Raw genomic sequence first — 57,671 nt, 5'->3', positions numbered from 1 at the left:
CTTATAAGAAACCTTCCATCAGTAACCATTAATGCTGAAGGCGAACTTTCCGTAAGAGGGTCAACTGGTTTTGTTGTCATGTTAAATGGTAAACCTATTCAATCTGACCCTTCCATAATCCTCTCTCAATTGCCTGCCAACGCCATTAAAAACATTGAAGTGGTAACTGCTCCTTCCGCTAAGTATGACCCTGAAGGCAAGGCTGGAATAATCAATATAACTACAGAAAAAGGAGCTACAGACGGCACTTTTATACAATTAAACACCAGACTAGGCCTTCCAAGTATTCAAGATTATGACAATAAGGAAAAGTCGCAACGGTATGGAGCGGACTTCACAATCAACCACAAAAAAAATGAATGGGACTTGTCCTTTGGCGCAAGTTATTTGAGAAACGACATTAATGGCCGTAGGGAAGGCGAAGTCTATACTATAATTGATGACAAAACTACCTACTTTCCCTCAGACGGCGAGAGGGGATTTGACGAGGAGGCATATTCAGGAAGGTTTACCCTTGGATTTGTACCAGATGAAAAGAATAATTTCAGCTTGGGTTTTTACGGAGGAATAAGGAGCAAAGACAGAACCGCTGATATCATATACTATGACAATCATGCCGTGGTAAATGAAGAGAGGGTTTACACCATGAAGTATTACAATGAGAATCTTCGGATCAGAACAAGTGATTTTGCATTAGGTAGTTTTGATTATGTCCATACTTTTGATAATAAAGCCTCCCTATCTACCTCTTTTCTATATGAGTACACCATGCTGGGAGGACCTACTACAAACAGGAACCTAGGCTATCCAAACACTGAGCTAATTTATCAGGATGAATACAATACCAATGACAATCCCCTCCATGGTATCCGCTGGCAAACAGACTACAAAGCAAAACCTCGAAATTGGGGTACATTGGAGGCTGGCTACCAATTCAGAAGCCTGAGCCATCTGGGTGATTTTGTCTATGAAAGGAAAAATACCGAGGGTGAATTTGAACTGGTTCCAGAATTTTCTTCAAACGTAGATTTAAAAAGATTAATTCACTCGGCCTTTGGCCAGGTAAATGGAATTCAGGGTAAATGGAATTATACTGCCGGCTTGAGAATGGAATACATGGACAGGTCTCTGCACCTAAAAGACAAAGGAAATACAGTTGATAGCTCTTATAACTACGATTTTTTTAGACCCTATCCATCTGCCAATATTCAATACAGTGCAAATGAAAATTTAAATTTTAAAGCTGCTTATAGTAGAAGAGTAGAGCGAACCACTACCTTCAAAATGAATCCGTTTCCAGAAAGAGAGCATTCAGAAACACTGGAACAAGGAGATCCAACCTTATTGCCGGAATTCATAGACCTGTTAGAAGCCGGTGTGGTTAAGAATTTTGGTGAAAATAGCTTTTATACCACAGCCTACTATAGAAATGTGAAAAACTTAGTAAACAGGGTAAACACAATTTTTAACGACACCATCTTAAACCGAATTTATTCCAATGTTGGAACAGGAAGATCGCTTGGTTTAGAAGCGGGTCTTGAATTGAATCCTACAGCCAAATGGAAGGTATTTGCAGGCGGCAATTTATACCAATATCAAATTAATGGTCAATTTAATGAACGCCCTATTGATACTTCTGCATGGGTATATTCTGTAAATGCCAATACCAGCTACGCCTTTACTTCCACATTTAGTATGCAATGGTCCCTTAACTACCTTTCCAAAAGAATTACTGCACAGGGTGAAGATTCAAGGTTTTTATCCCCTAATCTAGTAGCAAAAAAATCTTTCTTTGGAGATCGCTTTAGCGCCACCCTTCAGTGGCTCAATATGGACATGGGATTGTTGCCTACAAATGAGCAAAGAATAACGACCTGGAGAGAGGGTGAATTTTACACAACGACCAATTATGTTTTGGAAGTGGACATGTTTATGTTAAACCTAAGCTACACCATAAACCCTGGAAGAAATAAATCACGTTTTGTCAAAAGTGAGTTTGGCGAAAAAGAATTCTAAAACCATCTGGTCTATGATCCTAAAGGATTTTATTCCTTTAGGATCTGGCCCAATAATTTCAACTCTTTCTCCAGCTTATCAGACCAGGGCAATCCATAATTCAAACGCAAACAGTTGTGAAACTGGCTCTGGAGGGTAAACATACGACCAGGTGCAATACTGATGCCTCTGGACAACACTTTATCAAATAATTTCCCTGTATCCCATTTTTTATCCAATTCTACCCATAGTACAAAACCTCCCTGTGGTCTGCTAATTTTAGTCCCCTCTGGAAAATAATCTGCAATTGTTCGTATAAAATGTAGCGAGTTGCTGTACAATGTTGCTCTAAGTTGTCTTAAATGTTTTTCATAATAGTCATTTTCCAGAAACAAACCGATGGCTTCCTGCGTAACCGTGGTACCCGAAATAGAATGAAACAGTTTAAGCTTTAATATAGATTTAATAAATTTTCCCGGTGCCATCCATCCTACCCTATAGCCTGGGGCCAGAGTTTTGGACACCGAACCACACCATAGAACGATACCTTCTTTGTCGAACGCTTTGCAGGGTTTTGGTCGGCTAGCACCAAAGTATACATCTCCATACAGGTCATCCTCTATTAAGGGGATATTGTGTTGGGTCAATAATTCAACCACGGATTTCTTATTCTCCTCCGGCATGCAGCTTCCAAGAGGGTTATTGAAATTACTTACGAGCAAGCAAATATCAATTTCGCCAATTAAGGCCTCCAAATCATGTGGTAAAACGCCAAACTCAGGATCCGTCGGAAGTTCTATTACTTTTAGCCCCATGTTTTTTGCCAATTGTAAAATACCAAAATACACAGGACTCTCCACTCCTATTCGGTCACCTGGTTTGGTTAGGGCCATAAACGCCAAAGAGATGGCATGCATGGCTCCTGAGGTGGTTACCAATTCATCCACACCAAGGTTTCCTCCCCAAGTAAAAGACCATTTGGAAACATTTTTTCGCAAACGGAGATTCCCTTGAATATCATCATATCCTGTACCTCCAGCACTAAGGGTTTTGGCAGCCGTCTGAAGGCATTTATTCAACCTGGCAACTGGAAAGAAGGATTCATCTGGTACACTTAAAGACATTTGTGTAATGTTCTTGTTGACAAAGTTTGAAAAAACTTTCCCTATCAAACCATCTTCCTTTCCTGGAGCACTGTTTATTCTAGGACTACTCGCCATAGGCATAGGAAGTCTTTGGTCTTCTTTTAGACAAACAAAAAATCCTACCTGAGGCCTGGAGACAATACAAGACCTGCTCTCCAATAGCAAATAGGCCTGAATTACTGTGTTTTTACTAACCCCATATTCTTTGCTTACCGTTCGTATAGAAGGCATTTTATCCCCTAATTTTAAGGTGCCTTTTGCAATAAGCTTTTCGAAGTTTTCAGCTAGTTTTTCAAATAGGGTCATTTACATAAATTTTATACTGTACCCTTCAAATTTAAATAAATTGTATCTGTAACCAATCAATGATTCTTCTTTAATTTGCAATTACAATCAAATGATTTTGTAAAATTAACAGGAGGCATCTTATTTAATAGGTCTGAAAATAAATAAATCCACTCTGATTCTTTAAAGGACGGTAATTTATTTTTTTGAACTATTATTAATATTGGTTGTTAAAAATTTACCATTAAGAAATATTGACGTCGGCAAATATTCATTGTAAAGCATGATTGTCAAGCAAATGCAGTTTTAATAGAATTACCCATGATGAACGAAACGATAACTGAAAGACCGGATTTTGATTTTGAAAATTTCACTTTCGGGGTACAGGCCACAGACCAAATGTTGGTGGCAAAGTATGAAAATGGCTCTTGGTCAGATTTTAAAATTGGTCCAGTCAAAAACATCTCTTTGTCTCCATTGGCCATGTGTTTGCATTATGGACAAACAGTGTTTGAAGGGTTAAAAGCATTTAAGACTGTGGATGGGAAAGCAAATATATTCAGGTTAGAAAGTCATTATAAAAGAATGAACCGATCACTTGAAAGGATGGCCATGCCTCCTTTACCTGAATCCTGCTTTATAGATGGGATTCGAGAGCTGGTAAGCAAAGAGAGTCAATGGGTAATAGATGATCCTGAGTATGCCCTTTATATTCGCCCATTTGCCATCGCTACTGAGAATAAACTTGGTGTGGATGCATCTCATGAATATTTGTTCATGGTTGTACTATCTCCGTTAAAGGCCTATTACAATCGGCCTTTAAGAGTACTAGTGGAAACTAACTATATCCGCTCGGCAAAAGGTGGTGCAGGAGCAGCTAAGAATGGTGGGAATTACGGTGCTTCACTCCTACCGCAGCAAATGGCCAAACAAGCCGGATTTGATCAGATCATATGGTTAGATGCCAATGAGAAAAAATACATTGAAGAATCTGGCACCATGAATATTATGTTTATCCTCAATGGTAAAACATTACTTACGCCAGCCTTAAGTGACAGTATCCTGGACGGTATAACCAGGGATTCTATTCTAAAACTTGCACCTGAATTGGATCTGGAAGTAGAAGAAAGGTCTATTTTAATCTCTGAGATTTTAGATAGGATTCTGGCAGGAGAACAAGTAGAGGCTTTTGGAGTTGGAACTGCTGCAGTTATTTCACCAATTAAGGAAATTTCCTATAAAGGCGAATTATTTGAAACCTATGTACAGGAAGATGCGGGAATGTACCGTATCAAAAACAAACTTTCTGAAATCAGAAAGGGAATTAGTCCCGACTTATTTGGTTGGTCTGACCTTGTCTAGTACTACCGGAATTATTTAAAAAAAAGCCTGAAACTTATTCTAACAGTTTCAGGCTTTTTAGTTTTAAGATTGTCCAATTATAGATCTTGTTGACATCATTTAGCAGCAATGGTGTTACAAATCAAAAATCTTTTTTTCGCATGGCTTTTTTCTCTGATCGTACCCGTTTCCCTTTTAAACGTCTCTCTTTGGCTGCTTTGCCTGGACGAGTAGCTATTCTTTTTTTCTTCTTTTTAAAGACCTTTTCCATCAAGTCATAAAATTTCTTGATGACGATTTTCTTGTTTTCAAGTTGAGACCGTGAAGTTTGAGCATCAATCTGGAGGATGCCCTCTTTGTCTAATTTTTGGCTACATTTTTCAAAAATTTTACTTTTTTCCTCATCAGACAAAAATTGAGAATTGGGCACATTAAAAAACAAAGTCACCCTTGAATTTACTTTGTTAACATTTTGACCACCAGGCCCACTGCTTCTAGAAGTAAGAAAGGTGAACTCAGTAGAAAAGGCTTCGTTTTTAATTTTCTCCAAAATCGTCATGATTAAACCAATTGAGGTGTTTCCTGACAATAATGAAGATTTATAGCGTAATAGTTCCCTATCCCTTCAGTACAATTAACATTTATGACATTACTTGTTTGAAAACAAAACTACACTTCCACTACCCATTCCTTTCGGAAATTGGCATTGAAAGTGCCGGTTAAACAATCCCTTTAAAATAGTTATCTATTAACAACAGCCTCCTCCAGGGGTGCAAGATTCACCTACTGGGGTACTTACCATTTTTAATTTTGGTTTTTTTTCTGGTATACCACAATTCTCTTTTGCCAAACAATCCGTTTGTTTCCCGGTAAGCAAAAATGCTTTTCCATCAAATGCTAAGCCAAATCTTTGAATGGTCTCTCCCTGATACTCAACCTCTATAGCTGCGTCTGTTAATCCCAAAACCTTCTCAGACAACTCAATGATATGCAGTAACTTCTCTGGATGTAAACGATGATTATAATCATCGGCTGCCCAAAGTTGAAAATTAATTACTTCTTCTTTTCGTTCTGTGCCACCACAATCAATAAAGTGCCGGGTTACTTTACCTACCTCTGTAACATGAAAATGTTCTGGCACTAAAGTGCCATCAGGCAATTGGAAACTAAGCTCTTTATGCTCTGTCAATAATGGTTTTATTTCTGATAATTTCATGGCCTTTTGTTTTAATTGAATTACTAAATCCCTTTATTAATAATTTTACTGCCAATAACTTTTTAACAATGTCTGGGTTTACCCCCTTGGCAACTTCTTACTTGAAGTATCTATCAATCGTTATATTGCAATATTACGATTAAATAATTTAAAGTAAAAGGAACTCTAATTTTTTTCTTGGTATTGGCTTCAAAAATTAATTGCTATTCTTCGATTAAATCGTAAATCAAAGTTGTATAAGGCCAGTAATAAGTGTTTAATGCAATATGTTTTTTGGAAAAAGGGAATGATTTTTCTTGAAAATTGTTTTATACTTCTACCCCATCCAAGGCTTCCAATGACAGAAAATAAAAGTAAGGTTAGTTTAAAAAGTGTTTTTAAAACCATTATCTGGCCAAGACGAAAACATATTTTTCTAGGTCTATTCTTAATTATCATCAGTAGGTTATCCGGACTGGTTTTGCCTTGGGCCAGCAAGTACCTTGTTGATGATGTTATTCCATCCAGTGATTTTGAATTGTTAAAATGGCTAATCATTGCAGTGGTCATTTCGGTTACAATACAATCAGTCACCTCTTTTGGTTTAACTCAGATATTGAGTGTAGAAGCCCAAAATCTTATTGCCAAATTAAGGGTGGAAGTTCAGGCCCATATTATAAGGCTACCTATTCGGTTTTTTGACAATGCCAAAACCGGAGAGTTGGTTTCTCGGGTAATGACGGATGTTGAAGGTGTTCGCAATTTAGTAGGTACAGGACTTGCACAGATGGTAGGGGGAATATTGACCTCTCTTATAAGTTTGGTGCTGTTAATTTACATCAGTCCCAAGATGACCTTATATGTGTTGGTTCCGGTGATAATTTTCGGCGTTATTTCCTTAAAAGCATTTAGTCGCATTAGGCCAATCTTCAGAGAAAGGGGCAAAATCAATGCAGATGTCACGGGTAGATTAACAGAAACATTGGGAGGCATTCGGGTAATAAAAGGATTTAATGCTGAAGACCAGGAAACTAAAACATTCGAATCAGGTGTAAACAGACTGTTTTTAAATGTTAAAAGTAGCTTAACTGCCACCAGTTTTGTCACTAGTGCAGCCACCTTTTTATTGGGCCTTGCCTCTGCGGGAATTATGGGTATTGGAGGTTATATGATCATGCAAGACCAGCTTACTTTTGGTGATTTCTTAGCATTTACGCTATTGTTAGGGTTTATGATTGCGCCTATTCTTCAAATGAGCAATATTGGCAGTCAATTAACAGAAGCTTTTGCAGGCCTGGACAGGACTCAAGAGCTGATGAACATTCCTTTAGAAGCGGACCCTACAACCAGAAATATTGTTTTGCCACAAATAAAGGGAAGGGTAGCATTCGAAAATGTTCATTTTGAATATGAGTCTGGTACAGAAATCATAAAGAGAGTTGATTTTGTGGCCGAGCCAGGAACGGTAACCGCTTTAGTGGGCAGTTCAGGTTCCGGAAAGACCACTATTTCAGGTCTGGTTGCTTCGTTTTTAAACCCCTCTAAAGGATTAGTAACCATAGACGGCCAAGACCTTAGTAAGGTAGACTTGAATTCATTTAGAAGGCAACTGGGCGTCGTATTACAAGATGATTTCCTTTTTGAAGGGACAATCAGAGAAAATATAATGTTCCCGCGACCTGATGCCTCTGAGGAGTTGCTTCAAGAAGCGGTGAAAGCTGCCTATGTTCATCAATTTACAGACCATTTCGAAAAGGGGCTTGAAACCGTTATTGGGGAACGTGGTGTGAAACTTTCAGGAGGACAAAGACAAAGGCTGGCCATTGCTCGAGCAATTTTAGCTGACCCACGAATACTCATTTTAGATGAAGCAACAAGTAACCTTGATGCAGAAAGTGAGCATTTTATTCAATCCAGTTTAAAAAGCTTAATGGAAGGTAGAACTACATTTGTGATCGCCCACAGGTTAAGTACCATAAGGCAGGCAGATCAGATACTTGTCATTGAAAAAGGGAAAATCGTAGAACGTGGACGACATGATGAATTGATTAACATCAATGGCAGGTACCATGATTTGTATAACTTCCAAGCTAGAATTTAATTGCAATTCAGCCGGCTAGCCTTGCAATCAGCGTATTTCAATATAACCTTTACCCGTTTCCTTTGGAAAAGTTGGTCATTGCCTTAATTTGAAATTTCTATTATTGAAGCGAAAACCTTTACTAACTGAGATTTTAAACCTATGCAGTTTATAAAAAAGTAGTGAGTTTGGCGGTATTGTTGTCTTTATTAGGCAACAATACTGACAAAATCCCACCCCCCATTTCAGCTTTGAAAGGTAATTTTTCGCTTGTCCCAGAATATTGGGCTTAAGAATTGGCCATTAAGGCCTCTGCTGCCAATCTACCTGAAGTCATGGCTGCATTTATAGAACCATTTAATAGCTGATCACCTGCCAAGAAAACATTGTCAAATAATTTCACATGTTGTAGGGGAGCAGTATTCTTTACATCGGTAAGTATTGGCAATGCTTTTTCTATGGAATAGGTTTTGATGTGTTCAAAATAATTGGCATCAATTCCTGTGAGTGCTGCCAATTCCTCTGCCACAAGCGTTTCGAGATTTTCCACTCCTTTGACATCTTTAATAATCGATACAGACAACAGTGCCCTTCCATCACTGCCATATTTCTTACTAACATCTGTTAAAAACACCAGGTTGTTAATCATGAATTTATCAGCTGGCACCAATGCAATCATAGGCTTGGCTATAAAAGATTGTTGCAAGGTGAAATACAGATTGGTAACATTGTGGTAATGAAAATTCTCCTGCCCAATGATTTTTCCTGGAGCAGTTGCAATGATAATTTGATCTGCAGTCAAGGTATTCCCTGAATCCAGGTGAATGATATTGTTTTCAACCAAAGAAACCTTGGTATTGAACCTTACTTGGGTATGCTCAAGTTGTGCGAAGAGTTGTTGTGTAATTTGTCCCATACCTTTTTCAGGAATAGCTGCATGACCTTCGCCAAACATTTTAATAACAAATTCAAACATTCTTGAAGAGGTCGAAAGTTTATCTTCTAGAAAAATTCCGCTAAAAAACGGTTTGAAAAAGTTGTGAATTATCCGCTTCGAAAAACCAAAATCCTCTAGGTATGCTAAAGTGGAACTTTGAGGGCTTGTAAAAATAGCCTCAATACTTTTTTCCTTTAACCTTTTAGTCAAAGCATACATTTTGTATTTATCCCATAGTGTTCCTACATTGGAAAAAACCATGGAAAAAACCTTCAGTGGATTCCTTATGGGATCATGAATAGCATATGATTCTCCACCTGATTCCAAAATTACGGCACCAGCTTTAAATTTTTTCAAATTCAAACTATCCAAGTCAAGGTACCTGCTTAATTCTGGGTAGGAAGTAAGCAAGACCTGAAACCCATGATCGAGTAAATAACCGTACGCTTCATCCGTTTTCACCCTTCCTCCAATGCTATCAGATGCTTCAAGAATTACGGGAAAATAACCGGCTTTTTCAAGTTCAATTGCCGCCACTAAGCCGGAAATTCCAGCCCCAATAATGTATACACTTTTTTCAGCTGTTAGCATTGGTTTGGTTTAAATTATCTGCTATTATTCAAGACCACCCTTAATATTTTTACGTTCACGAAACTTCCCTTTATCAGAAGAGGACTCTGTTTTAGGCTTGGCTTCTGGCTTTGCACTAACTCGCTCGCTTGCACTTTTTTTATCAACAGGTCTTGACTGTTTTTTATAAGGTTTTGCTTGTCTCTTGTTACCTGGCGAATTTCTATTCCCCCCAGGTCTATTTCCTCCAGAAGATTTACCAGAATGACTCTTTTTCAAATCAGGACCAGTACCTATTTCCTCTGGATTAGGCAATACCTCAATTTCCATGCCGATAAGGTTTTCAATATTTTTATATTTATACCTGTCTTTTTCATTGACAAATGTTACAGCCTTACCTTTCTTTTCAGCTCTGGCAGTACGTCCTACTCTGTGCACATAATCCTCAGGATCATTAGGCGTATCGAAGTTAATAACCATTTCAATGTCCTCCACATCAATCCCTCTAGAGAGTATATCTGTAGCCACCAGTATCTTTAGTGATTTGTTTTTAAAAGAGGACATAATTAGCTCCCTCTCATTTTGATCTAAATCAGCATGAAAAGCCTCAACCTTGAAATTTTTCTTTAACGCTTTAAACAAAGATTTCACTTTGTCTTTGGTTGAACAGAAAATAATGACCGCTTGAAAGTCCTGTGATTTAAGGATATGATTGACCAGTGCCTCTTTTTGCCCATCATAAACATGATAAACGTATTGACTTACACCTTTTGCTGTTTTACCCAAAGCAATTGATATTTGCTCAGGATCTTGCAAAATCTGCTGAGAAAACTTTCTAATTTTAGGAGGCATTGTTGCAGAAAACAACAAGGTTTGGCGTTTTTTAGGAAGGTAATTTACTATCGTCAAAATATCTTCTGAAAATCCCATGTCCAACATCCTGTCAGCTTCATCCAATATTAAATTATCCAGGAAATCAAAATTCACTTTTCCACCCGCAAGTAGGGCAATTAACCTTCCAGGAGTAGCTACGACAATGTCAGCACCCATCTCCAGAGCTTTTCTTTGTTGTTCCCATACTTTACCATCTCCTCCCCCATATATGGGAATGGAACTAATGCCTAGAAAATAGGCCAATCCCTGAATTTGCTGGTCTATTTGGATCGCCAGTTCTCTTGTCGGTGCGATAATTAAAACTTTAACGCCTTTTCTATCGCCCTTGCTTATTTCGTTAAGTACAGGCAGGATAAAGGCCGCAGTTTTACCTGTTCCTGTCTGAGCAGTGGCTATTAAGTCCTTTCCCCCTAAAATTATTGGTATTGCTTGCTCTTGTATGGGGGTTGCTTTTTCAAAACCCATTGCGTCCAAACCTTCCTGAAGTTCGGGAACAAAATTAAATTCACTAAAAATCAATTTTTCTCTAGTTTAAGTGTACAAATATGCCCAGCCAATTAACAACAATTGCATCGGAAGTCTTATCAGCAACAACCACTTTGGAATTCCTAAATGCTTTCTTTGATACATGTAAAGATTGGCTGGAAATACGGCAATTAACAATAGGATGATTCCATAGGCAGCTAAAGTACGGGTTGGTTCAAATATCAAACCAAATCCCAATCCCACTTCCAAACTCCCTACTAATTTGTTTACCAATTTGGGTTCGGGAATAAAAGGCGGAATAATACTTATAAACATAGCAGGCTTCACAAAATGCATGATGCCCGTCGTCATATAAAAAATTGCCATTGCATAAAGAAATGCTTCATCCATAAAAATCAATTGCAGTAATTTCTTTATTCTTTAAAATTAGGACTTCAAACTTGCATATCAAAAATTTTGATAATAATAGGGTAAATAAATTCCTTTTAAGGGAAAACTAATTGATTTTTTCGTCTATTAACAAAATAATAAAGCGAAAAATTCAATTAATCACAGTAGTCCTAGTAACTCCATCTATAAAGAAACCAAATACATTATACAAAATGTTACGCTTTGTTGATTCTATAATATTAGGACTAAACTTATAGAAATGATAATAATCAACCACCCCATCTATTAAAGAAATTCGGTCTCAAATGTTAAACTTCTGCTGCCTGTACATGCATCCAATCATAATTTTTCCTTCTGCCCAGGCTTACCCAACCTTCTTCTTCCCAGCACCTCCACCAGTCGTTGTAAACCGGATGAACAAAGGCTGCCTGGTTTCTCCCCCAAGTCAATTGATTTCTGGCAGGGTCAAAATCCAAGGCAATTCCCCAGGAATGGGTAGACCATTGGGTCCCTCCACGCATACGTCTGTTGTTAAAACATCCTCCAAATCTATTCAGCGCCAATCGGTCTATTTCATTTTCACCATAAATGTTTTTTACATTTTCCAAAACCCGCAGTAAACTGTCCGCTACTTTGGTATGACAGGTAATTTTCCTGGCTCTGTACCTCATGTCCCAAGCAATTTTCATTTCATAGGGTACAGGAATGGTGACCAGGTTTTTTGCCCTAAGTCCATAAAACTCATGAAATGCTGCTGTATTTTGTTTTGGCCAGCGATTCATTGGGGTGATTTCTTCAGGTCGCCACGGGTCTCTTACTTTTCCAAATTTTTGTAAATACTCCAGTTCTTCAAATGCATATTGGGTTTGGGGACCCCACATACCATCTATTGCTCCTGAGTTAAATCCTTTTTCCCTGGCCCCTATTTGAATCATGGTAGTAATCTTTCTCACATGCGGTAGATTCGGGCTTATCCCAGGAACCTGAATTAATCCTGCAAGTGTGGCGGGACCAAACACGCCATCTATTGCACCATTGTACAATCCTTTTTCTGACAAAAGTTTTTGTACTACTTTTATTTTTTCTTTCATTATGAAAGTTTTTTAGGTTACAGTAATTTTAAAGTACCCCTATTCAATGAAGCTTTCCACCCTTTTAGGACTCCTATTCAATGCATTGAGGCAACAAATCCAATTGAATCGTTTTTCTGTCAGCTATGTTTAAGTGGGTTATTGAAAATGTTACCCCCTTTTAATATTAACCAAATTAGGTTTTTCAATGTATAAAAAAAACTTATTATCTATTGAATAACATTTAATTAACCATTTAATTAATTTGTATAAAAAAACGATAAAAAATTTATTACCAATTACTAAGCCTCTATGTTCAAAAATTACAGTCTTAAACATTAAATGAGGCCGACAGAAAGGAAGCCATTTTTTGGATTTGTTTATCCTGATTACAAGAAACCTTGCATTGGACCAGCAGATATGAATCCCATTTGTTGACAAAGAATTGCCGATTGGAGTTTAATTTTTCTGTTCTGACTAAGCCAATCCATGAGTAAGGAAAAGGAACGCAGTAAGGAGAAAATCATCCCGAGTGTGGAACCAAATGAATGCGGAACATTTGGTTCCATTTCAGTTTTTATAGGAAAGCCATCAATATTTTCTGTGGATCTTTTTACCCTCCGGTTCAATAAAAAAACCAAAGCAGTCCTGCATAATATACCCAACCTTGGGTATTGAATCCACTGTTTCTAAACAGTAAATTGTACAATAATTCCTTATTCCCACATCGCCTGTGAGTGACGAGGCGAAGCTGTGCATAATTTAATTAAAATAAGGTAACGAACAATTCCGATGAATAATAACATCCAGCCTTTGGTTTCTTGTATCATGCCAACCTACAACCGGAGGAAGTTTATTCCTTTTGCCATCCAATACTTTTTGCGGCAAAACTATGCGAACAAGGAGCTGATAATTGTTGACGATGGAACCGATCCAATTGAAGACTTAATACCGGATGAGGTAAGTCTCCGTTACTATAAATTAGACAAAAAGATCAGTTTGGGAGAAAAGCTTAATCTTGCTTGTGAATATTCAAAAGGAGACGTAATTGCGCATTGGGATGATGATGATTGGTACGGTCCCCAACGGTTAAGTTACCAAATCCACGCTTTACTAAATGAACAGGTGGATGTATGTGGAATTAACCAGTTACTATATTTTAATTTATCAACCAAACACGCTTACCAATACAAATATCCCTCCGATCAAAGGGCATGGCTGCTGGGAAGTTCACTGTGCTACACAAAAGCATTGTGGAATACCAATCCTTTTGCACCTATAAATGTGGGAATGGATGCTTTATTTGTCTGGAGTATTTCCGCTAATCGCGTTAAGTCGCTAAAAGATTCCGGGATTGCTGTTCACATGATACATGAGGACAATGCGAGTCCAAAAAAAACCAACGGAAGTTGGTGGTATGATTACCCGGTGGAAGAAATCCAAAAACTGATGCAAAGTGATTGGAATACTTATAGCAACGGAGCATTTACCACTACGGAGGTAATGGTTAAAAGCCATGAGCTTATTAAAACCAATTTCACGGAATCAAAAAAGCCCCTCAGAAACTTTTATGCTTGTTTGGTCCATGAAGATGAGGACTGTATAATTGACTTGGTACGTAACCTACATTACCATGATCCCAACTCTTCTATATTATTATACAATGGAGGTGAAAACACCGAATTGTTTTCAAAAATTTTTCCCTATGAAAACTTTGGTGCCAGGATCCATCCAGATCCGGTCCGAGTACAACATGGGTACCTCCACCCATTTGCCATAAGGTGTATGGAATATGCGTTGGACAATTATTCATTTGACACCTTAACCATAGTTGATTCGGACCAACTGGCATTAAGATCGGGATACAGTTCTTTTATCGGAGATTACTTAAAGGACAAGCCAAATGTAGGCCTGCTCTCCAACAGGCCTCAAAAAGTAATGCCAAGTGATACCAAAGTATGGCCAGCAATTCAGGCCTTTAAGGAGTATGATTTATGGAAACCGCTATTAAAGCAATTTCAGGATGGCGATGAAAGTTTTGTTCATTGGAGTTTTTGGCCTTCCTCAGTATTCACACGGGAAGCTATTAAAGACCTGACCGACCTTTTTAAGAAAAACAAGGAGTTGCAGGAAATCATGCAGCAAACGAAAATATGGGCTACGGAGGAAATTGTCTTGCCTACGCTTGTCAAACTTTTAGGCTACGAAATTGCACAAAATCCCTGTTCCCATGATTTTGTTCGCTATCGGAAATCTTATACCCTGCAGGAAGTTGCTGTTGCCCAAAAAATGCCCAATGCTTTTTGGATACATCCCATAGAACGAAAATATGATAACGGCCTACGAAATTTTGCAAGAGAAAAATCCTACCATTACAAAAACACTAACGTAGAAAGGAAAGTCCCCGCTTCTGATGAATTGTTTATGAACAGTAATCTATTAACAAGCATCAAAGGGATTGAAGGCTGGCTTGCAGACAAGGAAGCTGAATTGTTAATTTCAGCTATGCTTAAAGCCTGTACTTCCTTAAACAGACCCCATCGTATTGTAGAAATTGGTAGTTTTCAGGGGAAATCCACCGTGGTTTTAGGAAGTGTTGCCAAAGCCTATTTCCCTGACGCAAGCGTTTTCGCCATAGATCCCCATGAAGGTAGGGTAGGTGCCAGTGATCAGGGAATACAACAAGTCTCTCCTACACTCGAAAAATTCAAGCAAAACATTGAAAATGCTGGGTTAGATGAGGTGGTGGTTCTGATGAAAGATTATTCTTTTAACATTCAATGGAAGGATCCCATTACTTTTTTATTTATTGATGGGCTTCATGATTATCCCAATGTAGCACGGGATTTTTGGAAATTCTCCTCTTTTGTAGTTCCTGGGGGATACATTGCCTTTCATGATTATGCTCCTTACTACCCAGGTGTCCAGGCATTCGTGGATGAAATTCTCGCAGAAGGACACTATATAAAAATTCATTTGGCAGAAAGTTTAATGGTTGTACAGAAAGTTGCTTAAACCATTCAATTGGCAATTGTATAAATTTTTGATTTGATATGCTTTAATAAAAATTCCAATGATTTTTCCAGCCCTTGATATAATACGAATTGAGATGACCAATGCCGGAATAGCAGCCGAAATGGGCAACATTGGCGAGATATTGTCCGAAACCACAAACGGTGGGGATGAAAATATTTTCATGTCTCTAATCAATGTAGAAGAAAACCGTATCTCCAGAGACCCAAACAATTATGTCAGAAACGGAACTGATATAATAATGAAAAATCCGGCGGTAAATTTATATTTGACCGTTCTTTTCACCTCTGTAAGACCCGTGGGAGGATATGGGCTAGCCTTGCAAAGTCTTCAACAAGTAATACAGTTTTTCCAGCGAAAATACGTTTTTAACCATTCCAATACTCCAAATCTTGAGCCAGGCATTGAAAAATTGGTCCTCGAAATGGTCAATCTAAATCTGGAACAGCTGCAACAAGTGTGGTCGGTATTGGGAGGCAAATATCATCCTTCCGTTGTCTATAAAATGCGGATGGTCACCATCGACAGCGTATCTGACCAAACAGGAGCTATGATACAGGAAATTGAGATCCAGCATCGAAAAATCTAATCCCTATCTAAAAGCGTGGATACAATCAACACTTTATATGCAAATTTATTTTCCGTAAGGTTTTTACATGCTGGATATGGAACGCCTGCCTCCAACACTTTATCAAAATCAATCAAAGTGATTCCAGACCAAAACACCAAGAACTTGTTCAGAAATTATGACATTTCTTATAAAATCTTTAATGACCTGCTTGTTTGCTTTATTCGAAGCAGACTTTTTGCTCCTCCGGCAACGGATTTAAAAGTGCCTTTCACTTCTTTTTTGGGGGAGGTTAGAATTCGACTCCTCCTATATATCTCGAATGACTTTAGGGACAAGACTACTGTTGCCTCTGCCGGAAAAAACCAGGTTTATCACTTCTCAAATCGAATAGACAATGTAATTGGTCCTGATTCTTATGTCTCCAGGCCCATGGATGGATATGATGCTTCTAGTGATTACAGTGCAGGAACGATTGTTCAGGAAGGGGCGCAGCTGTTCCAGACGATTCAGCCGGTATTGGGAAGTGCCAATATTCCCCTCAATGATCCTGCCTACTGGGAGGAAATTCTACCGGTCGAGCAACTGGTAAATAATGCTGATTTAATAGATCCAGATTTACTTGAACTAGAAGAAGTCTGTTTTGCCGTAATCGATATTTTCAATAGTGGAACTACCAACAATGTATACAATCTTTTTGTACTCGGTCCGGATAATCAATTAAGAAGTCCGGTATATAATTTAAGATTTAAAAGTAAAATCTGAAAAATTTTAATGACTTAAACAGGAAAAAATGTCACAAATAAATGAAGGTGCAATAAGAACCCCAGGGGTTTATACCACCGAAATTCCAACACTTCCGCCTTCCGTTGCCCAGGTTTCTTCTGCGATTCCTGCATTTATCGGGTACACCCAATTGGCACAGGATGAAGTAGGTGCCTCCCTCAATATGGTACCCACCAAAATCTTTTCCCTAAAAGATTATGAGTTGTACTTTGGATTTGCCGAAAATGAAATAGGGATTTCGGTTGATATCAATATCAACTCTACAACAGGAACCACTATTGGAAGTGCAGCGATTTCCAATCCGTCGGCGCATAATATGTATTACAGCCTCCGCATATATTTTGACAATGGAGGGGGACCCTGCTATATTATTTCCATAGGTAATACTCCTTCATCCCTTAATCCCGATGATTATATAAGTGGTTTAAATGTTTTGTCAGCATCAGATGAACCCACTATCATCGTTTTTCCCGAAGGACAGTCTTTAGCGGAAGCCGCCTATTACAATACGGTTATCAGTCAGGCCATTGAACAATGCAGGGTATTACAGGACAGGTTTACCTTGGTGGATATACATCATTCATTACCTGTTTCTATTGGTTCACCGCTTGAACCCTCACCAGTTAATACCACGGGGACAATTGACAATTTCAGACTTCAATTTCTCAGAAACAATGACCTCAATTATGCAGCTGCATATTATCCAAATCTAAAAACTACTCTTGACTATGCTTATCAACCATCCGATGTGGATGTAAATGTAAGCACTGACGGGGGGGCTCCATCCACCGCTACATTGGATACTTTTCAATCAACCGGTACATCAATATACAATTTAGCCTTAGACAGAATAAGGGCTCAATTAAGCCCCACTCTTCCACCCTCCCCTGCCATTGCGGGAATATATGCTAAAGTAGATGGTTCAAGAGGGGTTTGGAAAGCACCTGCCAATGTTTCCATTAACTCTATTTTCGGGGTTACGGATTTTATCACAGATGCAGAACAGGATACCATGAATATTGATCCAGACACCGGCAAATCCGTCAATGCCATACGTCCCTTTACAGGCAAAGGAATATTGGTCTGGGGCGCACGCACCCTGGAGGGGAACAGTAACGAATGGAGATATATTTCTGTTCGCCGATTATTTATCATGGTAGAAGAATCAGCAAAGAAGGCGACTTTCCCATTCGTTTTTGAGCCCAATGATGCAAAAACATGGATAAAAGTCAGGGCCATGCTGGAAAATTATTTGACACTACTTTGGCGTCAGGGAGCTTTGGCTGGAGCAAAACCTGAACATGCATTTTTTGTAAGATGCGGACTTGGCCAGACCATGACAGCGCAGGATATTTTGGAAGGAAAACTGATAGTAGAAATTGGTATGGCTGCTGTAAGACCAGCAGAATTCATTATCCTGAGATTTTCCCACAAATTACAAGAATCCTGATAAATCTTATTAATCATTAATATCTAAAATCTAAATATTATGGCAGAATATCCTCTTCCCAAATTTCACTACCTGGTTGAATGGGGTGGTGCAAGAGTCGGTTTTACAGAAGTAACAGGACTTGACATTACCTCTGAAGTTATAGAGTATCGTGACGGGGCCAGTCCTGAATATTCAACCGTTAAAATGCCCGGCCAACGTAAGTTTTCTAATGTGACCTTAAAACGGGGAACATTCGGTAATGACAATCAATTTTATGAATGGTTCAATACTGTCAGTTTAAATACCATTGAAAGAAGGGATCTCATCATTTCTTTGTTGAATGAAAACCACGAACCGGTAGTTGTATGGAAAATTAAAAATGCCTGGCCTACCAAGATTACTCCAACAGATTTAAAATCAGAAGGAAATGAAGTGGCCATGGAAAGTGTAGAATTGGTCCACGAAGGGCTAACCATTCAAAACGGAAGTTAATATGGATCTCAATTATCCTCAAGTTGGATTCCATTTTTTGGTGGTCTTTGAGTTGTTCCCACAGTTGCCCAATGATTTCAGGTTTCAGGAAGTTTCTGGGCTTACTGTCAGTATGGAAATGGAGGCTGTCAAGGAAGGAGGAGAAAACCGTTTTGTTCACCAGTTACCCGGACGTTCCAGTTACAATGAGTTGGTTTTAAAAAGGGGCAAATTCTTGGGTTCTGGAATTTTACACTGGTGCAAAAATGCCATTGAAAATTTTGAATTCAAACCTACCAACATCATGATTTCCTTATTGAATGATGATCATTTGCCCCTATACAACTGGTATGTAATTAATGCCATCCCTAAAAAAATTGAAATATCGGGATTTAATGCCCAGAGCAGCGAGGTGGTCATTGAAACACTGACTTTAAGCTACCAATATTTCAAATATTATGATCCTGCCAGTGCCGCAATGGATTTGGCCGGATCGCTTACTGGTGCAGCCAATATCAATGTAGGATTTTAACCCCCAACTTATGTCCATAGAAATAAAGGAACTCCATATTAAAGCGATAGTGCAGGATGGTGAAAAAAAAAACAACCATTCTGTTTCAGCTGGTAACCAATACCAGGTAAATGCCATTGTTGCCGAATGCGTAGAACAGGTTTTAAATATTCTTAAGGAGAAAGAAGAAAGGTAAATGTCCTCAGCGTTAAAAAAACTACAGATTAAAGCCATAGAAAATGGACAGGCGACGACCAATCCTGACCTTATTTATGATGCATTGGTAAATCCGGAAACCTATTCGATCAATCATTTGGTTGAGTACAATCCTGAACCTCCTCCCTCAGGGAATACAGGTAAAGAGCAACAATTTGTAAGAAGCTTACCCCCAACCCTTCAGTTTGATTTTCTATTCGACAGTACTGGGGTAATTCCGAAACCTCTTAGCGGTCTGGCTGGCGCTCTTAGCAATGTCCCCATTGCTGGCGCAATTGCGGGTGCTCTTTCCAATGAAAAGGAATATGATATTTTAGAGGATATAGATAAGTTTAAGCATATCGTTTATGAATATGATGGAGAAAACCATTCTCCTCGAAATGTACAGTTGCTTTGGGGTACGTTGTTGTTTGAAGGAGTACTCACAAGCTTAAATTTTAATTTCAAATTATTCCAACCAGACGGAACCCCAATAAGGGTAGTGGCTACTGCTGCTTTCAATGGCACCATAGAGGACGACCTCAGGATTGCAAAGGAAAAAAGTAGCTCACCTGACCTTACCCATATCCGAAAAGTTAAGGAGGGGGATAAATTGCCTTTAATGGCTTTCCGGATTTATGGAGACTCCTCCTATTACCTTGAAGTAGCCAAAGCAAATAATTTGACCAATTTTAGGGACTTACAGGTTGGGGATGAGATTTTTTTCCCACCATTGGAAAAAACAAAATAATGCCAAACAGCAGAACTTTACCTACCCCGAAAAAATCTAGTCTGGTCACTTTTACCCTCCTCATTGAGGGGGAACCTCTATCAAAAGTTTTTGGGGTTTCTTCAATAACAGTGTATAAGGAGGTTAATAAAATCCCTTCCGCCCATATAATAATCCAGGATGGAAATGCATCAAAGGAAGATTTTGAAGCAAGTAATGAAGCCTTTTTTGCCCCTGGAAAAGAAATAGAAATCCTGGCAGGATATCAATCGGAAGAATCAACCATTTTTAAAGGACTTATTATTAAATTTTCCATAAAAATCAAACGGAGCGGAACTTCCATGTTGATTCTGGAATGTAGGGATGCGGCCGTTAAGTTAACCGTAGGCCCCAAAAATAAATATTTTGTTGATCAAACAGACAGTGATGTTATCGAAGAAATCATTGATAGCTATGGTCTGGAAAATGAGGTAGAGGCTACTTCTGTCCAACATAAAGACCTTGTACAATATTATGCCACAGACTGGGATTTCATGCTAAGCCGAGTGGAGGCAAACGGAAAAGTATGCTTGGTAAATGACGGAACCATTTCCATAAAAGAGCCCTCCATGGAAGGTGAACCACTTTTAGACCTCTTGTACGGGGCTACAATACTTGATTTTGATGCCACCATCGATGCCAGAGACCAGTATCAGGCAGTAAAGGCATTTTCCTGGGATCCCGCAAACCAGGCCATACTTGAGGTAGATGGAACAGATCCAGCCATTTCCGGAAACGGAAACCTTAACCCTGCGGACCTGGCTTCTGTAATCGCTCTGGATCATTTAAATCTCAGCCACACGGGAAGGTTGGCACAGGATGAGCTCCAGGCTTGGGCGGATTCACAATTTTTAAAAACACAACTTGCCAAAACAAGGGGTAGAGTGGGTTTTTACGGTTATGCGGAGATAAAGCCTGGCGATCTTATTTTACTTCAAGGCTTGGGAGAAAGAATGAATGGAAATGTGTATGTGTCTGGGATTCGTCACGAAATAAGTAATGGCACATGGAAAACAGATGCTCAGTTTGGATTGTCTCCTGAATGGTTTACCCAAAAATATGCCATTAATCAAATGCCTGCTTCCGGTTTGTTGCCAGCAGTTCAGGGTTTGCAGATAGGACTGGTCATTCAGCTGCAAGAGGATCCGGATGGTGAGGATAGAATATTGGTAAAGCTTCCTATCATAAGTAATGAAGAAAATGGGATATGGGCCAGGGTGGCCTGCCTTGATGCAGGAAATAACAGGGGTAGTGTTTTTAGACCAGAGATAGGAGATGAAGTTGTGCTGGGGTTTCTTAACAATGATCCCAGAGATCCAATCATTTTGGGAGGTTTAAACAGCAGTAGTATGCCCTCCCCTATTCCAGGAGCGGATGAAAACCATGAAAAAGGATTTGTCTCCAGAAGCGAAATTAAAATCATTTTTAATGATGATAAAAAATCGTTGCTACTGGAAACGCCTGCAGGAAAACAGATTCTATTGGATGAAGATGGGGGAATCCTCAAGCTGGAGGACGAAAATGGTAACCGATTCATAATGAATGAAGATGGAATCACGATAGAAAGCAAAAAAAAGATTATCCTTAAAACAGCAGATGATGTAGAAATTGAGGGTAATAATATAAATAACAAAGCCCAGGCAAGTTTTAAAGCGGATGGGGCCGCCGGTATAGAGTTGACCAGTACTGCTATTGCCAAATTGAAAGGTTCATTGGTCCAAATCAACTAACTTAAAAAAAAGATGTTACCAGCAGCAAGAGTTTCTGATATGCATGTATGTCCGATGGTGACTGGAACCGTTCCGCATGTGGGAGGTCCAATTTTACCACCGGGTTGTGCCACCGTATTGATTGGGGGATTACCAGCAGCATGTGTTGGGGATATGGCTACCTGTACGGGTCCTCCTGATACCATAATCAAAGGATCAACAAGCGTTCAGATCGAGGGGAAATTTGCTGCCAGAATGGGAGATTCAACCGCTCATGGGGGAACGGTTATTTTGGGTTGTTTCACCGTTTTAATTGGTTAAATCAGCTATGGAACCAGAAAATTCATTTTTAGGCAAAGGCTGGGGTTTTCCCCCTTCCTTCGACCCGGTTAACAGGCACGTAGAAATATTTTCCGGAGAGGAAGATATAAAAAGTAGCCTGGAGGTTTTGCTTGCTACTAGAATCGGTGAAAGGGTAATGCAACCCCTATTTGGCTGCAATCTCGATGACTTGGTATTTGAAACCCTGGACACTACTTTAATGACTGAAATTAAAAATAAAGTCGAAACTAGTATTCTTTACTTTGAGCCTAGGATTAACCTCAATCAAATTAAAATAATACCCCAAGTTGAACTGGAAGGGAGAATACTCCTATCCATAGATTATACTGTCCGAGCCACCAACAGTCGCTCCAATTTAGTATTCCCCTTCTATCTCTCAGAAAAATAATATATGAAAGAACTGGATCGGATAATTGAGTTTCTTAGGAGTTCCGATGGTGTAAATCAGTTCCAAAGGGCAATCCCTGCTCAGGATCCTGATTCGATAAGGATTGACGAACGCAAAAAATCAGACCATATCAGTTTCCTAAAAAGGTTGTCGGAACAGATAATATATTTTAACCTTAACAATCAGGAGCAAGGTACCTGGCTTCCGCTTTTTGAAAACCTTGATCAAGTAAGCACTATCATTGTAAAGGCTGCCACCACAGAAAATTTATCGGCTGAGTATTACAATGGAAACAATGGAATTAATTCCAGTTTAATAGCTATCTCAAATGGATTATTGCCTGAGCAGGATGGAGTAAGGATGCTTTCTGGCGACCTCTTATTGGTATGGAAACAGGACAATCCCATCCAAAATGGCGTATATTCGGTGAGCCAGGGAAATGGGTCCAAACCAACTGTTTTACAGCGATTATATAATGCAGACCAAAGAGCGGATTTTGATGGTCAGGTTGTGGAAGTATCTAAGGGAAACCGTCATTCACAAAGGCTATTTATCCAGCAAACCCTCTCACCAGTAATAGGCACTTCCGAGATCATTTATCAAAGAGGTGCAACTTCCAGAAATGATTGGCCCCCACACCAAGCCCTGCTTTTGTCTTTTCTACATGTTTACGGGATATTACAAGAGGATATCAACCTTTTGACAGGAAGACATCTTACCTATTATTATGAAAAAGTCCTGCAAATCCAAAGAAAAAAGGCGATACCTGATCAGGTACATACTGTATTTGGATTAAATAAAAATGCAGCCCCAGTACTGCTTCCAGCAGGTACGCTATTGGATGCAGGAAAAACCTCAGACGGACTTTATAAAAGGCAATATGCATTAAATAGCGAAATAGTTGTCAACCATGCCATTGTCAAGACACTCAAATCAAGCTATACAGATAAAAATTCAAACGGTAAAAAGATTGTCTATAAAGCTGAAGATGCTCAACTTGTCATAGCCAATTCCGGACCAGGATTTCGACCTCTAGGCAAAGCACAATTAGGCCTTTCTGCTGAGGAAAAAAACATGACGGAAGCAAAAATTGGTTTTGCTATTGCATCCCCTAACTTTTTTCTTTCAGAGGGTGAGAGAAAGGTACTTGTCACCCTTAATTTAAAGGACTCGTCCTCAAGCCCACCACCCAAAGCATTTGAAATTTCCATGACGGGATCAGAGGGCTGGATCAATCCATCATTTAGTGTGAAGGAGTATTCTTCATCAAAGTTAAGTTTTGAAGCAATTATCCCCGCATCTTCAGGAGAGGTAATCGCCTATGATGAACAGCTCCATGGCCCTGGCTATGTAACGCGTTTTCCAGTGTTCAGATGTCAGGTATTACCTTATGCTTACCAACTTGAAAACCTGGGTACCTTTAACATAGGAAGCGTTGATATTCTGGTGGAGGCCAATGGGGTAAAGGATTTGGTATTACAAAATGATCAGGTATTACAGGACCCAGAGAAACCTGTGCTCCCTTTTGGTAGCCAGCCACTCATCCAATCCAATTTTTATATTGGCAGTCCTGAGATATTCAATAAGTCCGTTAAAAGTCTATCTCTCAAACTTGAATGGCAGGATCCACCAGAGAATTTTACCGACCATTACAGCGAATACGGTAGCGAAGATATTGAAGGATTTGGCAACAATATATTCACTGCAGACTTGTATCTTTTAGCAGCCAAAAATTGGAAAACACGCCTCCTCTTTGCGCAAAGTCTATTTAACGCCCAAGGGACCCTTCTTCCCCGGGATTTTCAGGTACTATCAACTGTAATGGCGGATAGTTTAATTAATTCAGGATTTAACAGAAATCCTGACATGAATACCTTTACCCAATATGAGGCCGGATTGTCCACCGGTTTTATTAAAATGGTTCTTACAGGCCCTACAAGAGGAGATATGGATTATTTGCCCGCCTATGCCCCTTTTGAAGCTTTCGGCCATAAGTCCTTTTCAAAGGTTTATACGGCACAAGCTATTGCATTGGGCCAATTTAGTCCTCCAGGTAATCCTCCGGAGCTGCCCAATGAACCATACACACCTACATTAAAGTCGGTAAGCTTGAATTATACAGCAGGAGATTCCTTTATTCCCTCCAGCCCTAATGGTGTGGAACAGTTTTTTTCTCTGGATATCTTTGGACCACATGAGCTTAGGGAATATGAAACAGCCCGGATAGTGCCAAAAACACCTGAAAATGGGGCACTTTACATTGGAATCCAGGATGCTACTCCTCCTCAATTGTTTTCTATGCTTTTTCAGATCTCTGATGGCAGTGCTCCAGGTAATACGCTTTTACGTTCCTCAGACCTTATTTGGAGTTATATGGCTAAAGACCAATGGAAAACAATTTCCGCTGGTGACATATTGGAGGATAGCACAAACGGATTGCAAAGATCAGGACTATTACGCTTGAATTTAGGAGCGGATGCTACTTGGGAAAATACTACCATGACCCAAAATTTATATTGGCTCCGTGTACTTGTAAACGAACATGCGGATGGGGCTGGAAATTTCGAAGCCATTCATTTGCAGGCTGCTGCGTCCACCTTGGTTCAGAATGATATTTCAGAGACTTCCTTTATTGACCATCTTAGCAAGCCTTTACCTCCAAACAGCATTGGCAAACTGGTGAAAAAAGTATCTGGAATTAAAAATGTCATTCAAGAATACGGATCTATTCAAGGTTTATCTCCGGAAACAGATGGTGCTTATTTTCAGCGGGTAAGTGAGCGTTTGCGCCATAAAAACAGAACTGTTTCCAGTTGGGATTACGAAAGGAAAATTCTGGATAAATTCCCACAGATATTCAAAGTAAAATGCCTTTCCCATACGGACTCAAACAACCACATAGCACCAGGGAACATCAAAATGGTTATTGTCCCTGACTTTCGTAAGCTTGCGGCAGGGGATCCATTGCAACCCAAATGTAACGCCTCACTTTTAAGAGATATTTCTGATTATATCAGCCAACATTGCTGCTCTCCCTTTGTAAAACCGGTTGCAAGTAACCCAGAATATGAAACTTTGCTAGTGGATTGCAAGGTATCCTTTATGGAGGGATTTGATCCGGGCTTTTATTCGGCAAAATTAAATGAAGAGATCAAGCAATTTTTAAGTGCCTGGGCCTACGATGAAGGAAAGGACATCACATTTGGCGGGAAAATATACCGCAATGAACTTTTGGCATTTGTGGAAGGCCGAAATTATGTGGATTATGTTGTGGATTTCAAAGTATATCATCGGTTTAAAGGTCCTGCTATTGGAGGAATTTCCAAAATGGCAATCAATGAGGATTTTATCGTCGGTCTTACTCCGAAGGCTACCATTGGAGTGACCAATGCCAAAATAGGCAGTGATTTTATTGTGGGCCAGCCAGTGGAGGTAGCAAAAGCATCCCAAGCCGATTCAATTCTGGTGTCCGACAACAACCATAGGATTAACGCCATTCAAACTGAAGATATTTTATGCAGTGGTAATAAAAATATCGCAATAGGTCAAATGATTGTCAAGGTAAACTTTATAGTACAGTGAATTTTATTTCAATTATAAATCATTAAAGGTATGGAACCAAGAAGTAGAACTTATTTAAAGGGCCAATTTGAAGATGGAGATAGTCCTAACGGAGTGGATTTCTCTGATATAATGGATTCATTTATAAATATTATTGATGATGAAATTCAGGTAGATGACGATCAAAACCTGGTTGTAACCGGAGGAGTGACCCTAGGTGAGCCTGTAAATGGACCTACAGGAACACTTCGTTTTAATACCACTTCCGGAGAAATTGAATTATCCGATGGAACCGATTGGAATCCAATTGTCTCTGGAAGTACAGGGGCATTTAGTCCAGTAGGGGATCAGGGAGATGTGGCTTTTGGAGGTGGACAAGTAGGTATAGGTACTTTCGAAACCGCTCCAGAATACCGCCTTGAAGTAAACCTTGGCGCAAATACCGGCACTGCTGAAAGGGTGCGCTTAGGCAATTCTGTGATAAGTAACGGCCAGGGAGCTTCAGCCGCTTATGCACAGTTTAGTAACCAAACCCAAAGTGATGGGAACGATAATTTTGCTTTAAGGCAAGGCCAGGCAGGCGATGTTAACCTCAATGCCCCTGTTAACCAACCCATCAGCATTTCTCACGGACGTACCCAGTCGCGAATCTTTATTATGGGGGATGGAAGAACCATTATTGGAAATAATGGGCCTGTTCAGGCAGCATCCGAACTTTTTCAGGTGAATGGAACTGCAGGAAAAACTACAGGAGGTACTACATGGGCAGTAATTTCGGATAAACGACTTAAACAGGATATAAAACCTTTTGAGGACGGACTTAAAAAATTAATGGATGTTCGCCCGGTACAGTTTCGGTACAATGGCCTAAGCAACACCGATCCCAATGAGGAAGAAGTGGGAATTATTGCACAAGAAATTGAAAAGGTATTTCCCTATATGATTTCCAAAAGGAATAAAGCCGGTGAAGTGAAAGAATTGCCAAAAAATCTACTTTCATTTAATGGCAATGCCTTGACCTATGTCATGGTAAATTCGATCAAAGAATTGGCCAGCCGAGTGGAGACCTTGGAAAAAGAAGTAGCAACCCTTAAAAAATCTTCAAGCAAAAAGCAATAAAGACTCGAAAATCAGTATAAAATGGATGAATCAAAACGCATACCAACTTCTAAACCTTTATACAAAAGCCAGGATTATGATTTTCTAAGGGAGGAAGGTTTAAAGATCATCCGTGAGCTTGCAGGCGCAACCTGGACAGACCACAATATTCATGATCCGGGAATAACCTTACTGGAAGCATACTGCTATTCCCTGACAGAAGTGGGATTACGTACCGGCATGGATATGACGGACCTGCTCACCAGCGGGGAACAGTTTGCCGGACAGGAGTTTTTTACTGCATCACAGGTTTTGCCAGTGGCTCCAGTTTCATCTATTGATTTTAAGAAAATATTCCTAGACCATCCATTGGTAAGTAATGCCTGGGTAAGTAAACTTCCCAACATCCCCAGTGGCCAACTGAGTATTTTACTTGAATTTGCCGATGACACTTTAAATTCCAATGTGTTTTCCTTGTTGGTTTCCCCACCTGGCCTTGGGGCCGATTTCCGGGTAGACCTCGCATTTCCCTATTGGGATGAAGTGGATGTACAGCCATTTCAAGAAGACGTGGAGATATTAAGTGCCGCTTTCAGCAATCCCTGGCAGCCATTAAAAGGAGAAAATTCCCAATTTGCCAGCATAACCCTTGATTATCAACCGATAACAGGACCAGTGGCAAGCATGGAATTATGGATAATTTTGCAAGTAACTTCTCCACTAAACAATACCCTTGTTGAATTGCCTCAAATCTTACAGGAAATTGAAAATTTATTGTTTACACTTCCTAACGAAAATGTTTTTAAAGCCTATAATAACCGGATTATAGAAGCCAATACGGCCATGAGGTCCGTTCAAAGGTACGCCAGGGATTACAGAAATCTTTGTGAAGATTTTTCTGAATTCAAAGCCGTCCGTTTGCAGGAAATCGCATTTTCAGCCATATTGGAAATAGGCTCAGGAGTTGATGTAGAAACCTTGTTAGCCAACATCTTTTTTGCAGTTGACCAGCATCTTTCACCACCGATAATTTTAAAAAGTCTGAATGACCTTCAGGGGGAAGACAATGATTCGGCTTCAATTTATGAAGGCCCCATTATGGCAGAGGGTTTTTTAAAAACCCAGGAAGTTCTTTCCAATCAACCTCAAACCAAAATATATACCTCAGATATCCTTAGACTGATTTTTCAACAAAGGAATTCCGAGCATACAGATGTAAATAAACGAGAAAAAATTTCCTCACGTAGAATTATTGCCCTGAGGAGTCTGACCCTTTCCAACTGGTTGGATAACCATGCCATTACCAAAGGAGCTAAGGATTGCCTACAACTCGTGGACAGCACCCGTCATGTCCCTCGGTTAAGTCCTGCAAAATGCCAGATTGTTATCATTAGAAATGACGTAAAGGTAGTGTACGATTTTTCAAGGGCTATTGAAAAATACCGGATTTTAAAAGAGGAATACTTGAATACCCTGGTCCCTGGTTTTGAAGATTTACCCATTCCAAAGGGAAATACCTTGCCGATAAAGGACTATTATCCTTTACAAAATGAGCTGCCCGTGGTTTATGGGGTGGGAAAGTATGGCTTATCTGCAAATGCGTTGCCTGCACGTAAAGCCAAAGCCAAACAACTAAAAGGATACTTGTTTTTTTATGAACAACTCATTGCTGGGCAATTGACTCAGTTGTCTCAATTGAACGCTCTCTTCTCCGCTGATCCGAATTTGGATACAACGGTCTTTCATCAAACTCTATATCACCTTCCCATGGTTTCAGAACTTTTTGGATTCGAAAACCAATCTTCTGAATGGGAAGACTTTCAGGCAGAGGAAGGTAACCCTTACAGGGAAGCCTTAAGGGCCGGAGAGCAAAGAGAGCAATTTCTAGACAGGCGAAACCGTTTTTTGGATCATTTATTAGCCAGGCTAGGAGAAGACATGCAAGAATACGCTGAAATGGTTTTCCAGGAAGTGATGGAGGTTACCGATTCGGCAGAAATGGAGCTAAACAACCTGTTGGAATTACAGCAGGAGCATTATTTATATGCATTGGAAAGGTTGTTAAAAGATAAATCTGCTTTTTATTACGATTTACCACTTTTAAACCGAGACAGATTTCAAGCATATGGAAGTCTCCTTTGGCGTTTAAGTACGGCAATTGAGCTTAATGAAACTCCCTTGGGTTTTCATTGGCAAATAATGAATTCAGAACAAGTGCCGGTTTTGGAAAGTCTCCAGGTATATCCTCCACGAATGGAGGCAGAAAGGACTGCGGCAGTTTCATTGCGACTGGCGACTTCTGAAATAAATTATGAAGTTGCTACTGCTGATGGCATTAATTTCCTATTGTTACGCCCAGCCCCTGGGGGTGATGCCCTTGCAAGAAGTACGCAATCCTTCAATTCAGAGGCTGAGGCGGAGACTGAAAGGGATTTGATCATTCAGTCTTTGTTGAGGCAATGGGTAGAGTTTGCCCTTATTCCACTTGAACGCAGACTTTATCATTTTTTAGGAATAAGGGTAATGCAAAGAAGGGTACTTACAGTTCCCTTAGATGAATATTTCGAAATATATGATGAAATAGACGCTGATCTACTTATCGAAAAACGTTTTCGACTTAGAGAATTGCCAGGTGCATCGGGAGAAATCCTCCTTGAAAGTATAGGCAACTACCTGGGGCCTGATGATGAAACCGCCACGGAGAATGCTTTGGTGGCCATCGAAACAATTAACGGAATTGGAAAAAACCATAACAATTACAGTATTGTCGAAAATGCCCCCAACCAATATCAGGTTGCCCTTGGAACAGGAGCTGGAAATCTCCTTGCCAGGTCAGCTTCGGTCTTCCCGGACCAAGAGACAGCCCTGGAAGAAATGAATAGAATTAGGGATCACCTTTACCAACATTATAGTAGGGAAGGTTTTTATATGATCGAACATTTTCTACTTGCTCCTCAAGACACAACCTCTCTGGGGTTGATAGATCAGGAAACCACAGTAGAACCCTATTCATTCCAGATTAGCTTTATATTTCCCTCCGGATATAGTCGAGATTTCAACGACACCGAGGCTGAACCAGAAACAGCTCAACCTGACCGTTTCCGCGGAGAGGAGTTTAGGCGATATGCTGAAAAAACGATCCGAAAGACTTGTCCTGCACATATTTTAGCCAGAATCTTATGGGTGGATACTGCAAGAAGAGGATCAGCAATTCCGGGGGATGCTCCTTGTTTTGATTTATTTGAACAAAGGTACAGGTCCTGGCTCGAGGCATATCTCAGGGATACTTCTGAAGCTTCAGAAATGGAGGTTTTGCGCAGTGAGCTAGTTGCCTGTTTAAATGCAATTTATCTGGATTTTCTTACATAATAGTTGAAATGACAAAAGGGTCTTTAAACATCATCCATAAGCAGGTACTTGAAATAATTACAGATAATGTAAAGGATGCCCAGGAAATTGAGCGCCGATATATGGAATTAATCAAACAAATAAATACCCCCTCTTTTGAAAACTGTTTTGAGGACCTCCTACCTCCTAATCAACACCTTCTGATAGAAAGAATGGAAATTGATTTGGGGAAATTCAATAAAAACAACCTTTTCAATGAATTGGGCACCCATTTAAACCATGCACTTAGGGAAGCACTTAAAAAGAACATCTCTCATAAGACATCCATTACTTCAGAAAAAGAAAAAAATGGACAAACCTCAAATTCCAATGGTTCCCATGAATCCCTTATTGGAGCGGAGATAGGTAAAACTCCAGAAACGATTTCACTGTTTAAGGGACCTTTTGAAATTTTTACTTTCTTTCTTGAAAAAGGTCGGTTGCCAAACTGGGTACCATTAGATTTTAAGTTTGAAGAAGATTGGTTGGAAGGCTTGGATAGCCAGCAACTTGTACAATTGAGAAAGCTGATTGAAAGATCAGAACAGGCCCTCTTAAGATTGTCAAGCCATTTTTCGGTTCCTTTTATTTTGAAGCTCCTGGATCAGTTTACACCAGTAAAATCAAATTTTGATAACTGGAAATGGATTGACACTTATTTATTAACGTCAGCACTGGATAAAGCACTTTTTAAAAGAATCTACTGGTCTTATGTACTCTCTTGGTGTTTTGTGAATGTTGAGGAAAATCCAGCTTCCACAAATAGTAAAGAGAATGAAATTCTTTTTAAAACTTTAAAAAAGCTTCCGGAAAACTTATTGGTTTCAATGAAGCTTTTATTAATGAAACAAAGCATCCCTGAAACGCTTCAAAGGAACCTGGGGAATAGTTTAAATAAAATTATTTCAGATTTTAAATCTGATAAGGGAAACAAAGAAAAGGAAAAATCAAGACTAAAATCCCTGTCCCCATTCGAGGGCCAAATTGATTCCCAAAATACATCAACATCCCCGGGCGAAAAAGCACTTCAAACTCCTGCAGCTGAGGTGGGCAAAATGAAAGAAATGGCCAGAGCCATTCAGGAAGAAATATCGTCGGATCTGGAACCCATTTGGGTAAATAATGCAGGTTTGGCGATTTTATCTCCATTTATCAACGAACTTTTTAAGTCCTGTGATTTTTTGGACAAAGGACTTTTTAAGTCCGTGGAAATGAGTGCCAGGGCGGTCAATGTTTTGGTGTATTTGGCCCATGGTATAGAGGAGGTACCTGAATACCAGAAACTTCTTCCAAAATTGTTATGTGGCATATTATGGGAAACAGTACTGCCCGAAATTTCACCTATTTCTGATCTGGAAAGGTCCAATGCTGAGGAATTACTTAAAGCAGTGGTCAATCACTGGAAAGCTTTGGGTAACAGTTCCCCTGAGGCCGTGCAGGAAGCTTTTATTCGCCGGCCTGGTAAATTAATTCCCGGGAATCCCGCATTAATTTTAGAAGTAGAACAAAAAACACAGGACATCCTATTAAAGAAATTACCATGGGGATTTTCCATGATAAAACTACAATGGATGCCTAATATTTTACAAGTTAAATGGATATAAAAAATTATTGACCATGAAAAATACAAAGGTTTTATCTGGATTATCATTAAAAAGTATAGCCTTTTTGGTGATTGGGTTAATTTATTTTAGTGGATTAAAAGCTGCTCCGGAAGATGTTGATGTTACGGGACCAAATCCGAATTCTGATTATGAATTTAATTTAGGAATGGAAGAAATCCCTGCCGGAACTGAATTTGGGGTGGTAAACGCTATTGGAAATGTGTTTTGGGAATTTGCCTCTATTCCAGGTGGTGCCACAGGAGTAACAAGCACTTCATTTACCAGATATGGCATCACAGTAACAATTCCGGATACTTCTGGAGGAGCAGTAGCCAATTCCTCAACTGCTACCATTGAAGGGACACCTACTGAAGCGGGTACATTCACGTTTACGGTGACAGTTTCAGATGAAACAGATCCAGGTGCACGTACCAGAAACCGACCATATACCCTGATCATAAGTCCGGGAATGGATATCGTACTGGTAATGGATCGCTCGGGAAGTATGGGCATTAATACCAGTGCAGGAATAACACGCTGGCAGGCACTCAAGGATGCAGCCGCAAATTTTATGCTTGTTTTAAATAATCTGGGTAGAACCGGTGATAATATTGGTCTTACCTATTTTCATGGTGCTGTTACCCAACCTTCAGCAGGAAATTTCCCTTCCTCCCTTATTCCAATTGACAATGTAAATACAGCAAATACCGTTAATTCCGAATTAAATTCCCAGTCTCCAGGAGGAAGTACAGCGATGGGAGCAGGTATGAAAGATGGACAAGGTAAAATAACGGATAGTTCACGGGCCCGGTTTTTGGTTTTGTTTACAGATGGAGATCAAAATGTGAATCCTGAAGTTAACTTAAATGGTCAGGGTTATTCTGACGGAACATCACTTAACCCTTCCTACCCTGCAGGCCCGGGAAGCATAAAAGTCTTTACTATTGGGATTGACGGCCCAAACGGGCCTGACCTGAATGTACTACAAAATCTTGCAGATACAAATCGAGGGAATTATGTGGGAACAGAGGATGGAACATTGGATATAGCATTCGAAAATCAGCTTGCCAATGCAATGAATTCACTCAGCCCACAGCTTTTAGTCCGATCAACCACTAATTTGAATAGAACTGAGGCCTCAACTACCCTACAATCCTTTCCTTTGAACAAAAAGGTATCTCGCTTATTGGTCAAAATTAAGGCAAACCGAAAATTTGAAGTCCCCCAATTAGTCCAATTTGCCTCAGCAATTACGCTTGAAAAGGATGGGGTACCTATAACATCAGGAGTGAATCCCTCCTGGGTTGGTAATTATTCCAACACCATTTTATTGACCATTCCATTTAATATCCCTATCATTGGTGGCGCTCCTGTCACTTCACCGGAAGGCAACTGGACAGTTAAAATAGGGGCTACAGGTGAATTAAATATCAGTGAAGTGAAAGTTACCTCCATCGCTGATGACCACAGGTTGGATTATACTTATTCCTATGGAGCCTCTTCTCCAATGGTAAATACTGTATTGAACCCTTCCGTGACAGTTAACTGGCTGGGAGAACCAATAACTGATGCGGATGTTCAGGCAATTATTTTACGGCCGGGTGAAGACTTGGGAGATTATCTAGCTAATAACCCTTTGACTGTTAATGTTTCAAACGATCCGGATGCACCATCTCCGGGAGTTCAGAAATACAATCAGCTTATAAGAGATGATCCAAATTTTAAAAATAGTCTGGCCTATAATGAAAACGTAATTACCTTAAACCATACTTCAGATGGTAGGTATGAAAACACTTTTGATGGTCTTACCGTTGCCGGTAATTATCAGATAGTCTACCGAATCTCTGGTGACAGTCCGGAAACAGGCAATTTCCAAAGATTTGCCACTGAAAGTTTTTTTACCAGTTTCAACGGAATTGACCTTGATGCCTCTAATCTTTCTACCGAACCAATTAAAAATTCTTTAGTGATAAACATGAAACCGGTTTCTACAACCGGGAAATTAATTGGCCCTGCATATGGAAAAGGTTTTACTATTGACAATTCCAATGTGAAAATAGATAAGATTGAAGATCATCAGGATGGTAGCTATACCCTTACTTTTTCCGGAAACATCGATGAACATGTGTCTTTGACATTAACTGGTCAGGAAATATATACTGGAAATCTTTCAAAAATAGGTGAATCCGATTCTATTATTGACCACATTCAGGATTGGCTAGTTTCAATAGGATTGCCAGACTGGATAATTTGGCTGATTCTTTTAGTGGTAGCACTGTTATTATCCATTCTTGGGCTGTCAAGAAAAAAACATTAAGCCCATTTTAAAAAGCCGTCATATTAGAATGATCTCCACTCAACAAAATGTGTGATCTCGGGAAAAGCCTTGAGATCCACATTTTATTTATTCTAATAAAGCAATTCTCCAAATGTTGGCCAAACCGCCAAAAGCAGTTGCAGTATTTTGAAATAAATGGAGAGACAGCAGTTTTATTTTTTTTGTAGTATTAAGTTTTTTTTGAAAGGGAAAAAACTTTTGAACGGTTGACAGTATTTGGAGTAAACTAACATGAGGTGAGGACATTAACTTCAGGAAAATTTAGCAAATTAAAAGCGCCAAAATCGAAGCATTCGTTTTTCGCTAAAAAAGAACCCTCAAACCGTTTGTTCTTTCAGCCAAAACTCACAATAGGACCTGTTGATGATGTATATGAAAGGGAAGCAGATGCGGTATCAGACTGGGTGATGAAAGAGGGAAACTCCAAAGAAAAAAAGACACCTCATAAGCAGTCCCAAACCATCGTGCAGCCTAGTTGTTCAGAATGTCAGGATGAGGAAAAAAAGCTGCAAAGGAAAAAAATCAATGGAGGGATTTCGGAAGGGAATGCGCTACACTTAGTGAACCAAAGCATTCAGTCTCAAGGCCGTTCCATGGACGAAGGTGCGAGATCATTTATGGAAAGTAAAATTGGTTATGATTTTTCAAAGGTAAATATTCACACTGGTCCTGATGCAGCTAAGTCTGCCCAATCCATAAATGCCCTTGCGTATACCAGCGGAAATAATATTGTGTTTAATGAAGGCCAGTATTCCCCCAGAACTGATAAGAGTAAGAAATTATTGGCTCATGAGTTGACCCATGTAGTGCAGCAAACAAAATCACCTCAGAACATAGGGCTGATCCAAAGAACATGTGATATTGATTTTTCAGGCTATTCCGATCCTGAATGTGAAGGGACCATTCATGTTGGTGCCACCACAATCAGTAGTCCTATAATCGGATACTACCATTTGTTTGTTCTTTATACGGATAGTTCCGGCGCTCAGTACTATTTTCGGGGTGGACCCGGTGGAAGCGAATCTGGGTATGGAAACATTATTACTGCATGCGCTCCTTATGTTGAAGGAGAAATAGAATATAATCCAAGAAACCTTTTGGAGGAGGTTTATCAGGGAATGGATGCTTGTGATAAGCTAAATATAATGCAGAACAAATTAAATGAAATAGAAGGTTGGAATGTGCCTTATGTGCCAGCAGGACCCAATAGTAATTCTGTTATAGCTACCTTGCTAAAAGCTTCAAGCCTGCCCCAAAGGAAACCGGCAGTTCCTACTCCCGGGTTTGAAATGGAAGTCACACCTTTAGGTGGTGAAGAAATCAGTCCGGAAAGACCCACTTTATTTCTACTTAGTTTTGGTGGTGGAAATGGTTTCTTGTTAAATGCTGAAGTTCAACAACGCCTGCATACTTTCTCTCCGCAAGTGGGTGATGGCATTCCAATACCTATTCCTTTGCAGCTGAATGCAGGTTTTTACACTTTACCAGTTCAAGGGCGTTTTGGAGGGAGTCTCGGTTTAAGTACAGATATTTCTATTTTCAATTTACCGCTTCGTTCCTTCAGTCCACTGGGTATAACTTTTGGTGGAGGTTTTACTGCCGGAGGAATCCGATCTGAAGATGAGCCTGGAGCATCGCATGTTGATCCTGAATTTGGAGGATATGCAAGAGCAGGAATTTATACAGACTTTGAAAGATTGAGAATATCTCCTCAGTATCAGTTCAATGCATTTCGAAATACCGGAATTGATTCAACAACTACCTTACATACGCTTATCTTGCAATTGGGGTATACGTTTTAGTGGTTTTATAAATTGGGAAAAATCATTCATCTTGATTCCAATTATGCATGAAGTGATTTTTTTCCTGAGTACCGATTTGAGCAATTCAATTATTCAGGAGATAATTAACGTAAAATTTGGATAAAGAATAAAGGTGGTCAACAATTTGAAAACTTATCTTTTCCTCTGAATGAAGATTAAATAAAAGGTTGACGTACCTTTGATATTGCCTGCAGCATGACAAAAAGCATTCAGAAAATAAATACACCCAATGTTTCAAAAATGGGTCTTCCTTTCTTCTCCCCGAAGGAACGATCAGGGTCGCTGTTTTTCCAGCCCAAACTTTCCATCGGTCCTGTAGACGATATTTATGAACGTGAGGCAGATGCCATGTCAGATAAAGTCATGCGAATGGAGAATAAAAGTGAAATGCAGCAACCGTTTTTCAGTTCAGTCCCTTCAAATTTACAGCGGAAGTGTGCTCATTGTGAGGAGGAAGAAAAGAATCTGCAACGAAAAGAAATAAATGACAAGGAGACAAATAGCAATTTTGAACTGGACAGTTACGTCGGACACATAAATAGTGGAGGACAGATTTTACCCAATGAGGTTCGTGATTTTTATGAGCCAAAATTTGGCTATGATTTTAGCCAGGTAAAAGTGCATACAGATAGTGTTGCGGCCAAATCCGCCCAATCCATTAATGCATTGGCTTATACTTCTGGTAATAATATTGTCTTTAATAAGGGACAGTATTCACCAGATACAGATCGTGGAAAGAGATTACTGGGACATGAATTGACTCATGTTGTACAGCAGCAGGGTACGGCAGGTTTAAATCAGGTCCAAGCTCAAGTAGAGGATGAAGGGGTATCAGATCTTCCTAATTATTCAACATCTATTTTAGATCGAATAATAATCAATTTCGATCGATCAATAGAACAGGTTGATAGTGAATCTATTGATCAATTAATTAAAGCGAAAGAGTCCTTGCTTAATCTCATGAATAACGGCAGTGCTGAACAGAAAAGTATCATAATTGATCAGATCATTGCCATGAGTCAGGATATAGACCTATCCAACCCCCAAAATCCAAACTCTTTGTTAGAGAATGGCAACTCCATTCAAAAGGAAGGGACAATTCAAAGGATGGCTCAGGCGGCGGCTATACCTTTAGTTGGCGCCGGGCCGATAGGGTGGGCTGCTTTAGCTGTAATCGGGGTTGGAATTGTTATTTATGCGGCATCGCAGTCTAGACCTTGTCCGCCATGCCCTGCTGCACCATCACCGGAAGTCGATCGTGTTCCGCCTTCAAGACCACACTTCCCTTGCCCTAGTGACCATTGGCATTATTATGAATACAATCAAAATCCAGTGACATGCCATTGCTATGGTCCCAGAAGGTTGTTCGGAGGCTGTTGTGGATTAGGGATGCCTGGTGCTCCGTGTTAATATTAAACTACATTTATGAATAGTGAAGAAAAAATATTGGGTTTTGATGTACGAAGGAATATCAGCCCTTATTTCAACTGGGATGAGGATAGAAAGGATACCTACTTGATCAAAAAAGATATAGAAATGCCATTGTCGGTTGACCATAATGTTTGGGAGAAACAGATAGGAATGGTAAAAAAAACAGAAAATTTGGACATCAATTTTCTTGGTTTTTACAGTGATCTTATTTCCCTGAAAAAAAAAATAAAGAAAACGAGTGTTCCTAAAAACACAGTAGTTTCAATAGCATTGTGTATAGATTCTGAAAAGAAACACGAAATAAATACGATCTTTATGATTCCTCAATCCAAACCTAATTCTAAACAACCAAACTGGAAGTTTTTGGGTTTTGACGTTGCGGACTCGGGATTGGTCAGCGCATTGACGAATTATGGGCATAGTCAAAGGGCAAAAAATATTGAATTCATTAACCACCTCAATCAGTACCATCTCTTTGAAGATTATGCCATTGCCCGGTTGTATGCAGAAACTGCCGAAATTGAATCTGTGGAAAAAAGCCGGTTTTATGTGTTTAAATTATACCAGGTAAGTTGAAACTGCCCGATATTCCAATCTGGGTTGCCGACAAGCTCAAAAATTGAATAACAATCGCGGACTGGTATGCCTCCTAATTCAACGAGTCTGCCGAGATATAATATATTATTCTCTCGAAGTCAATTCGAAACTGCAGCATGACAAAAGGCACTCAGAAAATAAATGCAGCCAAAGATTTAAAAACGGGCCCTCCTTTCTTCTCCCCGAATGAAAGATCAGGGTCGCTGTTTTTCCAGCCCAAACTTTCCATCGGTCCTGTAGACGATATTTATGAACGTGAGGCAGATGCCATGTCAGATAAAGTCATGCGAATGGCGAATAAAAGTGAAATGCAGCAACCGTTTTTCAATTCAGTCTCTTCAACTCTACAGCGGAAGTGTGCTCATTGTGAGGAGGAAGAAAAGAATCTGCAACGAAAAGAAATAAATAAAAAAGAGACAACAAACAATAATGAACTGGAAAGCTATATCGGCAACATAAATAATGGAGGACAAATTTTACCCAATGAGGTTCGTGACTTTTATGAGCCTAAATTTGGCTATGATTTTAGCCAGGTAAAAGTGCATACAGATGGTGTTGCAGCCAAATCCGCCAAATCCATCAATGCATTGGCGTACACGAGTGGAAATAATATTGTTTTTAATGAGGGACAGTATTCTCCCGGAACTGATAAGGGCAAGAAATTATTGGCCCACGAATTGACACATGTAGTACAACAAAATTCTGAAACTGCACTTATATCCCAACCGACCAATACCGTATTAAAAAGTCCCAGGAAAACCATCCAGCGAAATGGTTCAGATGAGACCAGTCAATCCAGTGATGTTGGTGAAGTATGTGAAGCTTTAAGATCCGCTTTAGCAAATAGTATTCAAGTCATTGAATTGTATCATGAGTTTAATGAGGGGAATATTCTTTGGGAAGATATGCAATCACAAAGAAGAACGATTGGCAATGCTGCCCAGGGAGTCGTAGGCGCTGGCCTGGAATTACCACAAATTGTACAGGAGGCAATTTCCGAAGTAGAAAGTTTTGGTTTTGAGGAGATTACACATATGGGAAGGTTAGCTTTGGGTTTCTTAGGAAACGATGAGTTCTTTCAAAGCCAATGGGTAACGAATGAGATTGAACGGCAGAATCATTATAATCTCGTCCTAATAAGATTTATGTACGAAAATGGATGCCCCGATTTCCCCGGACAGTGGAGTGATTTCCAGCAACAAATTCTCCGTATTGGAACGAGAGGTTCTGAACAAAGATCTTCAATCGAAACAACTCCCAGACAAACACGAACAGCTGTCGCATGGGTCGCGATAGGTGATGAACACATTTTAGTGCTCGCAACAGAGGTGGAAAATTCAGGACGCCTTAGATTTGAACAATGGATTGACAGCGATTTCAGGCAACTTGCTCTCGGTCGGGCCGCATCCATACAAGGATCAATTCCTTCTGTTCCTAGCGCTGCCGTAACGGGGCTACCTTCCAGTGTTCCGGGATCTGCCGCACGCAGGTAAATGATCATCCGGTTAAATCCATCATTTTTCAACCTATTATTTCATCAATACAACGAAAATGTGAGTACTGTGCTGAGAATCATAAGTACTTTCCAAATAAAAATTAACCAAGATGAAGAGCTGTGCAGATTTGGCAGAAGCAAACAGGGTTTTTCACCCTTGTTGCATTTCATTTGTCTCTTGGCAAGGAAGGAGCGCAACTCTCAATTTTCCCTATCCTTTGATGGGAAATGACATGACTTTTGATCGAGCTACTTGCGAAACAGATTCTTCGGAAGAACAAGCCTTAATACCTGCAATGACTAGGGCTTTTGGATTAAATGGACGGTTACGGTTTTTTTATTTTGAAAACGTAAATCCGGCAGCCCTTGCCATGAGCCATCCACAATATTGCAGTACTCCATTAGTACTAAACCATGTTTATATGACTAATTCCGCTGCTCCAAGAACTTTAGCCCATGAGTTTGTCCATATATTGCTAAATGGGTATTTTCATGAATTGCCTTCGGATAGCCTTATGCACCCGAGCGATACTGCCACCGGTTCAAATATAACTCCGGAACAATGTTTAACTATATACGGGAATGCCTGATTTTCCATGGGACCTAAACAATTTACTCCAGTAAAAGAAACAAAAATTAAAAACAATACGTCTTTTTTCAATTTCATTCGGCGGGAACCAACCAATAACTTTTTTAATGCTGCTCCGATCTATCCAGTTCATACTAATGGCCAAACCGGTATTCAAAAACAAGATGCGCCCAGTACACCCTCAACACCCTGTGCCACATCAGTAAACATTGGAAGCTTGGCACCATTTAACCATAGCAACCTACCTGCCGCACAGAAGGATGTCTGGGGCACCTATTTGGGAGTTACCTCACAAATGAATGTGGGCCCAGGCCCTGACCATTCCGGCCATTGCATGAAAGAAACTTTGACTACCATATCCAACAATTGCCCCGATCAGGTTTATAATAGGGATGGTAATGTTAGCTCCCCTTGTAGTGGAAACAAATGTTTGGGGATCAACCGGTACGGATCTGCAGGTGATGCTGCCACAGGCAGTACTTTAAACGATGGGCCAACTTCTTTTATCGATCTGCATAGAACCCGTTTCAGGACCAGTTTGCTGGAAGGCTCAGGAGTGAGTTCCTGCTCAGTTGTTTGCCAACAAACCTATGCCTGTGATAGAACACAGGCTGCCTCAGGAAGTTTTCGGATTACAAGGAACTTTCAGGCCGGTACCCATACAAAAGCAGATGGTACTACGGTACCTATTACTACTGGAAATATCAGGAAAGAAGCCATAACATCGACACCCTGATTGATTACAATGGGTGCTTTTACACACAGGAGATCACATAAAGGGCCAAATGCCTTTTATGGGACTGATTGGACACTCTTAAGGGAAATTTATATATACCAGGAAGTTTTTTAAGTAGGGATTTTTTAAACACGCAGCAAGTGCTGTCTTGCTTTCAGTTGGAAATTTTGGAGGTCGTTTTATCCATCAACTTAATTCAAGTAACAATTTAATCCAACCTGACCATCTTTCCTCTGGCCAAACTTTTAATGCTATAATTCAGGATTTTTTCCTATTATTCGTTCAAAACACCCCCCAATAATAGCATTGTACCTGAAACAATTTCCCCCTGCCCTTATATTATTCTTATTTTAAATAGATATAGCAAATCCGAAAATATAAGTTCGCATGCAATTGAAAGTAAAATCAAATAAATCCCCAGGTGCTTTATTAAATCGCTCTTTTTTCGCTCCTAAATCGAATTTCAAACAGGTATTTTTTCAACCGAAACTTAAGGTAGGTCCGGTAGATGACCGATTCGAGCGTGAAGCAGATACCATGGCCGACCGGGTAATGCTATGGGGAAAAGCAGTAGTGAATTTTTCCCTGAACAATTGAAGTGTTCAGGATGTAGGGAAAATGGGGAAATCCGAAAAAAAGGTGACACCGGCCTAAATTCAGAAATTCAGGCTTTTCAAGGGGAACGATTCTTTTGACTTAATATTCCCTAGTGCAGCAAGTAACATTCATTCGACACCTAATTCTCCGGAACATGCGGTAGTACAGCGGCAGGAAGGCGATCAAGAGGATAAGGTTTTCACTTGGGTATTCATGTAGAAGCAAGGCTCCACTATTCCGGCATGCTCAATGTTCTTGAAGGCCCGGGGACGGTGCATTCTGTAACTCTAGGAAGTCTTATACGCTTTTAATACAATAACTTAATTGCCATTCGGAAGCATACCTATTAATTTCCCTTAATTTTCAGTTTTAGCCCGAAATAAAGTTATATCTTCCTGACCCTAAATGATATGACCTCATTTGCCAAAACCTACCGAAACCCTCATACCAATAGGTCCAAACAAACGATCCCTTTCTTCCAGACCAAGTCTGTTCCGTTGGTGATGTCTGCAAATGATCCTGTTCATAACCGGTATGAGCAAGAAGCTGAAAACGTATCGGAGAGGGTGATGGAAAATGCTGGTCCTTTTCAATCATTTTTCCTTCCCAAACCCAATAGGATCCAAGCCAAATCCGGTATTGAAAAACAAAAAAAACAAGCCCAAATTACAACAGGGCATAAACCCCAAATCCAAAGGCAGGATGCTGCTGGGGAAGAAGAAAGCGATGACGGGGAAGTTATTACTGGCGGATTAGGTATTGTAGGTTCCGAACTGATGCAGCATGAACCTTTTTATAATTTTTTAAATGCCAATCTATTCAATTACCTGAAAAGAACTTTTTGGGAAGATCGTTCAGCGTCCGAAAAAGCCTTAATTGTGGGGCATAGTTTATTGACTTTGGCACCCATTGGATCAGTATTTAGCACTCCTCAGGGCCGAGAAACTTTTAGTGGACTGGATATAGGTTCAGCCTTTTCCTGGATTCCTTATAATCCTATTGGAGGATTCAGTTATGAGCTTTCGGATTCCCTTCATCCCACCACCAGATTTCATTTAGAACTTCAGGCTGATGACTATTTGAATTTGCTACATAAAAGTAATGATAGGATTCCAGAAATGGCCCTGAGCCTTGGACTTCAGGGAGAACAGGGATCATCAGGAGGATTTGGACTTACCGGAGGCAGTCTGGAATTAAGCATAGGTGGTGGGATAGTAGATTTAAGGGGTTTTGTGAACCAACCCATAAGCCCTTACCCTATTTTGCTTTCAGGAAGAGATCCAGGGGATTCTCCCACCTGGTTGATGCGTTCTTTACCGGGAATTCCTGAGGCATCCTGGCCTAGAGGAAGTGGTTTTATTTTCTCCATAAATGTACTGCGATTGCCTCAGCTTTGGGGAGGCCAACCGCTATTGGGACAGGAAAGAAGTCAGCCTTCTCAAGTAGATGAATTGGCAAGGCCTGCGATAATGCGTAAAAGTCAATCCGAAGAAAAGGACCAGGGAAATAACCTGTATGATAACTCAGTGTCGAAAATTGGCGAGGATTTACAGCAACTTTCAGGAACAGGTAAAGGACTAAGCCCGAAAGAGAAAAGTTTTTTTGAACCTCGTTTTGGGTTTGACTTTTCAGAAGTCCAGTTACATACCGGTGCCAAAGCAGACCAATCTGCACAGCATATTAATGCCTTGGCCTATACCTATGGAAATCATATCGTTTTTGGAAGGGATCAATATCATCCGGAATCTGACAGGGGCAAAAAACTGATGGCACATGAGCTAACTCATGTGGTTCAGCAAAGCAGTACCAATTCCGGGAAGATAATGAGAATTCCGGATGAAAGCGGAATCAATGAATCCCCAGCTCGCTATTCATTTTCCACCAATTGTGCCTGGATTGACTGGAACCATGCAAATCCGGGAATGCCAAGAAGGCTAATCGATGCGGTTCAGAATGCCTCCGACCGTATGGCCACTAGTGGTTCTGCGGTGCCGGAACGGGTAATTGCCCCAAGTATGGTATCCAGTGGAGGCCCCATTTTTTTAAGTGGGGTCACTCCTATTGTCCATATTAAAAAAGTTTTGACCGCGGATGAAGTATTACAGGTTGCACTAAGAATTTTTATGCTCCAGTCCCTTGGATTTGAGGCTTTACAGTCCTGGACGGATTCTATTGGTAACTCCTCCTTTTCCGAAGAAGACCTTACCTCCAATTTAATCGCTTTTTATATGGCCGCCAGATCCTTAAATCGGTCAAATGTTGAAACATTTTGTGATGTTTGGGATGCTGCCCGGTCACTTACAAAATATCATGGTTATACTTTTAATAAAAGAATGTCCTTTCATCCAGGAGGTCTACTTCCGCCTGGAGGGGCCTTTCCAACAGTGTTATCCACCATAATTCCTGCTGTTACAGGAGGGCCTTTAATGGATACACCTACTGCTTTATTTGAAAGGACCTTTTCGTCCTTTAACCGTGGATTGGCAGGTTATGAAATGATTACAAACCCTTCACTGTCCATTTCCAGCTTAAGTAGCGGAGGAACTACCATAGACCTATCCGGCACTACTCCTGGTTCCGCCAATGGGCCTCATTTCAGTGTTGGCCCCCTTATCCCTGGTCATAACCTCAGCGCAAGGTGGATGATTAAGGATGCTGCAAATGACAGGTACCGGATGCGGGGTGCGGATGAATCAATTGTTGATCGATATGGTAATCAGCTCAATGCCTATATCAATGCTCCTTCAAGAGAAATTTTACGAACCAAAGGAATAACCAGCGGCACCATTTTGTGCAGAGTAATAGTGGGCAATGAAGGGGCAATTGGAGCCCTCCAGCGCTTGTTGGAACTACCAGTAACCTTTACCTGGTAGGTTTTTATCCAATTCCATAAATGATAAAAAACTTATCAATAGGATTGCCTACATGGAATAAATGGCTGAAGTCAATCTCAATTATTAATCTTTCCCTTGGTTCCAGAAAGAAATCATTCTACAGGCTGGATGGACTAGGATAATTCCAAATGCTTACTGTAAAAACCAGGTTATTATTAAATTTCATACAGAATATATCTCAATTTATGGAAAATTTGACCAAGCAAAAACCGCAAACAAAAACTCTTCTCCAGAACCAGGAGAAGTTTTTTCCTAAAAGGAATTCATCTTGGATTGGAATTCAGCCTAAGCTTACCATTAATTCAGGTAGCGATCCATTTGAAAAGCAGGCTGATGCCATGGCTGATAAAGTAATGCGCATGTCAAATCATGAAACCCAACAGCAACCCTTTTTTAAACCGGCTTCTTTACCCATACAATGTAAATGCGAAAACTGTGAGGAGAAAGAAAATAATATACAACGGAAAGGGGAAAATGGAAATCCAACCCATTTAGAACCCGGGTTTGAGGACTATGTTAACCGTTTAAATAATAAAGGACAGGCATTATCACCCGAAACCAGAGATTTTTTTGAACCTCGCTTTGGTTATGATTTTAGCCAAGTTAAAGTTCATACTGATAGTGTTGCAGCCAAGTCTGCCCGATCGATCAATGCTTTGGCGTATACTTCAGGCAATAACATTGTTTTTAATAATAGTCAATATTCCCCGGGATCTGCAGAAGGTAAAAAACTGTTGGGGCATGAATTGACGCATGTCGTGCAGCAGAATTCCATTGCCCCAAAAAAAATGATTTCAAGGAAGGAAGAAGGTTGTGCCAACAAGAAACAGGTCGTTGTAGATTTGATTTCTTTCTCGGGTTCAACAAGAAATCCCAATGATGATTTAGCAGAAGCAAATAGAATTTTCAGCCCTTGCTGTGTTGAATTTGTCCCTGGTCAGGGAACTACTGTTGACCCAGCCTTTTCAAACTCTTTAATGGGAAATGACACAACATTTGAAAGGGATACATGTGGAAGTGACTCTTCGGAAGAAGAGGCTTTAATACCCGCAACAACCGCTGCGTTTGCTTTGAACGGGAGACTAAGGGTTTTTTATTTTGAAAGAATAAATCCTTCTGCACGTGCCACAAGCCATCCTCAATACTGCAGCTCTTCTTTGTCTTTGAATCATATATACATGACCAATTCAGCATCTTCTCGGACTTTGGCTCATGAGTTTGGACATATATTGCTGAACGGCTATTTTCATGAATTACCTTCTGACAACCTGATGCATCCAAGTAATACCGCCACAGGTTCAAATTTAACACCGGATCAATGTGTCACAATATTCGGAAATGCCTAAATAAACCAATTTTTCAAATCTATTTTAGATCAAGTTTAATAATAAAGCAGGTCGCCCATAATTCAATGCCAACCTAGCATAGATTTCGATAATTAGACAAAATAGAACTAAAAAAAAGTTATACGATTGACCAAAATAGGAAGGTATAAAACCCTTAGCCTATAAAACCTAAATTAATTTTATCTAATCAAAAAAAGAAAAGAACTTTAAATATGTAATTCTATGGGATCAGCAGTTACGATGCTGATCCTACCCATTTATTGCCACCATATTCTATCCCTCAAGTATTCAAAACTACCTGCCTTTAATGCCTTTCTTTTATGTCCAAACCAATCAAAGAAAATAAGGTCCACAAAAATTTATCTCCCCCAAAAGATTCTAAACCATTTTTTAAACCTGCTCTTCAACCAAAACTTTCAATGGATCACCCTCTTGACATGGAGGAATCCAAGAATGAAAAGGAGGCGGATTCCATTGCGGATAGGGTGATGCGGATGCCGGAACCAGCAATTCCCATCTCCCATGCATCTAAAAGTATACAAAGGCAAGAAAAGGGAGACGAAAAAAGCAAGGAAACCGGGGGAGTCGTTACTGAGGGAGCAGGAATAGTATGGGATCAGTTAAATGAAAATCCTGAATTCGAGCTTTGGAAGAAGGAGCAAACCAGCAAACTCAAGTATAAATTATGGGACAGTCAACCCACAGAGCTTAAAGTAGGCGTGGTTGGTTTTGGTCTGTCAAGTGTAGGACTATTGGGGACGGCTTTTGCTACAGATCCTAGCTTTCGGGCAAAATCCATAGAAACCTTACAGGATGTAAATTTGGCAATACCGCTTAGTCTGTTGCCATATAGCGAGTATTTAGGCCTTTCTGCATTTAAATACAAACTTCCCAGTGCTGAAAATGCTCAGTATACTTTTGAAACGGAGTTTTCATTAACTCCATTTTTGGAATTGCTGCGGAAGAAATGGGAATTCCCTAAAGTAGACCTTGGTTTTGGTCTTGACAGTTCCTACAGTAAACAAGCTGGTTTCAAACCTATAACCGGAGGAAATATCAAGTTAAAATTCGGTGCGGGAATTATTAATGTTTCCGGCTTTTACAATCAAACCCTGCCTCTCGCCCCCGTTTTAATCAGCAATCCCAATATGGGTGAGCCTCCAATATGGCTGATGCGCACCTTACCAAGCCAGCTGGATGAAAGTTTACCAAAGGGTACTGGAGTTTTCATTACTGTTGATGTATTTAGAGTACCGGAACTGTTTGGATCTAAAAAAGATAAATCCAAACAGAAAGTCCAACGGAAAGCCAGTAATAATGACCCTATGGATAGGGGTACTCCTCCTATTGTATCGGAAGTTTTGTCCTCAGGAAAAGGAGCTCAAATGGAATCTGGTACGCTCCAGTTTATGGAAAGCAGATTTGGACAAGATTTTTCCCAAGTGCGTATTCATACGGGAGGCAAGGCAGCACAATCTGCTGAAGCCATACATGCAAATGCATATACCAGTGGAAACAACATTGTATTTGGAAATGGAAAATTCCAACCCTCAAATGAATCAGGTAAAAACCTCATTGCTCATGAATTGGTCCATGTAGTACAACAAACTGGGTCTTTACAACGCAAGGAAAGCGAGACCTTGACAAAACCAACCGAAGTGGAAGAAATTCGGACAAAATTGGAGACAGGAAGTTACGCTGGAGCCTGGCTTCAACTCAATGATCTTTTAGGTTGGGGCAGTCTGGTTGAAAAGAAAGCCTGGTTGGCAAGACATACTGATATTCGCAGGCTATTTTTAAGTCAGTTACCCACTAACATTGTTGCTGAGGTATATTCTGCTGAGGAACTGGTGATGAAAACATCAGTAGCCTCATTTTCCCTGATCGATTGCTGGTATCAAACAGAAGCAGAAAAGAAAACGCTCTATTCGCAGCATCTCCCTCTGTTTGACCATATCCTTAATTATATTTCCCCATACATAGGAGAGCCTATTAAGGATGTGGTGGAAGGATTAACCAAGACAATAGCTAATAAAAACTATCCCTCTAGCTTTAACAACAATGAATTTCACCAGATACATTTATTAGCCCCATCGGTTGAAAGAAAATTAAAATTTTATAAAAAGTACGAAAATCTATTTAAAAAGGTAGTCGATAAATTTGATCCCTTTACTGGGATCAGAAAGCAGACCATGGAATTCATTACCGATACCAATGAAATAGATAGGGAGGAGGCCTTAAAGATTTACAAACAACTCAAGGTTCTTCCTGAGGAACAACGGCGGGCATTTTTAGATCTGGCATTTTTTGCCGGAACCGTGGAAGCGGACAAGGATGCAGAAGCCTACTATAAAAAGAAATTCAAGGCGCAATACAAAGCCTTACCCCATAATTGGGACAGCGCCATATGGCCATGGAACTGGTCTAATTGGGATGCTCCTTTTGCAGAAAGGCTTACTGTTGATCATGTGGACCTGATGAGCAGTGCCTTGAATTATGAGGACAAAGCCAGCCGGAAATTTGGCTTTGACCGGGGTATTGATACCAAAGCTGGCCCCACAGGTGGGAAGAATAAAAGTGATGCAGAGCGGTTGGTAATGCAGATCCAGGAATCAAATAATTTCAATGATCCCCAACGCCTGGCTCTTCTCTTGGCCATTGCCGTCAGGGGCGGGCTTGAAAAAAGAGTTACAGATAGGGTATTAAAACCAAAAAATGAGGCTGGAGAAATTTCCCCGGCAATTATTCCCTTATTGGAAAGTTATGGCTTTGTAGCTTCCGATGGTTTCCGTTATCATGCGGACAAGGCTCTGCATGCAAAACACGACAGTAGTCAAACCTGGTATGTAATAAAACAGACCCTTTTCGGTGGAAAATCAGGAAAGGTTATCGGAGAGCAGCGGGGCACTTTTGATTTGCGTAAGATACAGGATACTGCAGATAACAAAGGCGCTCTAGGTGGTATGAAAATCGGAAATCAAACCAATGAAGGGGATGACTACTACAACAATCAATGGCTGGATAATCAGGTTAAGGATCAAGGGGCCCCTAATACCCTTTTGCCTAATTTGGCAAAAACAACCGGAGCTGCACGGACGGGAAAAATATTTGCCAGCATACACAACAAAAATAAACAAGCCAATATTTATGCTTCCAATATTCCCCTGGAAGGACTTAATTATTTTGCAGGGGGTGCGTTGTACCGCAGTGGCCCAGGAGTGCTACAGGGCTTGGCGATTAACTTATCATGGACCAAGGATACCGGTGATCCTGACAATTCCGTTAGCCTACGTCTGGGCATAGAAAATATTCAACTTGACAATTTTCAGTTGATCTCATCCAATAGCACTTTAGCCATTGGACATATAGGAATGAAAGGATTTCAGATTTCCCTTTCCCAAAAAGACCTGCCAGCAGCCAAAGGCTTATTTATAGGCCTTTTTAAGAATGCTGATTTCATGCTAAAAGCCCTTATGGGATTATTGCCCAACGCCCTGAAACTATTGCCATATGCAGTTATGACCATGACCGAGGAGTTTAACGGGGCAAAAGCGCATGAATACAAGGATGCCCTGGGAGCCCTGATGAGATCAGATTTCTCTTCGCTCAAAACCTCACTCACCTTTACAAGCCTAACCGTAAAAAATCTTTTTGATACCACAGCCGGATTCCTGGATGATTTCAGTATTGAACAAAAAAATAAGAAAAATGAATTTATACGGCAAGGCTTCCTTGTCAAAGAAACCTGGCAATGGACCCTTGATGCTACGCAAAATATCAAAAAAAGAATAAAGTCTCTTGAAAGTAAGCTACGTGCTGAAAAGGCAGAGTTGGTAGGCAGCAATGCGGATAAAAAAATAGATGCCCTTGAGGAGGAAAAGATAAAGTTACTGAAAATTGCTGCAGAGAAAGGATTAAAATATCAAAACAGGGATGCAGAATTAGAACGACTTCGTGAAATAATGCCTGAACTCCGCAGGCTTACCCAAGAACTAGACGCTCAATTTGAAAAGAAAAAGATTGAAGACCCCCTGTATAACCCCCTTACTTTTAAGGTGTTGATGGGAGAAATAAAAGTATTACAAGCGGATCTGGATTATCTGGACAATACCTATCAGAAGGATATAAAAATAGCTGAGGGTAAAAAAGGAGGTGTAGAGAGGTTTGAAGCCCGCGAAAGGAAGGCCGCAATTGAAGCAAAATATAAAAGCTTTGAAGTGGACATGGCTCTACGTGGCATTTCTCTGACTGGAGGCGCTTATGTCCGGGACATTATCAATGATTCGCTGGTTTCCATGGGATTCATTTCCCCCACCCTGGAAGGTGTGGAAAATATTAATATTGGGGCGGTGGATTCCTCCTATACCATAAGCGGTAAAGGGGCTTCTTCAAAAGGCGAGAAACCGGGTTTGAGTATCCGCAATTTGAATATTCCTTTAATTAAAGCACCTGCGCTTTCTTATAAAGCATCCGGTATGTGGATAGAGGCAGGTACTCCCCTGCTTCGGAATGTAAAAGTATCCTTGCGCATTGATTTTGCGGAAAATCCCCTCGAGAAAGATCCGGCTAACCAATACAAATATAAATTGGAAAAATTGTCGGTGGAATATGCCAGTTTTACCGGACTTACGCTCAAAATGGGAAAAGCTGAACCTCTTCTGAATTTCCCTGCTCCTTCCCCAGTTGAGATTTGGGGATTGAAATTTCTTGATTTTGATCCTGAAGTAGGAAATATCAATCTCATGATCCGTGATGTAAAGGCAGAAGGGAAATATAAAGACAAGGATTCTGAGGAAAAAACCAGCCAGGAAATAGCATTCGGCATCGATACCACCAAAGACAATGCAACCAAAGAGGGTCTAAAAAATGCGATAGAGATAAAATATGATAAGAAAGAGGACAGTATTGAAACCCTACTTAATATCCCATCGGTATGGTTGCCATCTTTAAACCTGCAATCTCCTACCCTGGATATTGCAAGTTTGCCTGGTACCCGGGCCGTGGAGCTGAAAAATATACGTGCTAATGTAAAGGTAATCCTTAAACAAGAGGAATCCTTCAATGAAAAAGCAAGGCCTGCAAGTATTGAAATTAAAAGTCTGCAAATTGGGGAAATAATGGCCCAAGGCATTAAAGTACTTATGCGGGAAGATCCTGAAAAGAAAAGTGAAGAAGAAAAGGATAAAAAGGTACAGGAAGTTATTCTTCCAAAAGAGGATAAGGTAAGCGTTAAAGACATTCATATAAGTGGGTTACGGCTTACTTTTGAGGAGCAGGGAATGGCTTTGAGTACCATTGAGGAAGATGCAGCTATAAAAATAGGGGAAACGGATTTTTCTGGGATAGGATTTAAAGAAAGGAGTGCAAAGAGGAGCGTATTACGTGCTGTCTCTATACATAGCGGAAAATTTGATGCCCTCAGCCTGGAAGCACTTGGGCGCAATGGAAGGCGTTACACCTTAAAAGAATTCTTTAAATTCTTCGGAAGGACAAGACTACAGGGCTTGGATGGAAGCCTTAGTTACGGTGATGGTGAAAATTCTGGTACCATTGGGCTTTCTGGGAAAAAGAACCGGGCCATTGCTGTGGATTACCATGAAATGGAAGAAGGGAAACCAGGCTACTACAGCATACGCCTGCCATTATCACGGATCAATGTACCGGCAATGCAAATTGAAAACGGAGATCATATTATCAAAATACCCAGACCAGTAAACAAAACCAATATGTCATCCTTAAATGATGTGGATGTTAAATTGAGGGCTTTTGTTGAGTTTGGGGAAAAAGATAAGATGTCATATGCTATTTTCCTTGACTCCCTGGACATCGCGGATATGTCAGTTTATGGATTGGAGTATCACAATATTGCCAAGGGCATTGATGTAGTCTTTGAAAAGACAAAGCCACTCCATATTCCAAATGTGAAGGCTGGTGGATTCCGATTTTCCTCAGCTAAGGGATTTGATGTATTCGGCAAGGCTGGCGGCTGGGCATCTGCGGCTGGTGGCGCTGAAGTCATAGAAGCAAGTTTGGAATCCATCCAGGCAAGATTAACTGATGGGGGATTTCTCGCAGAATCAGAGGCGGGCAAATCAGCCCTGAGTATAGATGTGGCCTCTTTGGGATTTAACCGGGACAAAGCTGGGAATATGACCATCACTCTTGGGAAAATCCAGGGAGGCTTCCCTAAAATGATCATTACCCAAAACGATATTGCTACAGGAACAAAAACACAAATAAGCATTGCAAGCATGGAAAAGGCCTTGGCTGCCGAAAGTTTGGTGGTTCAATTAGGTACTGACAAAAACAATCTTATTGACCTTTCAGGTCTTACAGCAGGCGGCTTAAAAATCGAAAGTAAGGAGACCAAAGGAAAAGAAGTCAGTACAACCACTGTGAAAATAGCCGAAAAAGCTTTGGGTGCAAAATCAGCACAGGTAAAATTGAATGCTGATAATTCCAAGGAAATAACACTTTCACAAATTACCGGAGGAGAGATCAGTGCAGACCTTGTTTCAACAGATGCGAAAGGAAAATCAGAAAAAAACATTCGATTGCCGGATCCAGGCCTGATAGATGTAGAAGCAGTAAACATTAAAATAGATCCGGAAGGAAATAAGCGAATAACCATTATTAAACCCACAATCCTGAATTTCAACCTCCGGGTACCCAGTCAAGAAAAAAAGGGAGATTTTACCAACATTCGATGTGATTTAAAAATTGATGGAAATATGGAAATGGGTGATGGAATTTTTTCTACCATGACCCTTGGGGAACCATCCGATGCCTTTGTTGTTCAGGTTTCAGAAAATGTACCCGTTCAGATCAACAACATGGTCCTTGAGTACAAGGATACAAGTGCCCCCAAGCCTTCCGAGGATGAGCCCCCGAAACCCCTAACGCAAGCCCAGATAAAACTTTTAGATTTGGAGAAAAAATTGGAAGCTGCCAGGGATTACTTAGCGAGAACACCTTATGAATTCCACCGTGGGGACCATTCTTTTACCAATCCGGAATGGTCCAAAGCGTATGATGCAGCTCAGGTCGCTGAAAAAGCCTATAAGACCCAACGATCAGGTATAATCGGCGCTGCAAAAGGCAATGCTCAATCCTCCATGACCAAGAAATACCTTGATGCGGTCCAAGGCAATATCCAGGCAGAAATGGTGGCTTTTGATACCGTCATTCCTCTTAATATTGAAACTTACAAGGGGGAGAAATATTTGGAAATATCCGATACTGTGGTAAATAGTTTAAAATCCTTAATCACTTCCATTCTTCAATCCACGGTGGATAAACCCTTCTGGAGCAGTGAGGACATGAAAGCAATAGGGAAAGGTTTAAAGCGTTGGTATACCCTGGCAACACCCTACACCCGTGGTCTCATCAATGCAATAGCAGATGGAAATGGATTTGGCGCTGTGATGGTATTCCTTGAAAAAACATCGATTGAAAAAGGAGTTCTAAGGGATGATCCTACAATGTTTGGATTGAATTTTAATATTAATACTTCATACGGATTAGATATGAGCGGCTATGATAAATTCAGTGTCGGTCTTAGTGAACAAAAATACAAGCATCCTAATAAAGCCAATTATTATAATCTTTACGGCTTTGTTGAATACCTGTCATACGTAAGCCCTGCCTTGGTTTCGATGGCAGGACAACAGGATTCCAAACGTGCTAAAAGGTTGAAGGATGGCATTACTCGTACAGAGGAAGAATTGAGCGAAATGGGCATAGGTGAGGCTGTAAAAGAAATGGTTGCCTTCATCCAGTTCAGTCTTGGACAGGAATCGGAAAACTTGAAAAACACCATTAAGAGAAACATAAAAGGAGTTGGTTTTACTGCTGACATTTCCTTAACCCCTCAAGAAGTAATAAAGGAATTGCTTAAGGAAAAAAAGGCAGGTACATTTACTTTTGATAAAGGCAGTAAAAGCATTGATGACCTGCATATAGGTGGCGTTTACCTGAACCGGAAAAATCCTGAAGCAATAGTCAATATGGGTGCTGGCGCATCTGGAAAAGAAAATATTTCCATTCCGGGAGCAACTTATCTTTCGCAGAATAAAGCCACAAAGGTAAATTATGATTCACTGGAGGTATCTCCGTTATTCCTTTCTTATGAATCAGAAATATACAAACTGATCAATAAAAACATAAACCTGAAAGGGCTTAAACTTGCTGTTAAAAAATAATCAATAATAACCTGTACCGTGATTGCATCTTCTCAAAATATTGTCAATTCCATCCATTTTCTACAAGAAGTCATCAACCGAAGGTTGCTCACCTTTTTTCAGAAGGAAGAAAATAATACTTTCTCCTATCCCGAAGTAATCCTGGAGGCAAATGATACGCCCTTAAACCAGATGATGCTATCCCACAATATGAATATTGAGGAATATATCATTTTATTGCTTGGGTTGGCCCCCCATTTACAACCTAATTTCCTGGATGAGGCCATTCAAGAATTCTTACCCCAGGGAGGAGAGTTTCCTGATATCGGTGGAGTTAAAGGGGTTCACCACAGGGCAACACTTCCTACTGGAGAAACGGCATTATTTATTCTTGGAGGAAATGATATGCTTAAACGGATGCAATGCCTGAAGTATTTTTCACCGGATCATTATTTTGCTATGGAAAACATTCTTCTATTGGAATCAGTCAATGAAGGAGAGCCAAAAATGAGTGGGAAAATTATTTTACAACAAGAGTATGTTGAGTTGTTTACTGAAGGAAATGTTTCTAAGCCCACCTTTAGCCCTGATTTCCCAGCAAAAAGAGTTACCACAAAAATGGAATGGGAAGATCTGGTCATCAAACCAAAAGCAGCCGAACAAATAAACGATATTCAGATTTGGTTACATAACAATAAGATTTTCCTTAAGGAATGGGAAATGGAGAAAAAAATTAAACCGGGCTACCGGGCTTTATTTTATGGACCCTCTGGTACAGGAAAGACTTTGACGGCTACCCTGCTTGGAAAGCAATATAACAAGGATGTTTACAGAATAGATCTATCGCAAATAGTATCCAAATACATTGGAGAGACGGAAAAAAATCTGGAAAAAATCTTTAAAAAGGCGGAGTATAAGGATTGGATTTTGTTTTTTGATGAAGCGGATGCGTTATTCGGAAAACGTTCTAATGTGCAAAACGCACATGATAAGTATGCCAATCAGGAAGTCAGCTATCTATTACAGCGGGTGGAAGATTTTGCGGGTTTGATCATACTTGCATCCAATTTTAAAAGCAATATAGATCAGGCATTTATCCGCCGCTTTAATGCCATTATTCATTTTCAAATGCCTAACCCTCAAGAGCGGTATAAATTATGGAAATCCTCTGTCCCTCCCAAGGCACAATTAGCGGATGATGTGGATCTACGCTACATAGCTGAAAAATATGAGCTTAGCGGTTCCGCCATAATTAGTGTGATACATTATGCCTCCCTGCAAACCATCCATAAAAAAAGCAATATCTTATCCAAGAAAGATTTAATAGAAGGGATAAAAAGGGAATATGAAAAGGAAGAAAGGGTTTTTCAAGTTTGAATTTCACAATAGAATTCTGATGACCCGGCTTAAACCATTAACTATTTTTTGAAAATGAGCGAAAGAGTATTCATTTTATCGTTTTAAAACCTTCATGAAAAAGATAAAAATTTCAAGACAAAATTTCCCAATCTAACAATACAATTATCTGAAATTTAAGGCTTGTTTAAATACGAAATTCCGTGAAAACTTCTGCAACCAAAGAAAATAATCTCACTACACAAACCTCTAAGGGGTTTTTCTATAAAAAAGAGAATGATGGTAATGCCTCTGCTACCTCCCAAGCGGAACAACCATTTTTTTCCCGAAATTCCCTGTCCAAAAAAGGCCGCAATGATATGTCTATTTCAGGTGGAAACACCAGTGGACATCATTTCTTTTTCAAATCTAAAGATTTTGTTCAAAACAAACTTGCCGCAAATGACCCCAGCACCTCCTATGGACAGAAAGCGGAGACCACAGAGAACCAGGTGGTGAATCAGTTGGCAGGGAGAAATCCTCTCCCTGAAATTCAAAGAAAGTGTGCTGAATGCGAAACAGATCAAATGGAGGAAAATATCCCTAAAATAGGCGAGGGAATCATTGAAGAAGACAGCCCTCCCAAAGGGCATACAATTACGGATCATGGCAGAATTTCCAGGTCTATCAGGTTGGATTCAGTACCTGGTTTCAAAAATCAAAACGATATCCCAAGATCAAAAAACCTATTACAAAATATTCACCAAAGTCCTTTAAATCAAATTCAGAGGGTACCGGATAGTTGTGATGAACCCCTATCGATGAATAAAATCATTTCCGGTTCATTTCGGAGAGGGCTTACGATAAATGATTATTATCCCACTCTGGCCAGTAGAGGTTATCCTACAAACGCCGGACCTTTTGATACCGGTACTCGTGTGGGGGCAATAGTCCAATTGTATGGGGTCGTTCCCAGTCCTTGTCGGCCTGAGCAATTTTCGTTTGCGCAAACGGTTACCTATCGAAACCGGGTTACAAATGGTAGGCGTGATCCAAAGGAGGGGATTGTGCAGGATGACATTGCTAAATCAGGCCGGAATTTTGACACACCTCCTGAACGACAGGATTTTCTTGGTGAAGGTTACAATATCTCAATGGCGGATCCGCCGAGTATTGGTTATAATGCTACTATGAATGCCGATTCGGATAAAGATTTTGTCACCTCACTGGTAGGTCCTACGGGGCGCAAGTCAGTAAGCTGGTCAACTTCAATCCGAGTAGTCGATGGGAGCGTAACCAGAAATGAAATAACCTGATAAGAACAATGAAAAATTTTAAAAATATTGAAAATTAAAGTCTTTGCACTATGGCTAATAAAGATATCCTGACAAAGGGTTAAAAGGATCAACCAATCTGTAATAGGAATGATAAGTAATGTTACAAAGGCTCAAATTCAGAGGTGTCTTGACTCTCTTGAAGCCCTCGAACCAAAGGATTATGAATTGGGAAGACCCCAATTGGAGGAGTCATCCGAATATATTGAAAAAATAATAAGCTATGGACCTGTGGCCATTTCGTGTCTCGTGGATTTTTCCAGGAATACAACACCAAAAAAAACGGCCTATATCGTTTTTGTTTTGGGGAAGCTTGACGGTAGAGGGCTAAAAGGACAGATCAAAAAAATTAGAACTGAGTATGACAATAAAAAATCAAAATCCGATTGGGATTACGCAGTGATTGGACAATGTAATTTGATCCTCAAACAGCCTGATGAATGACAATGAAGTGTAATTGAAAAAAAACCTTTATCAGAATGAAGGCTATCCAACACTTTATCTCCTACTACTATAGCCAATTATACACAGTATGATAAATAATTACACATACCTCTTATCATTTCTCCTTCAGGATAAACAGGAATGAGGCAAATCAAAACAATTATGTGTAATTATTTAATAGAATCAATATAATTACTTTTTGCGTTTATGAGAAAACCCCTATTCGCTCTAAAACCTTCGAAACTATCAAACCAAATCAAAAGCATAGGCATAATCCAAGATCTCTTTTA

The 57,671-nt window shown here is 40.0% G+C and carries 40 protein-coding genes (2 of these 40 only partly in view); 32 read left to right on the top strand and 8 right to left on the bottom strand.

Annotation, left to right across the window (positions count from 1 at the left end):
- Window positions 1-2,016 carry the 3' portion of a TonB-dependent receptor gene (locus AC0L7T_RS12305; protein WP_473342936.1) on the top strand. 447 nt of this gene lie to the left of the window's left edge, so 2,016 of the gene's 2,463 nt are visible here — the last part of the coding sequence; its start codon lies beyond the left edge, outside the window; the stop codon is at window positions 2,014-2,016.
- A 29-nt stretch (window positions 2,017-2,045) separates the two neighbouring features.
- Here AC0L7T_RS12305 and AC0L7T_RS12300 read toward each other — a convergent pair whose 3' ends face one another.
- Window positions 2,046-3,446: an aminotransferase-like domain-containing protein gene (locus AC0L7T_RS12300; protein ID WP_473342935.1), complete on the bottom strand. Its 1,401-nt coding sequence runs from the start codon at window positions 3,444-3,446 to the stop codon at window positions 2,046-2,048.
- A 300-nt stretch (window positions 3,447-3,746) separates the two neighbouring features.
- Between AC0L7T_RS12300 and AC0L7T_RS12295 the strand changes: the two genes are divergently transcribed.
- Complete coding sequence (locus AC0L7T_RS12295; protein ID WP_473342934.1) at window positions 3,747-4,787, top strand: branched-chain amino acid aminotransferase; 1,041 nt, start codon at window positions 3,747-3,749, stop codon at window positions 4,785-4,787.
- Between the two features lie 121 nt (window positions 4,788-4,908).
- On the opposite strand, the gene arfB is transcribed toward AC0L7T_RS12295, so the two are convergent.
- Both arfB and AC0L7T_RS12285 read right to left on the bottom strand, forming a co-directional pair.
- Window positions 4,909-5,325, bottom strand: a complete 417-nt coding sequence (gene arfB, locus AC0L7T_RS12290; protein WP_473342933.1) for an alternative ribosome rescue aminoacyl-tRNA hydrolase ArfB — start codon at window positions 5,323-5,325, stop codon at window positions 4,909-4,911.
- Between the two features lie 189 nt (window positions 5,326-5,514).
- Window positions 5,515-5,982: a DUF6428 family protein gene (locus tag AC0L7T_RS12285; protein WP_473342932.1), complete on the bottom strand. Its 468-nt coding sequence runs from the start codon at window positions 5,980-5,982 to the stop codon at window positions 5,515-5,517.
- Between the two features lie 337 nt (window positions 5,983-6,319).
- On the opposite strand from AC0L7T_RS12285, the gene AC0L7T_RS12280 reads away from it, so the two are divergent.
- Window positions 6,320-8,062 (top strand): ABC transporter ATP-binding protein, encoded by a 1,743-nt coding sequence (locus AC0L7T_RS12280; RefSeq protein WP_473342931.1) that lies wholly within the window; start codon window positions 6,320-6,322, stop codon window positions 8,060-8,062.
- 268 nt (window positions 8,063-8,330) lie between these two features.
- Here the strand turns inward: AC0L7T_RS12280 and AC0L7T_RS12275 are convergent, their stop codons facing one another.
- The 4 genes from AC0L7T_RS12275 to AC0L7T_RS12260 all read right to left on the bottom strand — a co-directional run bounded on the left by AC0L7T_RS12275 (window position 8,331) and on the right by AC0L7T_RS12260 (window position 12,409).
- Window positions 8,331-9,569 (bottom strand): protoporphyrinogen/coproporphyrinogen oxidase, encoded by a 1,239-nt coding sequence (locus tag AC0L7T_RS12275; protein WP_473342930.1) that lies wholly within the window; start codon window positions 9,567-9,569, stop codon window positions 8,331-8,333.
- Between the two features lie 24 nt (window positions 9,570-9,593).
- Window positions 9,594-10,961: a DEAD/DEAH box helicase gene (locus AC0L7T_RS12270; RefSeq protein ID WP_473342929.1), complete on the bottom strand. Its 1,368-nt coding sequence runs from the start codon at window positions 10,959-10,961 to the stop codon at window positions 9,594-9,596.
- A 12-nt stretch (window positions 10,962-10,973) separates the two neighbouring features.
- Window positions 10,974-11,318 (bottom strand): DoxX family protein, encoded by a 345-nt coding sequence (locus tag AC0L7T_RS12265; RefSeq protein WP_473342928.1) that lies wholly within the window; start codon window positions 11,316-11,318, stop codon window positions 10,974-10,976.
- Window positions 11,319-11,626: 308 nt separating this feature from the next.
- Window positions 11,627-12,409 (bottom strand): M15 family metallopeptidase, encoded by a 783-nt coding sequence (locus AC0L7T_RS12260; RefSeq protein ID WP_473342927.1) that lies wholly within the window; start codon window positions 12,407-12,409, stop codon window positions 11,627-11,629.
- Between the two features lie 771 nt (window positions 12,410-13,180).
- Here AC0L7T_RS12260 and AC0L7T_RS12255 point away from each other — a divergent pair.
- The 29 genes from AC0L7T_RS12255 to AC0L7T_RS12115 all read left to right on the top strand — a co-directional run bounded on the left by AC0L7T_RS12255 (window position 13,181) and on the right by AC0L7T_RS12115 (window position 57,381).
- Window positions 13,181-15,403 carry a glycosyltransferase gene (locus tag AC0L7T_RS12255; RefSeq protein WP_473342926.1) on the top strand — a complete coding sequence of 741 codons (2,223 nt, stop codon included), beginning with the start codon at window positions 13,181-13,183 and terminating at the stop codon, window positions 15,401-15,403.
- 58 nt (window positions 15,404-15,461) lie between these two features.
- Entirely contained in the window at window positions 15,462-16,010 is a 549-nt protein-coding gene (locus AC0L7T_RS12250; RefSeq protein ID WP_473342925.1) for a Pvc16 family protein, read from the top strand.
- Between the two features lie 15 nt (window positions 16,011-16,025).
- Entirely contained in the window at window positions 16,026-16,754 is a 729-nt protein-coding gene (locus AC0L7T_RS12245) for a hypothetical protein (RefSeq protein ID WP_473342924.1), read from the top strand.
- 28 nt (window positions 16,755-16,782) lie between these two features.
- Window positions 16,783-18,225 carry a phage tail sheath family protein gene (locus AC0L7T_RS12240; RefSeq protein ID WP_473342923.1) on the top strand — a complete coding sequence of 481 codons (1,443 nt, stop codon included), beginning with the start codon at window positions 16,783-16,785 and terminating at the stop codon, window positions 18,223-18,225.
- Between the two features lie 39 nt (window positions 18,226-18,264).
- Window positions 18,265-18,699, top strand: a complete 435-nt coding sequence (locus tag AC0L7T_RS12235) for a phage tail protein (protein WP_473342922.1) — start codon at window positions 18,265-18,267, stop codon at window positions 18,697-18,699.
- A 1-nt stretch (window position 18,700) separates the two neighbouring features.
- Window positions 18,701-19,210, top strand: a complete 510-nt coding sequence (locus tag AC0L7T_RS12230; RefSeq protein ID WP_473342921.1) for a phage tail protein — start codon at window positions 18,701-18,703, stop codon at window positions 19,208-19,210.
- Window positions 19,211-19,220: 10 nt separating this feature from the next.
- Window positions 19,221-19,385: a DUF5908 family protein gene (locus tag AC0L7T_RS12225; RefSeq protein WP_473342920.1), complete on the top strand. Its 165-nt coding sequence runs from the start codon at window positions 19,221-19,223 to the stop codon at window positions 19,383-19,385.
- Window positions 19,386-20,135: a CIS tube protein gene (locus AC0L7T_RS12220; RefSeq protein WP_473342919.1), complete on the top strand. Its 750-nt coding sequence runs from the start codon at window positions 19,386-19,388 to the stop codon at window positions 20,133-20,135.
- The gene (gene vgrG / locus AC0L7T_RS12215) at window positions 20,135-21,883 is read left to right on the top strand and encodes a type VI secretion system tip protein VgrG (protein WP_473342918.1); all 1,749 of its coding nucleotides are present in this window, start codon (window positions 20,135-20,137) and stop codon (window positions 21,881-21,883) included. Before AC0L7T_RS12220 ends, vgrG begins: the two co-directional genes overlap by 1 nt.
- 12 nt (window positions 21,884-21,895) lie before the next feature.
- Window positions 21,896-22,183: a PAAR domain-containing protein gene (locus AC0L7T_RS12210; RefSeq protein WP_473342917.1), complete on the top strand. Its 288-nt coding sequence runs from the start codon at window positions 21,896-21,898 to the stop codon at window positions 22,181-22,183.
- A gap of 7 nt (window positions 22,184-22,190) precedes the next feature.
- Window positions 22,191-22,592: a GPW/gp25 family protein gene (locus tag AC0L7T_RS12205; protein WP_473342916.1), complete on the top strand. Its 402-nt coding sequence runs from the start codon at window positions 22,191-22,193 to the stop codon at window positions 22,590-22,592.
- Between the two features lie 3 nt (window positions 22,593-22,595).
- Window positions 22,596-26,174 (top strand): hypothetical protein, encoded by a 3,579-nt coding sequence (locus AC0L7T_RS12200; protein ID WP_473342915.1) that lies wholly within the window; start codon window positions 22,596-22,598, stop codon window positions 26,172-26,174.
- Window positions 26,175-26,204: 30 nt separating this feature from the next.
- Window positions 26,205-27,272: a tail fiber domain-containing protein gene (locus AC0L7T_RS12195; RefSeq protein WP_473342914.1), complete on the top strand. Its 1,068-nt coding sequence runs from the start codon at window positions 26,205-26,207 to the stop codon at window positions 27,270-27,272.
- Window positions 27,273-27,293: 21 nt separating this feature from the next.
- Window positions 27,294-30,620, top strand: coding sequence for a hypothetical protein (locus AC0L7T_RS12190; protein WP_473342913.1), 3,327 nt, complete (start codon window positions 27,294-27,296; stop codon window positions 30,618-30,620).
- Between the two features lie 8 nt (window positions 30,621-30,628).
- Complete coding sequence (locus tag AC0L7T_RS12185) at window positions 30,629-32,242, top strand: contractile injection system tape measure protein (protein ID WP_473342912.1); 1,614 nt, start codon at window positions 30,629-30,631, stop codon at window positions 32,240-32,242.
- Between the two features lie 13 nt (window positions 32,243-32,255).
- Window positions 32,256-34,559 (top strand): vWA domain-containing protein, encoded by a 2,304-nt coding sequence (locus AC0L7T_RS12180; protein WP_473342911.1) that lies wholly within the window; start codon window positions 32,256-32,258, stop codon window positions 34,557-34,559.
- Window positions 34,560-34,816: 257 nt separating this feature from the next.
- A complete protein-coding gene (locus AC0L7T_RS12175) occupies window positions 34,817-36,382 on the top strand; it encodes an eCIS core domain-containing protein (protein WP_473342910.1) in 1,566 nt (521 codons plus the stop codon).
- Window positions 36,383-36,598: 216 nt separating this feature from the next.
- The gene (locus AC0L7T_RS12170; RefSeq protein WP_473342909.1) at window positions 36,599-37,813 is read left to right on the top strand and encodes an eCIS core domain-containing protein; all 1,215 of its coding nucleotides are present in this window, start codon (window positions 36,599-36,601) and stop codon (window positions 37,811-37,813) included.
- A 15-nt stretch (window positions 37,814-37,828) separates the two neighbouring features.
- Window positions 37,829-38,410, top strand: a complete 582-nt coding sequence (locus AC0L7T_RS12165) for a hypothetical protein (protein ID WP_473342908.1) — start codon at window positions 37,829-37,831, stop codon at window positions 38,408-38,410.
- Between the two features lie 137 nt (window positions 38,411-38,547).
- Window positions 38,548-39,924, top strand: coding sequence for an eCIS core domain-containing protein (locus AC0L7T_RS12160; protein ID WP_473342907.1), 1,377 nt, complete (start codon window positions 38,548-38,550; stop codon window positions 39,922-39,924).
- 112 nt (window positions 39,925-40,036) lie between these two features.
- Window positions 40,037-40,516, top strand: coding sequence for a hypothetical protein (locus tag AC0L7T_RS12155; RefSeq protein WP_473342906.1), 480 nt, complete (start codon window positions 40,037-40,039; stop codon window positions 40,514-40,516).
- Window positions 40,517-40,522: 6 nt separating this feature from the next.
- A complete protein-coding gene (locus AC0L7T_RS12150) occupies window positions 40,523-41,251 on the top strand; it encodes a hypothetical protein (RefSeq protein ID WP_473342905.1) in 729 nt (242 codons plus the stop codon).
- 387 nt (window positions 41,252-41,638) lie between these two features.
- Window positions 41,639-41,848, top strand: a complete 210-nt coding sequence (locus AC0L7T_RS12145; RefSeq protein WP_473342904.1) for a hypothetical protein — start codon at window positions 41,639-41,641, stop codon at window positions 41,846-41,848.
- A gap of 410 nt (window positions 41,849-42,258) precedes the next feature.
- Window positions 42,259-44,721, top strand: a complete 2,463-nt coding sequence (locus AC0L7T_RS12140; protein ID WP_473342903.1) for an eCIS core domain-containing protein — start codon at window positions 42,259-42,261, stop codon at window positions 44,719-44,721.
- Between the two features lie 206 nt (window positions 44,722-44,927).
- Window positions 44,928-46,088 carry an eCIS core domain-containing protein gene (locus tag AC0L7T_RS12135; RefSeq protein ID WP_473342902.1) on the top strand — a complete coding sequence of 387 codons (1,161 nt, stop codon included), beginning with the start codon at window positions 44,928-44,930 and terminating at the stop codon, window positions 46,086-46,088.
- Between the two features lie 419 nt (window positions 46,089-46,507).
- On the top strand, window positions 46,508-54,289 hold the full coding sequence (locus tag AC0L7T_RS12130) for an eCIS core domain-containing protein (RefSeq protein WP_473342901.1): 7,782 nt from the start codon (window positions 46,508-46,510) through the stop codon (window positions 54,287-54,289).
- A gap of 18 nt (window positions 54,290-54,307) precedes the next feature.
- Window positions 54,308-55,645 (top strand): ATP-binding protein, encoded by a 1,338-nt coding sequence (locus AC0L7T_RS12125; RefSeq protein ID WP_473342900.1) that lies wholly within the window; start codon window positions 54,308-54,310, stop codon window positions 55,643-55,645.
- A 182-nt stretch (window positions 55,646-55,827) separates the two neighbouring features.
- Window positions 55,828-56,919 (top strand): hypothetical protein, encoded by a 1,092-nt coding sequence (locus AC0L7T_RS12120; protein ID WP_473342899.1) that lies wholly within the window; start codon window positions 55,828-55,830, stop codon window positions 56,917-56,919.
- 108 nt (window positions 56,920-57,027) lie between these two features.
- On the top strand, window positions 57,028-57,381 hold the full coding sequence (locus AC0L7T_RS12115; protein ID WP_473342898.1) for a hypothetical protein: 354 nt from the start codon (window positions 57,028-57,030) through the stop codon (window positions 57,379-57,381).
- Between the two features lie 246 nt (window positions 57,382-57,627).
- Here the strand turns inward: AC0L7T_RS12115 and AC0L7T_RS12110 are convergent, their stop codons facing one another.
- Window positions 57,628-57,671, bottom strand: the end of a protein-coding gene (locus tag AC0L7T_RS12110) for a response regulator transcription factor (RefSeq protein ID WP_473342897.1). 655 nt of this gene lie beyond the right edge of the window; the window shows 44 of its 699 coding nt (coding positions 656-699); its start codon lies beyond the right edge, outside the window; the stop codon is at window positions 57,628-57,630.

The organism is Cyclobacterium sp. 10D3-21, assembly GCF_055809755.1.
Note: the sequence above shows the minus strand (reverse complement) of the source record. Positions and strands in the feature narration are given on the sequence as shown.

Excerpts from the sequence above, each read along its gene's own strand:
- vgrG (WP_473342918.1), top strand. The coding sequence starts at position 20,135 with ATGCCAAACAGCAGAACTTTACCTACCCCGAAAAAATCTAGTCTGGTC.
- AC0L7T_RS12285 (WP_473342932.1), bottom strand. The coding sequence starts at position 5,982 with ATGAAATTATCAGAAATAAAACCATTATTGACAGAGCATAAAGAGCTT.
- AC0L7T_RS12170 (WP_473342909.1), top strand. The coding sequence starts at position 36,599 with ATGACAAAAAGCATTCAGAAAATAAATACACCCAATGTTTCAAAAATG.
- AC0L7T_RS12265 (WP_473342928.1), bottom strand. The coding sequence starts at position 11,318 with ATGGATGAAGCATTTCTTTATGCAATGGCAATTTTTTATATGACGACG.
- AC0L7T_RS12140 (WP_473342903.1), top strand. The coding sequence starts at position 42,259 with ATGACCTCATTTGCCAAAACCTACCGAAACCCTCATACCAATAGGTCC.
- AC0L7T_RS12185 (WP_473342912.1), top strand. The coding sequence starts at position 30,629 with ATGACAAAAGGGTCTTTAAACATCATCCATAAGCAGGTACTTGAAATA.
- AC0L7T_RS12210 (WP_473342917.1), top strand. The coding sequence starts at position 21,896 with ATGTTACCAGCAGCAAGAGTTTCTGATATGCATGTATGTCCGATGGTG.
- AC0L7T_RS12250 (WP_473342925.1), top strand. The coding sequence starts at position 15,462 with ATGATTTTTCCAGCCCTTGATATAATACGAATTGAGATGACCAATGCC.
- AC0L7T_RS12220 (WP_473342919.1), top strand. The coding sequence starts at position 19,386 with ATGTCCTCAGCGTTAAAAAAACTACAGATTAAAGCCATAGAAAATGGA.
- AC0L7T_RS12225 (WP_473342920.1), top strand. The coding sequence starts at position 19,221 with ATGTCCATAGAAATAAAGGAACTCCATATTAAAGCGATAGTGCAGGAT.
- AC0L7T_RS12230 (WP_473342921.1), top strand. The coding sequence starts at position 18,701 with ATGGATCTCAATTATCCTCAAGTTGGATTCCATTTTTTGGTGGTCTTT.
- arfB (WP_473342933.1), bottom strand. The coding sequence starts at position 5,325 with ATGACGATTTTGGAGAAAATTAAAAACGAAGCCTTTTCTACTGAGTTC.
- AC0L7T_RS12160 (WP_473342907.1), top strand. The coding sequence starts at position 38,548 with ATGACAAAAGGCACTCAGAAAATAAATGCAGCCAAAGATTTAAAAACG.
- AC0L7T_RS12280 (WP_473342931.1), top strand. The coding sequence starts at position 6,320 with ATGACAGAAAATAAAAGTAAGGTTAGTTTAAAAAGTGTTTTTAAAACC.
- AC0L7T_RS12190 (WP_473342913.1), top strand. The coding sequence starts at position 27,294 with ATGGATGAATCAAAACGCATACCAACTTCTAAACCTTTATACAAAAGC.
- AC0L7T_RS12205 (WP_473342916.1), top strand. The coding sequence starts at position 22,191 with ATGGAACCAGAAAATTCATTTTTAGGCAAAGGCTGGGGTTTTCCCCCT.
- AC0L7T_RS12115 (WP_473342898.1), top strand. The coding sequence starts at position 57,028 with ATGATAAGTAATGTTACAAAGGCTCAAATTCAGAGGTGTCTTGACTCT.
- AC0L7T_RS12240 (WP_473342923.1), top strand. The coding sequence starts at position 16,783 with ATGTCACAAATAAATGAAGGTGCAATAAGAACCCCAGGGGTTTATACC.
- AC0L7T_RS12150 (WP_473342905.1), top strand. The coding sequence starts at position 40,523 with ATGGGACCTAAACAATTTACTCCAGTAAAAGAAACAAAAATTAAAAAC.
- AC0L7T_RS12130 (WP_473342901.1), top strand. The coding sequence starts at position 46,508 with ATGGATCACCCTCTTGACATGGAGGAATCCAAGAATGAAAAGGAGGCG.
- AC0L7T_RS12155 (WP_473342906.1), top strand. The coding sequence starts at position 40,037 with ATGAAGAGCTGTGCAGATTTGGCAGAAGCAAACAGGGTTTTTCACCCT.
- AC0L7T_RS12255 (WP_473342926.1), top strand. The coding sequence starts at position 13,181 with ATGAATAATAACATCCAGCCTTTGGTTTCTTGTATCATGCCAACCTAC.
- AC0L7T_RS12135 (WP_473342902.1), top strand. The coding sequence starts at position 44,928 with ATGGAAAATTTGACCAAGCAAAAACCGCAAACAAAAACTCTTCTCCAG.
- AC0L7T_RS12145 (WP_473342904.1), top strand. The coding sequence starts at position 41,639 with ATGCAATTGAAAGTAAAATCAAATAAATCCCCAGGTGCTTTATTAAAT.
- AC0L7T_RS12200 (WP_473342915.1), top strand. The coding sequence starts at position 22,596 with ATGAAAGAACTGGATCGGATAATTGAGTTTCTTAGGAGTTCCGATGGT.
- AC0L7T_RS12295 (WP_473342934.1), top strand. The coding sequence starts at position 3,747 with ATGATGAACGAAACGATAACTGAAAGACCGGATTTTGATTTTGAAAAT.
- AC0L7T_RS12275 (WP_473342930.1), bottom strand. The coding sequence starts at position 9,569 with ATGCTAACAGCTGAAAAAAGTGTATACATTATTGGGGCTGGAATTTCC.
- AC0L7T_RS12195 (WP_473342914.1), top strand. The coding sequence starts at position 26,205 with ATGGAACCAAGAAGTAGAACTTATTTAAAGGGCCAATTTGAAGATGGA.
- AC0L7T_RS12300 (WP_473342935.1), bottom strand. The coding sequence starts at position 3,446 with ATGACCCTATTTGAAAAACTAGCTGAAAACTTCGAAAAGCTTATTGCA.
- AC0L7T_RS12235 (WP_473342922.1), top strand. The coding sequence starts at position 18,265 with ATGGCAGAATATCCTCTTCCCAAATTTCACTACCTGGTTGAATGGGGT.
- AC0L7T_RS12165 (WP_473342908.1), top strand. The coding sequence starts at position 37,829 with ATGAATAGTGAAGAAAAAATATTGGGTTTTGATGTACGAAGGAATATC.
- AC0L7T_RS12180 (WP_473342911.1), top strand. The coding sequence starts at position 32,256 with ATGAAAAATACAAAGGTTTTATCTGGATTATCATTAAAAAGTATAGCC.
- AC0L7T_RS12260 (WP_473342927.1), bottom strand. The coding sequence starts at position 12,409 with ATGAAAGAAAAAATAAAAGTAGTACAAAAACTTTTGTCAGAAAAAGGA.